The following is a 57,671-nucleotide window of genomic DNA, read 5'->3' on the forward strand; positions in this document are numbered from 1 at the left end:
GAGAGGCCGAGGGAGAGCAGGAGGCGGGCGAGCTGGTTGGCCTGGGAGTTGAGGTCGTGGTAGGAGAGGGAGGAGCCGGAAGGGAGCTGCAGGAGGGCGCAGGAGGAGGGAGAGCGCAGGACCTGGGCTTCGAAGAGGAGATGGATGGCGGGGGCGGGGAAGGGAGGCAGGGGGTCGGGAGAAGAGGAGAAGGAGGAGAGGAGCAGGTGGCGCTCCTCGGGAGGGAGGAGGGAGAGAGAGGAGAGGGAGCAGGAAGGATTGGAGACGAGGGAGGAGAGCAGGGTCTGCCAGTGGCGGGAGAGGCGAAGGATGGTCTGCTCCTCAAAGAGATCCTGGCTGTACTCAAAGCGCCCAATCAACCGTCCGTCGGGCCGGTCATCTACCTCCAAAGAAAGATCAAACTTCGAAGCTCCAGCGCTCACATCCATCTGCGTAATTGTCCAGCCTGAAGACAAGACCGGTAGCTGTGGCTCAAGCGTTAGCGCCACCTGGAAGAGAGGATTCCAGGCCGGAGAGCGCTCGATCTGTAGCTGCTCGACCAGGTAGCTAAAAGGTATATCCTGATGTTCGATTGTCTCTATAATCTTCTCTCGCACTTGTTGCAAGAACTCGCGGAAGCTCAAGTCGCCCGTCAACTTGCAGGCGAGCGGCAGCGTATTCAGAAAATAGCCTGGCATACTGGCGAACTCTGGCCGTTGATCGCGACTTCCCAGCACAGCGCCGACGACAATCTCCTCCTGCTGAGTATAGCGATAAAGCAGGACCTGTAGAGAGGCCATCAAGAGCATATACAGCGTTACACCCTCCTCGCGCGCCAGTCCTTTAAGGGCTGCTGTCAGCTCCCTGCTCAGCTCAAAGGGGACCATTCCCCCGCGAAAACTTTGGGCTGGCGGCCTTGGGAAATCTGTCGGAAGATCGATCAGCGCGGGCGCCCCCGCAAGAGCCTCTTTCCAGTAGGCGAGCTGCTTGTCGAGAACACTCTGAGTGATGGTAGCCTGTTGCCAGAGGGCGTAATCGGCGTACTGGTGGGTTGGCTCGGGCAGAGGAGAAGGGCGACCGGCAGAGATGGCCTCATAGTGGGTCCACAGCTCCGGCAAAAAGACCTGATAGAGCGTTACCCCATCGAAGATAATATGATGTAGAGTAAGATAGAGGCAATGAAGCTCATTATCGAGCTGAACAAGCAAGCAACGCAAAAGTGGACCTTTGGCCAGATCGAAAGGAAGGCGAGCCTGCTCTGCCGCCAAGCGTTGGGCTTCGCCTTCTCGCTCCTCGGGAGGCAAGCGGCGGAGATCCACAAAAGGCAGTTCCATTGGCTCAAAGGGATGGATCTCCTGGACGGGCAGGCCGTTCTGCTCAGGGAAACTTGTGCGCCAGATCTCGTGTCGTCTAATAAACTCGTTGAAGCTCTGCTCGAAAGCATCGCGCTGCAAGGGACCTGGCAGATGAAGAGTGACGCACTCATTATAGACCGGCCTCTCCCCCACGAGGCGAGACAAAAACCATAGCTGCTGCTGTCCGAACGAGAGAGGAGCGGGCTGGCCCGGCTCCCGCTGGGGGAGGGGGGGCAACAGCTTTGCTGCCAGCAGCTCACCGGCCCCTTTTCGCTGGCGTAGCTGCTCTATCAGTAATTGTCGTATATCTTCTGAAGAATGGGTCTCGCTCATCGTTTACCTCTCACCTTTCCCAAGATACCGGCAGACTCTTAAGGCCACGCAGGCCGAGATTCTCGCGCCAGACAAGTGGGCCTGGCTCCAGCCGTAGGCCGGGCAGGCGGCTGACAATCAGCTCAATAGCGGTCTGACCCTCAATACGCGCCAGGGCGGCCCCGAAGCAGAAGTGACTGCCCCAGGCAAAGGCCACATGGCGATTATCCTCGCGTCGAATATCGAGGCGGTCAGGATCAGGAAAGCGCTCAGGATCGCGGTTCGCGGCTCCCATGACCGCGATCACCGCATCGCGCTTCCGGATCTGCTTCCCACCCAGTTCCGTATCCTCGGGGGCCAGACGAGCCGTGTGCTGGCTGGGACTCTCGTAGCGCAGCAACTCCTCCACTGCCGACGGGATCAGTGAGAGGTCTGCGCGCAACAGCGCAAGCTGATCTGGGTGGCGCAGCAGGCTCAGCACGCCGTTCCCGATCAGATTGGTGGTTGTCTCCTGCCCTCCCACCATCGTAATAATGGTATTTGCAATAATCTCCTCTTCGCTCAGGCGATCGCCGTCGATCTCCGCGGTCAAGAAGGCATGGATCAGGCCCTCGCGCGGATGGCGCTCGATTTCCCTGATCGCTGAGCGGAAATAAGCCGTCATCTCATTGAGGCTGCGGATCACCTGAGCCACGCGATCCGGGTTATGCTGGAAATTTCCGAGCACCTGAGCGAAATCGGCTGACCAGGCTGTCAACTGCTGCCAATCCGCCGTAGGCACACCCAGCATCTCGGCGGTCACGATCGCGGGCAAGGGGTAAGCCAGATCGGCGATAACATCCATCCTCCCCTGGCTCTGCACGCGATCCAGCAAGCTGTTCGTTATATCGCGAATATGCTCGCGCAGCACGGCCACACGCCGAGGAGTGAAAGCCTTTGCCGCCAGGCTACGCACCCGCGTGTGGGCTGGTGGATCCAGAAACAGCATCTGTTTCACCATCACGCGGGCCAGCGGCGTCAGAGCCTGCATTCCCATCGCTTCTAGCTGTTCGGGGGTTGGCGTGCGCTGGGCAGAGAAGCGCTGAAAGACCGTGATAACGTCGGCATAGCGCGTCACCACCCAGGCATGCAGAAATGGGTCCCAGTGAACAGGGTCCTCGCGGCGCAGGCGGTGATACAGTGGATAAGGGTTTGCCAGAACTTCTGGATCAAGTAGATGGTAGAGGCTCAGTGGTGGTTCCTGCTGCTTCGACGGCTTCACCGACCTGGGTTCCTGCATGACGTCTTGGACTCCTCTCGCCAGAAACAACACCGACCAGTAGCCACTTCCGCGGCCACTCTTCCTGTCCTGTCTTGCTCCTGCTCTGACGGGCGGCAGCCGTGCCAGTTGCTCGCTCTCCCCTGCTCTTTCAACCAGCACGGCGCCCGCAAAGCCCTTTCTTTTTCTGAATTCCGCTAGGTATTCTGGAGCTGTTTTAGCAGGCTATAAGCCTCCTGATCGCTCATGGCTGCCAGACGCTCAAGGAGAAGCTGCTCGATGCGGTTAGCGAGCTGGCGCACCGTTGGGGCGGTGAACAGCGTGTGCAGAGAGATCTGGACTCCGAACAGCTCGGTCAGACGCAAGATGAGCTGGGCTCCTAGTAGGGAGTGGCCACCGAGCATAAAGAAGTTGGCATTGACATCGATGGTTGGACGTCCCAGCAAGGAGCAGACCACCTCCGCCACCTGCTGCTCGATGGCGTTGGCTGGAGCCGTTTCCTCATCTTCTGGGGGAGTGGTGCTCGCACCATCTGATCTAGACGTCTCTGGGGCTTCTGATAAGAGTTCAGCCTCCTCGGGTGAAGGTAGTGCCGTCCGATCGATCTTCCCATGAGCGGTTAACGGCAGGGCTTCCATGCGCACGAAGAGCGCGGGAAGCATATACTCGGGCAACTGCTCAGCCAGGCTGGCCCGCAGTTGGGAGGGCGTCGGCTGTCCCTGGGGTGAGGTTACCACGTAGGCCACGAGTTGCTTCTCGCCGGACTGCTGCTCGCGAGCTATGACCACGCTGGCGCTGATCCCCGGCTGCTGATTGAGCAGCGTGGCGATCTCATCCAGCTCGATGCGGTAGCCCCGAATCTTGACCTGGTTATCCAGACGACCTAGAAAGGCGACCTGGCCGTCCGCCAGAAAGCGCGCCTGGTCCCCCGTGCGGTACATCCTGGCCCCGGGCTGGCCAGCGAAAGGATCGGGCAGAAAGCGCTCGGCGGTCAGCTCTGGGCGGCCCCGGTAGCCGCGCGCTATTCCCTGGCCGCCGATATACAGCTCACCAATGGCTCCCCAGGGTACGGGCTGCTGTGCCTCATCAAGAATGTAGAGCGAGGTATTATCGATGGCCCAGCCGATGGAAGGTGGCTCTGTTGGCGGCTCGCTTGTGGCTGGCACGGGGCCCGAAGTGGCCACGACCGTCGCTTCCGTTGGTCCATAGTTATTAACCAGGGTGAAAGGCAGGTCAGGCCGCGGATAGCGGTGCAGGGTATCGGCGCCTGTGAGCAAGAAGCGCAAAGCGGTTTGACGAGGCCACGAGAGCTGGATCACCTGCTCGGCCAGAGGAGTCGGCAGAAAAGCAATGGTGATGGCCTGCTCGATCAGCCAGTCGCGCAGGGCGGGTGCCGAGAGGCGAAGCTCGTCAGAGGGCAGATAGAGCGTGGCGCCGCAGGTCAGATAAGGCCAGATCTCCCAGCCGGTCGCATCAAAGGCGGGACTCGTCACCTGGCTCGCCCTGTCCGCTGCGCTCACAGAGAAAGCGCGCTGATGCCAGAAGATGAGATTCAGCAGGCTATCGTGCGTGATTTCCACACCCTTAGGGCGTCCAGTTGATCCCGAGGTATAGATCACATAAGCCAGATCGGCTGCCGTGGCCGGTTCCTCCTCGATCTCAGCCGTGGGCTGCTCGGCCAACTGGGCTGCGTCCTGGTCTAGAAGAACAAGCCTCTGCAGAGGCAGCGAGCTTGCTTGTTCAAGCTCAAGTCGCCTGGCCAGGCAAGCGCTTGTCACCAGTATGGGTGCCTGGGCATCCGCCAGCATAAAGCGGACACGCTCGCGTGGGTAAGAGGGGTCAAGCGGTAGATAGGCCCCGCCAGCTTTGAGGATAGCCAGCAGACCTACGACCAGCTCGGCTGAGCGCTCCAGATAGAGGCCCACGGGCACACCGGGCCGGACGCCCAACCTGCGCAGATAATGAGCAAGCTGATTGGCTCGCCCGTTCAGCTCCTGGTAGCTCAGTGTGGCGCTTGCGGTCACCACCGCTGGTGACTGCGGACGCTCTTGCGCTTGCCGTGCAACGAGTGTCGGTATGCAGGCATCTCGTGGATAGGCGCGCCTGCTTGCAACCCATACACTGGGTGGCTGTACTGCTTCGCTCGTTAGGAGACGACCGGGATTCTCCTCCGTTGCACCTCTAGCTACCGTTGTCTGCTCAGAGAATTTGCCACTTTGCAACTCTTCAGATCCCATGTGAATAGCTTACTCCTGCAAATAGAGTCACGTGCTGATTATTTGTCCCGGGAGGAGGCCACCATCGCGTCAGTGTGCTGATTGAGCGTAGACAGGCAGCACCCTGGAGTTTGTCCAGCATGTATCGTTAGCGAGCAGCTATCTCCCCCACCATCGTAGCTGCTCCCGCATCCATCGCTTCTCTCTTCTCGCTCCATCGACCAGGCTCTCCGTGCTTCTGCTGGGCATATAGGGAAGATGCCCACCGAGGGTCCTGGCATGACGGAAGGACGAAGAGTGTCAGATAACAGTATACTGCTCTAAGGGCTGGTAATCCTCTCTCGAATGGCTCTTTTGCCTGAACATGATAGCCGTCTTTGTCGGCATTGATGACCGCTTGCAGAGGGATCTAGTCCACCGGAAGAGGGGTACCCTGCTCGGCTGTGGCCCAGATGTGCTGACAGGCGGCGATGCCCTGGCGCATGCCCTCCTGAATAGCGCGATTGTTGGCCGGCGTTTGGGTCTGCTCGCTATAGAGATTGGCGCTCCATCCATAGTAAGCGATCCCGGTTGCTCCATGCTGGCAGAAGCTCTGGCTTTGCTGAGCAATATCGGCGCTACTGGGCAGGGGCCAGCTCAGGCCGGAGCGCGTTGAAGGACCGCCGAAAGCCTGCGCGATCCCAATCAGTGGGGTCTGGGCGTAGTTCCAGCCGCGTTTCTGCAGGCTGGTGAACATGGCATTCAGCGTACTGCGCATTGACCAGTCGTAGCGGCTGGCTGAGGCGTCCTCTTGCGCTTGCAGGACCGTGAAGATGTAGAAGCCGACCATATCGCATCCCTCGGAGGTGAAATTGGCCGCTACCTCATCGTGCCAGCCAGTATCGAAGCCCGTAGGAGGAGAGGCGCCGAAGCCGCAAATGGCCGGGCGCTGCGGCGTATATTGCTGGATCAGGTCGTGGAACTTGACCAACAGCTCGCGAGCGCTTCCCGGGTCCCACAGCACCCAGTCATCGAGCACCCAGTATCCCAGGATGAGTGGATTGGACTGAACCGCTTCCAGATGACGTCTGACAAGCTGCAGAAGGGCCTCCTCGCTCGGGATAGGCACCGAGTCCCGTCCACAGTAGGGATGAGCGCCGGGCGGTGGCGGCTTAACCGTTTTTGTCCGGTGACACTCGTAGTACTGCAGATAGCTAGAAATATAGCCATCGATCACCTGGATATGGGCGGCTTGTAGGGCCTGTCCTAGCTCGCTCTCTGGTGAAGGGGGGTCACCATACTCAAAGACCACGTTGATTCCCAAGGAAGCAGCCTCTGCTACCTCTGCAGGTGTCCCGACGGTGAAGCCGCCGATGAGATGCAGATCCTTGAAGCGGCTCTCCTGGCCGCTAGAGGCGGTCAGGCGCGGGCTGCTGGTCATGAGCTGAGAAACCAGAGGGGAGTGAGTAATGACCCACCAGGGATGGAGTAACAAGCCAATCCCAACGAGAAGGGCCATAACCGACACACTGAGCAGCAAGAAGGCTCGCTTCTGCCAGTGATGCACATGCCTCATACCTTCGTCGCTCCCTGCTCGGCTTTCTACGCAACGCGGCTCGCGGATGGGCGCCGGCCTGGCCCCGCCCAGCTGCCCTGATGCTGCGGCTCTCCCGCGCGTGCCTTGTTAGGTTGTCTCTGGCTCGCGCTGGCTGAAAAGCTTGGGAAGGAAGGTCCTGGCCAGTTCCAGGTTCCCCTCATAGCTGCGATGAAGCCAATGTTCTAGCTTCTGCCTCGGGGTCTCTCCCTCGGCCACCCACCAGATGGGGTGCGTCAGGAGCTGGATGGCCTTCCTTTCCCGGAAAGCCGCCGATTGCAGCGGGTGGCCGTAGCGCCAGCGTCCTGTTGAGTCGCTGATATAGGCCAGGTCGCCACGCTGGGCAAAATGGTAGACCCGGTAGATCGGCCTGGCCTCTTCTACCGGAAGGCTGGCCAGCGTGCGCGGGCTGTGGACGCTCGCGATGGTGCGCTTCACAAAAGGGTAGAAGTGGGCCAGAACCTCGATTTCGTGTTCAACATTAAGGTGCCGACCATGATAATCCTGTAGATCAATGTGCAGAGCGATATCGTGTCCATAAGCATGAATCTGCTCTAAAAGACGCGCACTCTCTGTACTTAGTACATTATAGAATGGCGATGATAACATCACAAAATAGGTAGCCTGGAAGCCTGACTCGTTTTCAACACGTGCAATCTCCAAAGCTGCTTTTAAGCTGATATCGATATCGTGCCTTAGCAGGAGTATACTCTCGCCTCGCTCTAGCTGCTCTTCAAGAGCGTCGAAGAGCGAGCAGCGATAGCCGTGCTCTGCAAAGGCTGAGAGGAGTTGACGGTAGCCCTCTAAGGTGAAATCTTCCACTGCTCTTCTACCTGCTTCTAGCAATTTTAATGGTTCTTTTTAATTTCTTGCGATCTGCTGGTACAGTTTCAGTAGGTGCTCCTGCTCCTTTTCCCAGTGCAGATCGGTAGCGGCGGCCCGCAAAGCGTTATCGCGCATCGTGGCCAGCATCTGTGGCTGGGCGAGCATCTCGTTGATGGTCCTGGCGATGGCCTGGGGAGTCAGCGTCTCGACTACCTTGCCCAACCCGTATGCCTGTACAAGCTCCACCACGGCGGGCAGGGCCGAGGTCAGCACGGGTACGCCGGCCATGATGTACTCGAACAACTTATTAGGCAGAAACATACGGACATTGAGCGAGTAGTCGGGTGAGGCGACGAGCAAGCCCAGGTCTGCTGAGGCCGTCCAGCTCAGCAGCTCGTCGTAGGGGACCGCGGGCAGGAGCTTCACGCGGTCGCCGACCTGTTCTGCCGCGATCAGCTGTTCCAGCTCCTCGGCGGCATTGCCCAGCCCTTTCCCCAAAAGCACAATCGCGATCTCGGGGTCAAGGTAGTGGGCGGCTCTGACCAGCAGATCCAGAGAGCGGTTGGCCTGGAGGCGTCCCTGATAAAGGGCGATACGGATCTGTGGCCCCAGACCGAGGGCCTCGTGCAGACGTCTGCCGCGTGCCACCTCTTGGTAGGGAGGAATGTTACGCACCAGAGCCAGCTTTTTGACCCGATAGCGGCGCCGAAGCTCCTCGACGATCGGAGGAGAAACGGTAATGACCCCATCGCTGGCCGGAATCATGCCTTTCATCAGCACGGCCAGCAGGCGGTGAAGCAACCGTCGGCCCCGGCCCATCGAGGAGAGGGGATGCTCCTCCAGAGGCATCTCGTGGGCCTCAAAGACCAGCCGTTTTCCGCGCAGGCGGGAAGCCAGGTAGCAGGCTGGCAAGGCGGCGACGTCGTGAGCGTGGTAGACATCGGCCTCCGTCTTCAGTACCTGCCAGGTGCCGCGCATGAATAGAGAGGCGGCTCTCAGAAGGGCATGGCGCTTGAAGCGCGATCTGAAGAACTCGGAGGGCAGCCGTACATGCTGCAGAGTGATATCCTGAAGCTGCTCGCGTGCGGGCCGCTCCTGGGACTCCAGATCAACCACGCTGACGCGGCAGCCGGCCCCGCTGAGAGCACGGGCGGCCCGCATCACTCGTACGTCGCTGCTGCCCTGCCCCAGCACGTGCATGCAGACCCGCAGTGGGGGCAGCGCCCTGCTCTGCTCCCTCCCGGCGGCCATGCTGCCGTAGCTGGTCTGCTCGCTAGCTGACAGCTCTGTCGTCAAGACACTCCCTCCTTTTCCTGTTCCTGTTGGGCTGAGGCGCTGGCCGTGGGCGCCGGTAAGGCCGGTAACAGCGCCTGATAGAGGGTCAACAGATGTCCCTGCTCACGGTTCCAGTTGAACTCGCGTTGCGCGATCTCCAGGGCACGCTCTCGCATCCGCTCAAGGCTCTCCCGGTCATGAATAAGGCGGTTGATCGTTGCTGCCACACTTGCCGGATCCAGAGACGGTTCAACGGCGCCCAGCTCGTGAGTCTGGATCAGCTCGGAAAGCACCTCAAGCTGAGAGCTGAGGACGGGGAGTCCGGCCATCAGGTACTCAAAGAACTTGTTGGGCAGGCAATAGCGGATGCTCAGCGAGTAGTCGGGAGGGAACAGGGTCAGGCCCAGGTCCGCCGAAGCTGTCCAGTTCAGAAGTTGCTCGTATGGAACCGGAGGCAGCAGCTTGACTCGCTCTTCTACCCCAAGATCAGCGATCAACCGCTGCAATTTCTTCAGCGTCTGCTCGCGAGCTGCTCCAAGCATGACAATTACCACATCCGGCTCTAAGAAGGGGGCGGCCCGCACCAGCAGGTCGAGGCCGCGATTTTCCTGGATATTTCCCTGATATAAGGCAATGCGGATATCCTGCGACAAACCTAGCTTTTCGCGTAAAAGGTTGGTCCGCTCCACTCGGCGATAAGGCGGTACATTACGTAAAAGCGTAACGCGCTGCCCGCCATATTCGCGTTCGATGAAGGCCACGATAGGAGGCGAGACAGCGATCACTCCCTGGCAACGGCGGACGAGGTAGCCCAGCACGCGACGAGCGATGGCCAGTAGGCGTGGCCAGCGCTGGACAGCCCGGTCAGAGAGTGGCAGCTCAGGCGAATCGAATATCAGCGGTTTTCGCCGCAGTTTGGCCGCCACGTAAGCGGCAGGCAGGCTATGCTCCACAAATGAGTGATAGATATCCGCCTTTTCGCGCAGGAGAGAGAAAATACTCAATAGATTGACGCGAAGCAGCTTTACCAGGAACCAGGGTTTGAAGCGAGCCGGAACGAACCAGGCGGGCAGGACGATGTGCTTCAGGGTGATCCCCTCGCGGATCTCCTGGCGGGGAGAAGAGTGCAATCCCACCACGTCCACGATTGTGACCTGCAAGCCCGCCTCCTTCAGCGCGGTGGCGGTCCTCCACAGGCGTGGATCGCCGGCAGCGGGAGCGAACCGGAGCATGACGACACGCTGACCCTGGAAAAGCGGTCTCGGTTCGCTGGCCACCTCTGGAACATTCGATAGCAGGGTCATAGGCTTCTCTTCACCCTCCTTCCTGCAAGGGAATGGCGCAGACGGATCAGCTGCTGCAGCGGTGGGCGTGCCAACAGCAGCAGAATGACGGCGTAAGCCAGCCAGGTCAGCCCATACAGGGCGGCGGTGCTCAGAGGATCAAGACTTTGAGCCAGAAAAGCCGCCACGCAATAGAGGGCAACCCCGATGGTGAGCACGCCGAGAAAGAAACCGATCTCGAAGGGCACTGGATAGAGCTGGTTGTTCACCAGATAAGCAAGGAGCGAGAGGAAGGCGTAGGCCAGCAGCGTTGAGAAAGCTGCCCCTAAAGCGCCCGAGAGCGGAATGAGAACCACGTTCAGCACCACGTTAAAAATAGCGGCCTCTGCTGTCAGAACCACGGCATACCATGTTTTTCTCTTTATCGATATTCCTACGTTGAAGACATTGTAGATGCCGTAAAAGACCATCGACATAGCTACGAGCGAAATGACTGGCGAAGCGCCGTGATAGCTGTCGGGGAAGAGAACCTCCAACAAAAACTTGCCGGCCAGCGAGAGGCCAAAGGCGGCCAGCAAGAGGACGACGCTGAACCAACGGAAGATCAACTTGAACAGCTGAGGCGCCTCGCGGCGGCGAGCTACGGAGAACATAGTGGTTGGCCAGGCCAGATTGAAGGGCGAAATGACCAGCACGCCCAAGACGTTGCCTAGAGTGTAGGCGATGGAATAGCTGGCGGTTTCAGCCAGTGAACCGAAGCGGCTCAGCAGGTAGCGATCCGAGAGCTGCAGCACCCAGACAGAGATGAAGCTGGCCACCAGAGGCACGCCGAAAGACAGCATATTGTGGGCCATCTCGCGATCGAAGCTCAGGCCGGCCTCCCAGAGGATCACAGGTAGCATTCCGAAGACCACGACGGCGTAGCCGCTGGCGGTACCGAGCAAGGCCCCTGTCATACCCAGATGGAGGGGGCCGACGTAGAGCAGGGTTGCGACCAGCCCCACGAGCAGATTAGCGATGGAGAGCGTCGCGTAGAGCGTGGGACGGTTCTCTGCTCGCAGCCAGGCCAGGCCCGGTACGCTCAGATTCTGCAGAAGCACCACTAAGGCTGCGGCCTGTACTGGGGCCGTGAGCATAGCCGATTGGAAGAGCAGCAGAGCGATGAGGCTGGCCCCAAAGGACATGGCCAGCGTCGCCGCGATCGAGATCGTCAGCAAAAGCCCCACTAGCGTCGAGAGCACGCGCAGTCGCTCGCCGCGCGACTCGTAGTCATAGCCATAGGCGCGGAAGAAAGCGTTGCCCAGGCCAAGCTGCGTGATCCCTGCGATCAGTGAGATGGCTGAGAGCAGCACGGAAAGGGCGCCGTACTCATCGCGCGAAAGCGCATGCGTCAGAAATGGAGCCAGCACCAGCGAGGTCAGAGGACCAGCCAGCGAGGAGAGGGCATAGATCCCGCTGCTCTTGACCAGCGTCCGCAGCTGCCCGACGTAGTCGTTGCTCTTCTCCTGCTTGGCTGCCGGAGGACTGGTCTGCGGCTGCGACTGCGCCGCTGGAACAGGCGTCGCTGGCGGAACCGGCCCTATTGGTCGCGCGATCGGCATCGACGGTCCCGGCGGCGGCTGGTAGCCAGGTGCATAGCGTGGATAGTGTGGCTGCGGCTGCGGCCCCGGATAGACCGGATAGGGCTGTTGCGTTGTTGGCTTCAATCCTCAACTTCCCCCTCTAGACCACTGCGGGCCTCTGTTGCTGTGAGAAGCTGCTCGAGATCTGCCCAGCCAGAGGCCCGTAGCAGAACTCGACGAAAGGCTGCGGGACTGTGGCGCTCTGCGATATAGGCCCGCGCTGCCTGGCCCATCTGCCGACAGAGTGTAGGGCTAGCGATCAGACGCGCCAGCGCGCTGGCGGTCTCCTCCACGTCAGCCGGCCTCACGGCGATGCCACGCCCCTCGGAGAGCAGCAAGGCATTTGAGGGGGGACGAGTTGAGGCAATAACGGCACAGCCTGCGGCCATTGCTTCAAGCACGGCCATTGAGAAGCAGGCGCCACGGGTGCTGGTGTAGAGGAAAATATCGCTGATCGAAAGCAGACGAGCGATTTCGGGCGCGGAGAGTTCTCCCCAGAGAGCGCACTGAGCTTGCAGCTGGAGCTGGTCGATCGTTTGCTCAAGCTCATGGCGCAGCGGCCCCTCGCCGGCGATGATCAGACGTACGTTGGATCGGGCTGCTGGCATCAGGGATTCCAGGGCGCGCGCCAGACTGGCCAGAGCGACATCCAGGCCCTTCTCGGGCGTGAGACGGCAGGCGATCGCCACGACGACGTGCTCCGGTCTCAGCCCGTGCTCCTGGCGGCGGCGAACGCGCTCTTCTTCAGAGAGCAGCGGATAGCGCTCGACATCCACCATGCTGGCGAAGCGTACCACGCGGCTGGCAGGGATGCCAAAGCGGGCGGCCATTGCTTCTACGCCATCGCCAGGCACGCCGGGCGCCAGATACTGGTCGACGAAGCGAGCCGCCAGGCGAAGCATCAAGCGATAAGAGGGCCAATAACACCACTCCTGCACGCGCCCGATAAGGCGGCGCAGGCGGCCACGATGGGCAAGCAGGTGCCGACGCTCGGCCAAATGCAGCGGATGAATGTCCTCCTGCAGGAGCGTCAAATGGCCGTGATCGATGCAGACTACGCGCGCCCCTGCCAGGCGTCCTAGCGGCGCGGAGAGGAAAGCGGAGAAGACCGCATCCTGTGGCAGTACCAGATCGAAACTCTTTCCCCGCCGTAACAGAGCCAGTAGCTTGGCCGAGCCAGTTAAGACGTAAAACCAGACAAACGGAAAATGAGAGGCACCCATCCAGGGGCGACCGAAGCGATGAACGACATATCTCCCCGTTTCCTGGTTAGTGATGGCCCGTGTCAGATACTCCATGCTCCAAAGGTCCGGTGTGACCGCTTCAATGGCTTCCAGCACCGTGAGCACGCCGCCAAGGGCGGGAAAAGCCGGCAGAGGGACGCAGACGCGCAGTCGACCGGCAGCTCTCGCTGAACGAGGAAAAAGGCGAGGTTGCCAGAGGCGCCAGATACGCCCAACCAGAGCATGCCGAACTCGCCACCAACGGTAGCGCAGGCGAGACAGCCAGCTCCTCTGATAACGCTGCCAGCTCCGGAGAGCGCGGGCACAGGCCTCGCTCTGGGTCGCTGCGCTCAAAGCCTCCAGCAGGGCGATCTGCAGAGCCAGCTCCTCTGGACTGACCAGATGGCGCCTCTCCAGATCGCCATAGGGCCAGAAGCCCGCGGCGAACTCGCACAGGCTTTGCTCGAAGGTTGCCAGGGCCTGCTGCAGGAGCCGCCGGATCTCCTCATGGCCGGCTGGCCAGAACTGCACCAGCTCCTGCAGGCTCAGCAAGGCAAAAGCCATCCCGTTGAAGCTGTGGACGGCGGGATAAAGCGCCAGCTCCTCAAAAAAGATCCCGTCAGCGTAGAGAGGAGTGGCAAGGCCTCCGTCCAAAACGTCGCGGCGGAAGGTCTCTAGACAGCGCTCCAGGGCCTGGGCATAAGCCACGGCACCGGTCAGGCTGAAAGCGCGCAGCAGGACGGCCAAGGCGCAGCTCTGAACTATCGCTGACAGACAGCGCGTCGGACCTCTGTCGGGCAGAGCTACGGACAGTGGCCAGCCCCCTGCCTTCTGGCCAATGAGCTGCTCCTGAGCCAGTAAGGACCTGGCACCCTCGAGAAAGAGGCCCTGCTCCTCTGGGTCCTCGCGCTCTAGAGCACGGTTCCAGTGAGCCAGGGCGCGCCAGGCTATCTGCAGAGCCGATGACCTGGCTGAAGGCAAGACTGCGGCCCCAGGAAGATGCAGACAAAGCTCCAGCACCGCCGCAGGATAGGGGCCAGGCTTGTGCGGCCCGCTATCTTCCTCAGACTCACTGCCACTATCCGCTTTTTCATACTCATAAGAGATAGACATTGATCTTCTCCAGAGATTCATCTGCCAGTTAGAAGAGATCAAGTATATCAATCATGGGTGTGTGCGTCTGCCGTAGCAGGAGTAGCAACTAAACTGGCATGGAGCAGGGGCGAGGAGATCAGGCCCAGCATGAGCCAGCCGAAGCAAGCCAGCGGCGGCAGAGTCCAGCCATTAATACTGATGCTATTGATGCACAGCGCCCCAACGGCGGCCAGGCCACCGGCGAGCAAGGCCCGATGGCGGGAGTCGCACAACTGCCAGTTGCGCCAGCCCTTCCAGAGATAGCAGGCCAGGAGCGCGAGAAAGACCACCAGCACGGGCAGGCCCCCCATAGCGCCAAATTCCAGATAAGAATCGTGAGGATGGGCCAGGGGCACATACTGCAGAGGCGAGCGGTAGGGTCCAGAGTCCTGCATATAGATGCTCAAGCCGAAGCCCACCCCGGTGAGCGGGTAAGCCATAATCACGTTCAGGCCTGTTTCCCAGGCGCCCAGGCGCAGGGATAGCTCGCCCTGGCCCGTCAAGTGGCCGAAGAGAAGCTGAAGCTGATCAGAGAAAAAAACCAGCAAGATCAGCGAGACCAGAAAGATGCTCAAGGCGATCTGCAAGCGCAAGCGCCAGCTATCAACAAGGAGCAAAAAGAGGATCAGGCCACAGCAGGCGGCCACCCAGGCTCCACCGCTGAAAGTGAACAGGAGAGCTGGACCGATAAGCAGGGCCTCGCTCAAATAGACCAGGCGAGCTACCCATGAACGGGTGTGGGCATAGAGACCCAGGGGAATAAACAGAACAAAGGCGAAAAAAGTGCCGTTCCAGTTAGGGTCTACAAAGAAGCCCCCGATACGCTGTACACCGGTCTCGCCAAGAGTGAAGTTCGAGACGCTCTTCAAGAAGGGATCATGGAGCGAGGTCCCAAGGATAAACTTTCCGGTTACCTCGATGACGATGGTATGAGCAGCGATCAGGGCGCCGAAAGCGGCGAGCAGCTCCAGGCTGAGCCAGAGGCTTTGCAAATTGCGCGCTGTATTCAGGCCAAGCCAGAAGAAGAGGAAGGAGCCGACAATAATATTCGGGTAGTAGAAAAGGGCGTCATCCAGGTTGGTCGCGCCCCGTAGGGCTGGGAAGATCGTCAGGCCCAGGAAGAGGAGCCAGAGCCAGAGGGGACGAGGCTCAGCCCAAGGGCGCTGAGGCGAGCGACCAAGGAAGAAAACAACCAGGAGGACCAGCGTGAGCAACTGGGCCGTTGCAATCAGCGACATATAGAAGTCGAGATAGAGATGGACCAGGGCGACGGTCACAGCCAGGATCTCATCGCAGCGCAAATAGAGCAGCAAAACTAAGAAGAGCAGGCCAGCGATCATGGCGGTGGCCATCGAGGCGGCCTGGCGGGTGACACTGGTCGAAGGAATAACGGTTCCCACCAGTAGAGGGGCAAAGACCTCCAACATGCCCACCAGAATCAAGGCCCCGATGAGCAGGGCCAGCAGCCCTGCGGAGGGAGTTAATCGCTCCCTCCGCTCGCGCTCGCCCGAGAGTCCTCGCAGTATGGTCTTCTCAACGATGCTCATAGCCCGTCTTATCGCTCTCCACGCTGTCTATGAGGTTCTATCGAAGGCATTTCCAGCGTTTTCAGCTCGGTAATGTCGGAACCACGCTGGCCTGGACGCGGAATAGGGGTCTCGGCTGGCTCCGCTGGGCTGTTAGGCTCCTGGCCAGACTCACGCTGCGGCCAGGTGTTGGGCGCGCTGTAGCGCTCTCGGGCCAGCCGGGGACGGGACGGAACCGGTGAGCCTTTCCCTTCCGACCCCGCTCCTCCAGGCGAGGTCATAACACGCTGCACCTGAGCGGGAGTGGCCGGCTCGGCTAGCGGCTGGCCCGCAGCGGGTCGCTGCTGCTGCGCTGTCGCGGGCAATCCCGCTGACGGCTGCACGGGCGAGAGCTGGCCTATCCCCTTCGTTGAAGCTGGAGAGGGTTCGCCTCCTGGCTGGCGCTCCTGTCCCCAGCGATGGCTGACAGGTGTCAGACTCCCGAATTCGCTATGCTCATCGCCGGCCGCCTGGTAGTAGTAAGGAGCAATACCGCCGCGCTGTTCCTTCTGCTTATTGACCACGCAACCAATGATGCGTACGCCCGTCTGGCGCAGCAGCGCGCGCGACTGACGGATGTGCTCTTTACGGGCGCGCGTGATGTCGACCACCAGGAGAGCGCTATCTACCCGCGAGGCCAGAATGCTGGCGTCGGACAGACCAAGCAGCGGCGGGGCGTCGAAGATAACGATATCGAAATAGTAGTCTGCCAGGTTGGAGAGCAAATTGCGCATGGCCTGCGAATCGAGCAGCTCGGGGGGATTGGGTGGAAGATGGCCGGCGGGCATCAGCCACAGATTGGCGGTGCTTGTCTCATAGAGGAAGCTATCAAGAATGCCGCCCTGCTCGGTTGGGCGCTTGCGAGAAGAGGAGACGCTGGGCAGAGGCGTCGTAGAGGACTGGCTCATAGCCATAATGGCGCTGCTCAGGCCAGCTTCGGCGGCGGAGACGCCAAAGAGGCGATGCAGCATTGGACGACGCATGTCGGCATCGATGAGCAAAGTGCGCTTCCCCGCCTTGGCCATAAAAATGGCCAGATTGGCGGCGACGGTGCTCTTGCCCTCTCCTGGCAGGGAGCTGGTAATCAACAGATAGTTTACAGGCGTATCAATAGAGCAGAAACCGATATTGGTGCGGAGAATACGGTAGGACTCGATGAGGCCGGAGTGATCCTTCGGATTGAAGATCTCCTTCTCCTCCGAGGAGCGCACGCGCCAGACAGTAGCCAGCACGGGATAGCCGAAGAGCTGAGCCAGCAGCTCGCCGGTGCGCACGCGCGTATCGAGCTGTTCGAGGAGCAGGGCCACCAGGACCCCGATCAGCAGCCCAGTTACCAGACCTGCCCCGGTATTGAGCAAAGTGCGCGGCTGAGCAGGACTGCTCGGAGGCGAAGCTTGCTGAACGATCCGCAGAAAATTGCCATTCTCCGCCTCGGTCAGCTCCAGTTGAACGAGGGCCTCTTGAACCTGCGAATAGCGGTCCTGCAGGGCTTTGAGCCGGGCCTGCAAGACGCTGATCTGCTGCTGATCGTTGCTGGTGCTCTCGATTTTGCTGATCTGATTGCTAACGCTATTAATTTGCTCTTCTGTAGAGGTAAGCTCTTGCTGTAGCTGTTGCTGCGAGCGTTGATTGTCTTGCTGGATAGCGGCATCCTGCTGCTTAATGAAGGTCTGAGCGATATCGTTCGCCAGGGCCGCGGCGCGAGTCGGACTTTCATCCAGCACGGAGATCTTGAAGAGCTGGGTGTTGGTCTCGGTGGTCGCGGAGACGCGCGAGGCCAGGGTCGAAGCGTTCAGGCCCGGAAAGTGGGAAGCCACTTCGCTAAGGACTGGCTGGCTCGTGACCAGGGTAGCCTCGGTATCGACGAGCTGATCGCTGGCCAGCAGGTTATTGTAGTCAGCCAGATTGTTGCCTGTGCGGACTGTAACCTGCATAAGGACCGAAGCCTGGTAGAGGGGAGTCATCAGCTTGCTGGCGATCAAGGCCCCGGCGCCGACCGCCAGGCAGCAGATGGCAACCAGCCACCAGCGCTTGGCTAGCACGGCTGCGTACTGAGCAATAGTCATTCTGGGTGTTCCTCTCTTAGAGATACCTTTGCCCTGTCTTTGCTCTCGTTGTTATATGTATCGATCTTGGCTGGGAATTGTAAACTTCTGGGGAAAGAGTGGTAAGAAGGTCCTGTCCCCAACCGGCTGGTGAGGTTAGTGCTGGCTCCTCCCGGTCCTTCTCCCTCCCCTCTTCAGTGAGCTGTCTGACTGTTTGTGTCCATTCCCATCCCAGTGGGGTATACCATGCTCGGGCTGTCTAAGGGCGAGAGCTGGCGCCTGCCCACCTAGACGCCGCGCAGCTTAATCACTTCGATAACCGTTCTCAAGATAATGAGGATATCCAGTATGTATGATTGATGCTTGATGTAATAAAGATCATACTGCAGCTTTTCTAGCGCTTGCTGGCTTGTAAAGGTATAGTGATATTTGACCTGAGCCCAGCCGGTCAGGCCCGGTGGAACGCTGAGCCGGCAGCGATAGAAGGGGATTGTTTTTTCCAACAGGGCCACGAACTCCTCTCGCTCGGGGCGAGGCCCGATCAGGCTCATTTCCCCGCGCAGGATATTGAGGACCTGGGGCAGCTCATCCAGGTGAGTAGCGCGCAGAAAGCGCCCAACGCGCGTGACGCGCATATCGTTGTGGCAGGCCCACTGAGCTTTCCCATCTGCCTCGGCATCGACGCGCATTGAGCGAAACTTGTACATCTTGAATTTACGGCCGTTCTTGCCGAGGCGCTCCTGGCAGTGGAAGAGCGGACCGGGCGAGTCAAGGCGGATCAACAGTCCCAGTGGAGGAAGCAGCACCAGCAGCACTAAAAGGCCAGCCAGGCCGAAGACCAGATCGAGCAGCTTGCGCCAGCAGAGGTAGAGGGGAGAGAGGTTCGCGCCTGGCAAGGCGATATACCATTGACCTCCGATCTGCTCTACAGGGATCTTGCCGCTCACGTTCTCGTAGACACAAAGAGCTGGCACTAGCGAGATGCCCAGGTGGGTGCCGGTAATGGCTTCCTGGACCAGAGCGGGATTCTCCCGATACTCGGTGGCCATAATCAACACGTCGATCGCTTGCTCCTCAATCAGGTGGCGCAGCGTGCTTCGTCCCCCGAGGATCGGCAGGGGCAGAGGCCGCTCGGCCATTGCCTGAAGATCATCTTCTTCAGCGATATAGCCCAAGATATCGATAGTTGAGCGTCTCGGAGCCACCTGCAACTCTCGGGCTATGGCCTCTCCAATAGCGCTGATGCCGACAATGACGGCCTGGCGCCGAAAGGGAGGCGTATGCAGGCATTGGGCTACGGCAAGGCGCCAGGTGGCGATCAGGGGAAGGCTGACGCCGGTGAAGGAGAGGGTTGTGATCAGCAGGGAATGCAGGGCGCGGCCTTCCAGGGTTGCGCTCAGGGCCAACCAGAGGCTGGCCAGCAGGAGCAGCGTCATGATCGCTCGCAGCGGGCTAACCAGGCGACTGGACATTCCATTGAGATCGTAGGCACGGGTCAGGCGAGCGGCAAAGCCCCACAGGAGAGCGGCGCAGCCGATCCAGGCAAGGTGCATTTCCCAGGGGGCGACAAGACGACTACTGCCGGCTACTGGCTGGTTAGGTACGATCAACAAGGTGAAGGTTACCAGCAACAGCAGGCTATCGCCGCCGATCAAGATGAGTCGCCAATCGCTGCTGGAGAGACGGCAGCGCACCCTCCGGCTGATCTGTCCTCGCTCGCCATGAGCGATGGCGGACAGGCTCAGGGTGGCGCTGCTCGCCCGGTAGTCCCTCCGTGATTCTGCTTCGCTTCCCTGCTGATATTCCTGCTCTTTTAACATAGATTCTTCCTTTCTCTCCTCTGCCTGCCATCTACTGCTTTTCTGTTTATCTATATGATATATATTTTTCTGAATCTATCGTATTATGTTCTTGCTGCTTTGGTTCTGAAGAAAGGGCTTGTGAGAAGGAGGGACGAGAGAGGAGGGCGGCGATTTGGGCGTCCAGGCGGGCGCTGAGCTGATCGTAGTCAAAACGTGCCTCTGCCAGAGCGCGACCACGAGTGCTGAGTGCCTGGGCCAGAGCTGGCTCTTCATAGAGCCGGATGATCGCCTGGGCCAGGGCTGTTGGATTCTCTGGCTCCACAAAAACGGCAGCCCCGGCCTCCTCGGCTGCCAGGCGGCGGGCCTCGCCATCGACGGCTAGCAGAATCGGGCGTCCGCAGGCCAGAGCCTCGTACATCTTACAGGGGAGGGCCCCCTCAAAGAGTGGGAGCTTGCGCATCATAATCAAGCAGGCGTCAGCGGCGGCCAGCAGCAGGGGGACCTGTTCGTGGGGGAAGGGGTCCATAAAGATGACATTTTCGAGGCCGCGTCGGCGTGCCTCGGCCAGCAGTTCTGGTTTAGCGCCGCCATCGCCGACCAGGCGAATGCGGATCGCCGGATAGGGGCGCAGCTGCTCGGCGGCCTCCAGGAGGGTTGTCAGGCCGTGAGAAATGCCGAGGGTGCCGGCATAGAGGACAGTAAACGGCTCTTCCCAGCCCAATTGCCGTCGTGCCTCATCCTGGGGGCGAGGGAAGAACTTCCTGGTATCCACGCCATTCGTTAGAAAGAAAACCTTCTCCGCGGCCAGACCGCGGCGCAGCAACTGGTCGCGGATGCCCTCGGTGAGTACCCAGACCAGGCGGGCCCGTTCGTAGGACGACCATTCCAGCCACTCGGCCAGGCGGATCAACAAGCGGTTGCGCAGCACGCCGAGCTGTACCGCCGACTCGGGCCAGAGATCAGAGACCGTGAAGATATAGGGGCAACCTTTCCAGCGAGCAAGGAGGCGTCCGGCGATAGCGTTGAAGAGCGGGTGCGACTCAACAATCAGCAGGTCCGGGCGCCCGACGGCGCGTGCCCCCAGGACAGGGGCCAGGCAGCCGAAGGAGAGATGAGCGAGAATACGCCGCAGAAAACCACGGTTGGGACTTGTGTAACTCCAGATACGCACCACGCGCACGCCGGCACGCAGCTCCTCCTGCAGAAGGTGCCCGCGGTACTCGGGAGGGACCACCCCGCTTGGATAGTTCGGCACCGTTGTCAGGACAGTGACCTGGTGGCCTCGCTGCACCAGGTGTTCCGCGTACTGACTGATTCGCGAAGCGGCAGCCCCCTTCTCTGGGGGATAGTACAGCGTTAGAAAGAGAATATAGGCCATAAATTCTTCTATTCCTTAATCTTCTGCAATGCGCACATGAGAGCTATACGGGCGGACGAAGCGACGTCGCCAGCCTCCAGCTACAGGGTGCTCTCGGGCTGATGGCTGGCAGTGGCTGCAGAGCGCTGGCCAGAAGGAGCCAACGGCTGCTGCCTCATCTTGCCCGGACTACCGTCCCCAATCGCGATATAGCGCATTCCGAGCGCCTCAATCTCCGAGCGTTGCAAGGCCAGGCGGCCATCGAGCACCACCCGACAGCGAGTAAAGAGGCCGAAATCGAACGAGCGATAAGCTGTATGAGCCGCCTGAAGAATAATAGCGTTAACCTCGGCGGCTGCCGACGGAGAGAAGGGTGTATAGCCAGCGGCGCGAATTTCCGCGGGACTAAAGAGCGGGTCATCGGCGAGAACGCGCGCCCCCCGCTCCTGCAAGGCTGTTCGTAGCAGGGCAGCGCTACTGAAGGCCAGCTCTCGCACATCGCCGCGGTAAGCGATGCCCATAATCAGGACGGTCTGTCCGCGTAAGGAGCCGAGGGCCATTTCAAGGCGCTGGACCGCGTAGGCGGCCATGCTATCGTTGATGGCGCGGGCCTGGCGGGGGAGCTGGAGCAGGGGAGTCGTACCTGCGGCTTGCTCACTAGCTTCTGCCGCACCCGCAGCGGCCAGCAAGAAGTAAGGGTAGACAGGAATACAGTGGCCACCGACGCCAACGCTGGGACTATGGATATGGGAATAGGGCTGGCTATTGGCGGCAGCGATCGCCGCCTGAACATCCAGGCCGTGAGCATCGGCAAAGCGCGCGAACTCATTGGCCAAAGCGATATTCACATCTCGATAGGTGGTCTCGATCAGTTTCACAAACTCGGCGTCGTCGGTCGAGGGCATCGTGATAATCTCCGAAGTATCGAGCACCGAGCGGTAGAAAGCCACAGCCATCTCAGTACTGAGGGGATTGATTCCCCCCACGACCTTGGGATAAAGGCGCAGATCGCGGAAGATCGTGCCTGAAGAGACCCGCTCGGGACTATAGGCCAGCCAGAAATCGGCGCCGGCCTGCAGGCCAGACTCGCCCTCCAGGAGGGGAGCCAGGCGGCGGGCAGTTGTTCCCACAGGCAAGGTCGTTTCATAGAGTACCAGCGTCTCGGGCTGCAGTCCCCTGCCAATGGCGCGGGTAGCGGCATCCAGAGCGGCGAAATTAGCGCGATGGGCCTCATCGATAAGGACTGGAACGATCACGACGACGGCCCGTGCCTGACGTACGGCCGCCGCCGTATCGCCCGTTGCGCGCAATTGCCCTTCGCGGACCAGCCGGGCCACGGCCTCCTCCAGACCAGACTCCTCATGGACATGGGAGCGACCGGCATTGATCTGCTCGACGACGTCAGGGTTGACATCGCAGCCGATCACCTGCCATCCGTGACGGGCATACTGTACGGCCAGCGGCAACCCGATCTTTCCCAGTCCAACAACGGCTACCGTTGCTGGTGGCAGGGCGGTGATTGGCGGCTTCAGAAAGTTCTCCTCCATGCTCTTCTCTGCGCTGCAGTCTCGTATTCCCGTCCTTCTTCCGCTCAAGACCCTAGAAGAAGTGCTGATCTCTTGGACCCTGGGGCTGAGGCCAGGACTGAAGAGGAAGAGGGTCGGGAAGGCGACGAGAGGGGCCTACCCATGCGGCTCTCTCTCGTGGAAAAGGCTCAGGGCTGTCCTGGCAGCTTTGCCTGGGCCGCTGTAGTCAGCCGAGGAGGCATCTGGTCCCTGTGTGGGCAGGCCGCTATTGGCCAAAGCGGAGGCCAGGAGCTGCTGAACCACCTTCAGAACGGCCAGGCCATCCTCTCCCGAAACGGAGGGGCTGCTATCGTTCACAATGGCGCGAATCACATCCTCATACTCGCGACGCAGGGGTTCCGCCTTCTGGATCTTCAAGCGGGTCATCGTCCCCTCACTCACGCCTGTCAGGGAACGCAGCGCATCCCAGGAAGTAGGAGTATAGTCGTTTTCATAGAAAAAGACATCCTGAGTCAAATAATTCAACAGGAACATGCCCTTCTCGCCGGTAATCGTCAGCTCACGCACCTTGGTCGGCGTCAACCAATTGACATCCAGCACCCCGAGAGCGCCGTTACTGAAGCGCAGCAGGCCCAGCAGCAGGTCCTCGCAAGTGCGATGGATATGCTGTTGCACCTGAGCCGAGACCTGTCTGATCTCGGCGTCCAGCAGGTAGCGCATCGTATCGATCTCGTGTGAGGCCAGGTCGAGGGTAACACCGACGTCGCGGATCCGAGGCGGGAAAGGCCCGATGCGGCGTGCATGCAGGTGGAAGATGCGTCCGAGAGCGCCTGCGCTCAGGAGGCGCTTGACTTCCGTTACCGCCGGATTGAAGCGCTCGATATGGCCCACAGCCAGGTGCACATTGCGCTGGCGGGCCAACTCGATCAGGGCCTCCGCCTCTTCGGGCGTGCTGGTCAAGGGCTTTTCGACCAGGACATTGAGGCCGAGGTCCAGGGCAAAGGCGGCCACCTCGCAGTGGAGGTGGGTTGGGACGACCACCGCGACCAGCTCGGGGCGCTGCTCTTCCAGCATCTGGCGATAGTCGCAGTAGCCAGCGATATGGAAGCGCTGCGCGGCGCGCTGCAAAGCGCTGGTGTTGGTCTCGGCGACCGCCACGAGCTGAACAGAGTCCTCCAGTTCCTTCAGGACGCGCAGATGGTTCCAGCCCATCGAACCGGCTCCCACCACGGCAGCCTTCAGGCGCATAGGGCGATCACCTCCCGGGCGATGGTCTCCAGATCGGCCTCGCTCAGTGCCGGGTGGACGGGTAGCGAGAGCACCTCGCGCGCCGCTCGCTCGGTCTCTGGTAACTGAGCCAGCGGGCTATCGCCGCGCACGCGCATCTGTCGTTCAGGGTTCACCACATAGAAGCGGCTGGCCTGGCTGCGATAGAACGGTTGCTGATGGATGGGAACCGGGTAGTGAATGGCGGTGGCGACGCCGCGCCGCTGCAGCTCTGTGGCAACCTCATCGCGCCGCGCCGGAACGCGGATAGTGTACTGATGGTAGGTATGGCGGCAGCCGGGGCGTGTCACCGGTGTCTGCACGACGCCCGCCAGACGCTGGTTCAAATAGGTGGCGTTGGCGATCCGTCGGCGAGTAAACTCCTCCAGCTTGGCCAGTTGAACCAGGCCGAGAGCGCCCTGCAGGTCGGTCATGCGCAAATTGTAGCCTAAGCCAATGTGGTGATAGCGGCTGGCCTGTCCATGATTGCGAAGCAGGCGCAGCCGTGCGGCGACGTCGAGATCGTCGCTGGTGATCATGCCCCCCTCGCCGGTGGTCATGTTCTTGGTGGCGTAGAAAGAGAAGCAGCCGGTGCCGAAGCTGCCCACCGGCTTACCGGCGAAGCTGCTGGCATGGGCCTGACAGGCGTCCTCGATCAAAATCAAGTGATGGGCCTCGACCAGCGGTAGCAGACGGCCAAGGTCGCAGGGATGGCCGTAGAGATGTACGGGGAGAACGGCGCGGGTGCGCTCGCTGAGGGCCAGGGCCACCTGCGCCGGGTCGAGGGTATAAGTTTCCGGCTCGATATCGACAAAAACCGGGGTGGCGCCCGCCAGCAAGATCGCGTTCGCCGTTGCAGCAAAGCTGAAGGCGGTGGTGATCACTTCGTCTCCCGGGCCAATGTCGTGGGCCAGAAGGGCGAGGTGAAGGGCCGCCGTGCCCGAGGAGACAGCAATCGCGGCGCCAACCTGGCAGAGTTCTGCAAAACGCTGCTCGAAAGCAGCAACGTACTTGCCCTGAGCAAGCAGACCAGAGGCCAGGACCTCGTGGATGGCAGCCTCCTCCTCAGCTCCTAACAGGGGGCGAGCAATCGGAATCATGGCTTTCTCACTTCTCACTGCGCCATCGATCGGCTTTGGGCTGATCGGACTCTCCATAACCGGGCGGAGCAGTGCCGGAGCCGTGGGTCACTCACTGGTCAGCGGCAAGATGCGGGAGGCGGCCTCTATCGGTTCGACGGTTGAAGAGCTTCTCAAAGCCTGCATGCTGGCCAGATGATGGTTTTTAGACATAAGCCAGGGAATGTGGTTCCCAACGCTCCTGCGCCACTCTGCAACGCTCTTTCGTTCTTTAGAGACATCGTCAGCAAAGCATGGGTGAAAGTAGTCCCTGCCACCGCCTCCAGCAAGTGCTCTTTTGACGCACTGTCAGACTGTCGAAGACCAGTATAGCTGACCTGCTGGCAATTGTCGTCCCATTGGTGGCTATTTTTCCAGGAACTGATAACCGTTTTTCTCGGCAACATTGACCGCTGCTGGCGGTTAACAATTACACACCGCTCGGCGGTGGCTGGCGAGAGCCAGGAAAGCTTCAATAGGCTTCCCTGGCCGATGAAACCGTCCACTCATCCGTAGGACCGCCCCGGCAATTCTGGCTACTCGCCTATGGCTCATCGGCTCCCTGTGCTATATATCCTGCGAGGGCATCGATTGGAAGCTGTCGATTCATGGTTGCTCTTCCAATCGCGGCTGGCCTCCAGTGCCGGGCCTCGCTCAGTGGGGGTGGCGGCGTGGTCGTTGAAATGGGGCGCGCCTCCAGGCTGGTTGATCACGGCTCGGTGCTGCGGGGGCTTGGCTGGACAGGGAAGGAGAAAGTTGCTGCTTCACAGTGCTGGTCAGTTCCTTTAGAGCGTGACCTGTATTGTATCGTTGCTTTTGCATAAAGGAAAATGCTATGTCAGAGCAGACATTGACTCATTTTAGAAAACGTCGAAAAGGGGCGGAGACGCGCATTCTCCACTTTGCTTTTCAGGACCTCTTGCCTCCTGGGCAGACCCTGGCCTTGAGCCTGGGTACGCGGACGCTCTCTTTGCTTTGTGATGGGAAAATGGTGCTTGATCAGCAGTTTAGCATCAATGAGCTGCGTGTCCTTGAACCTATTTTACAGGCTTTCCCCCATTATTGTCCCTACGAGGTTTTGCTTGCCAGCTTGTTGTCAGCGCCGGTGACTCCCAACGCCATCGCTCGTTGCCGTCAGCGTCTACTCGAAGCTCAGGGTAGCCAGCGCTGGCAGCAGGAGCTGCGCCCAATCCGCCGCGCGCTCTCCTCGGTGCGCAGTAAGCTGCATCGCTTTGGTTTGGAGATCTCCAATGTGCGCGAGCGTGGGTGCAGTCTGACCTGTCTGACCTATCCTGGCGGAATTGCCCGTCGCGAGGTGGTTTGAGCTGACAGCGGGCAGGCAGCCCCTATGCCGGTGACTCTCCCTGGCCAGGCGACTGCCTCGAAACCTCGGGCCTGGGCCGGGGAAGAGAAGTGATCATCTGGAAGAGGGTGAGCAGGCGAGACAGGAGAGGGACAGGGAGCGCGAGGCTGTCTCTCTGCTCTTCTGAATCGCTCTCGTTTCGCTTGCTCGCCGCCCCATCTGGCCGCGGATCGACAACTCCAACAAGGAGAAATTCTTCCCTCTCGCCTGGCCTTCTGGCTGACTGACTGGCTGGCTGGTTGGCCGCTTTGGGGGGAGCGCGCCCGACGGTCTCTCAGTGGTCGCGGAGGCGATGGAGGACCTCGCCGGCCTGCTCGACGACCAGGATACCCTCGGCCTCACGTCCTTTCCACTTTTCAGGATCGATGGTCCGTGGGTCCCGGTAGCCGAGATTGACGCGCTGGCAGCGTTCGGCCTCGATGCCGGTCGCCAGAGTTACCTGGATACGTGGCTGTTCACGTCCAGTGATAGCGTCGTAGCTGCCGGCCCCTTTGACATGGGTGCTGTGGGCTTTAATGGTGCCGGGGATAGTACCAAAGCGCTCGGGCTGCTTGAGAAAGTAGTCGCGCACGTGATAGCCAACGCGCTCGATCAGGGGGCCGTGGGTATAGGAGAATTCGCTGATTGTGGGGGCATAGATGATGACCTCGCCGCCGTCGGCCACGACTGGTTCAGTTTTATACATTGCCTTGGCGCCCGTCCACAGATCGGGGTAGAGCGGGGCGGCCATCGCCAGCACGAGCTGGTAGGGGCGTGGATGGGTAACAATGTTGAGGCGCGCCGAAAGGTTGGCGGCCGCTTCGAAGGCCTGCCGGTAGTCGCCGATGTAGAGTCCATGCAGATTCTGCCCCTGCATCACAAGGGCCAGCACGAGCAGCGGTCTGGGCACGAGTTCGGCAGCGCGGTGCAGCAGGCGGCGTACGGGCGTATCCTTGACTCCAATTGTGTGGAGGCTGGTCACGAGCGCGCCCAGCCAGTGGGTGGTGTTGATAATCTCCGGTCCGGCGATGCCGGGAAAAAGGTACTTGGCTCCTCCTGAGAAGCCAGCGACCTCGTGTGGGAAGACAGGGCCGCAGATGATTAACTGATCGTAGTCGAGAATGCGGCGGTTGAGAGAGACAACGATCTCCTCCCTGAGGAGTCCGGCGGTCAACTCCTCGACTTCCTCCGCGCTCAAGCTGCCGAGGGTCTGCAGCATTGTGGGCCGGTTCCACTCGTGGTTGAAGATGCGCAGACCGGGATAGTAGTGAGCGCGCTCTGCCGCCGATAGACCCACCAGGGCCGTAATGGCGGCCTCGCTCAGCGGCGGGTGCGTACCAAGGGCAATAAGGTAGTCGAGCTGGGCCACTCGACCGTACAGTTGCTCGTTCAGCAGACGAAACAGGAGAGGAAGGGGCGCACTGCGCGTGCCGTCTGGAATGATGATCAGAACGCGCTGCCCCCTGAGGGTCACTGATTCGAAGGTGCGCTCCAGCAGTGCGCTCACCTGAGTTGGAGTGAGTGGCTCGCTGACGCTGCCCTCGCCGAGGAGCATTGAGTCCATCTCTCCTTTCCTATAGTAGCTCGATCTCGACTGGGCGCTGCTCCGATCTGGGCGGCTTGCCCTTCGTCATAGATTGTATCATCTCAGTGTGGCAGAGGGGGTCAGGGAAATCGCAGTCGGGGCCTCTCACTCTTAAGGGGACATGGGAAGGTTCAGGGCAGAACTGGCGGCTTGTCGCGCTGGCCAAGGACTCTAGTTGATGGCGAGACCCTGCCAGCGCTGACCAAGGAGTAAGAGTTCGTCCTCGATCTCATGGAGAACGAGGAGTTCAGCCTGCATGTGCGAGATGGGCATGCCACGCTGAGCAGCTTGGCGCAGCCTTTCTAGCACCCGACCCACGAAAGTTGCGGTGTAGGGGCGCTGCTCTGCTGCCGAGGGCATGATGCCCAGCGCGATCTGGCTGCTGTCAAAAAACTCTTCTGGCGTACAACTCAACGTCAGAAGGTAGGCGTAGTCTCGGGCCAGGTCGAGCTGAGACTGGTGGAAATAGTTGGGCTGAGTGCTGGCGATCGAAAGACAGCCAGCGACCTTGCTTCCTTGTGCTAAAGGATAAACAAGCGTGCTTTCGGCCAGAGGCTCGCTGTGCGTGGGGAAATAGTAACTCAGATCGGCGCGGCTTGGCACGATGGCGTAGTGCCCAGTGGCCACGCACTGGCCAGGCAGCGATTCGGCCCCCAGGAGGAGCAACTCGCGCTCCGGCAGCGAGCGCCAGGGTGGGGTGCCTCGTCCCTGGGTGATGCGTAGACTGCGTACTTTCTGGGCGCGCGGATCAGGTGGCACGCACTGGATAAGGGTGATTTTCAGGCCAAGCTCGTGCGGATCAAATTGGCTCAGCATCTGCTGAAAAATAAGGTTGCGCATGGTTACAGAGCGCAGGGCCGGTGCGCATTCGAGGCAGGTGGTCAGAATGCGGCGATAAAAGGTCGACGGGATCTGGTGGTCTTCACCTCCGACCAATGGCTTGCCCAGCAGCTCAGGGTTGGCCTGCCGCAACTGCTCTGCCAGCACGGGATGGGCACGAAGGACCGCCTGATAGAGCTGCCGCAGGTGCTCCGCACGCGGACTGCTCTGCCCTCTGGCCCAGCGCATGATGGTGATACTGTTGACACCGACAGCCTGCGACAGACGCCGAAGCTCATGCACATTGCTGATGGCCTGCTCTAGCAGCCTCCGCCAGGTCTCCAGCTTTGCCATAATCGCCTCTGCTTGGGGATTATTGAATGCTGCCTCGTCAGTCCCGATCTGCCTATGACTGTCCTATTTTAAACCAATCCTGTGTAAATATCAACATGAATCGACCCTCTCTGTGACAGTAAAATAAACTCCGGCTTTGCTATATATTATCGATCAGCGATCATCGATAGATGATAACTTTAGACGCCGGCGTAAGCGGAGAAGCCGCCGTCGACCGGGACAACGATGCCTGTGACAAAGGCTGAGGCTGGACTCAGCAGCCAGAGGAGGGTACCGAAGAGATCCTCGGGCTGCCCCAGGCGCTGCATAGGGGTGTGATCCAGGATCCGGCGCCCGCGCTCGGTCAGGCTGCCGGTGGAGGGATCGCTTAGGAGTGCGCGATTCTGCTCTGTCAGGAAGAAGCCGGGAGCAATGGCATTGACGCGAATAGCCGGGCTGTACTCCTGGGCCATGTAGACGGCCAGCCAGCGTGTCAGATTGACGACGCCCGCCTTAGCGGCTCCGTAGGCAGGGACGCGCGTCAGTGGGCGCAAGGCTGCCATAGAGGCGATATTGACGATGCTTCCTTTTCCCTCGGTCGCCATGTCCTGACCGAAGACCTGGCAACAGTAGAAGGTGCCGAGGAGGTTGAGAGCAAGGACCTCGTGGAGAGCCTCGGCCGGTAGATCGAAAAAGGGCCGCTCCGGTCCTGTAGAGGCGGCCTCGCGGTTGCCTCCGGCGGCATTGATCAGGATGGTCACGCGCCCAAAAGTGGCCCTGATCTCTTTTGCTGCTTCCTCGATCGCCTGGCGATCGCTGACATCGCAGGGAAGTGCCAGGACCTCACCACCCCCGTCGCGAATGGTGCGCACGACCTCGCTTGTCGGACTGGCATGTCGGCTGAGAAGCGCCAGGCGGACCCCACAGCGAGCCAGCAAGCGTGCCATGCTTCCCCCAAGTACTCCGGTGCCACCGGTGATCACGGCTGTCTGCCCGGCGATGGTAAACAGCTCGCGCTCTGGGGTGACGTGCTCATTCATCGGATACTGCCCTCGCTTTCTCCTGTGCTATAGTGCTCTACTTCTTCTTCAGAATCATCATTTTAGAATCATCAGAAGGGGAGGGTCAGGACCTTCCTCCCTCCTCCGCTGTCCGGTTCTCCCTGGCCTGGCTACAGGCGCGGCAAGCCACTATGAGCTTCTTTCCCCGGTCAGAGCCGCCTCTCGACTGCGGAAGGCTGTGCTCCAGCTCCAGCGCACGTTCTCAGCACCGCAGTACACACAGCAGCGTCCCCACCAGCCATACCCGGCTCGGGACTCCCAGCTCTAGCCGTGGAGAGTTGACTGCTTCTTCGTCCAGTTAGCCAGTCCAGCTAGCCGGACCTGCCTTGCTGAACCTGACTGTCACTGGCTTTTTGCTGAATATCAATTACCACCCATCCAGCCAGGAATACATCCTTTTATTGTCTTTGTCAAGAATTGCGCCATCAGTTTTCGAGCGAGCTATCGAAGTTCCTGCCCTACCCTTTTTATCCTTCCATACCGCGGCTCTCTTCCCTTGACAGAGGTCGTCTGGGGCCGTATACTTCTCTTTTAAGATAGGGAAAATTTTGATTTTAAATATCTAAAAATAAGTGGGAACGGGCGACGGCTTGGGGCAGGAGCGTGCTCCTTCCTGGCCTGCGGGAGAGCTGCCAGCGTCAGGAGAGCGAGCAGACGCTCTCACACACAAAGGAACTGCAAGGAGAACATGATAGGAGCAGATGTTTATGCGATCCGAGTTCTCGAAGATCGTGGTCAACGGAGGGGGAGGAAGCCGGGGGACGGTGCAGGCGGCCAACGAGGTCCTGAGTGGTCAAAGCAGGCGGAGCCTGCTGCGTCGGGTACTGCCCTTTTTAGGGCCGGCCTTTATTGCCAGTGTAGCCTACATCGATCCGGGCAACTTCTCGACCAACATTCAAGGGGGGGCCAGCTTTGGCTATCTGCTACTCTGGGTCATCGTCGCCAGCAACCTCATGGCCATGCTCATTCAGGCCCTCTCTGCCAAGCTAGGTATTGCCACCGGGCTTAACCTGCCCGAGATGTGTCGCAACTATTTCCCGCGTCCTATTGTTTGGGGTATGTGGCTGCTGGCCGAAATCGTTGCCATGGCCACCGACCTGGCCGAATTTCTCGGCGCTGCCGTTGGTTTTCAGCTCCTCTTTCACATTCCACTCCTGCTCGGAGGTCTGCTGACCGCTGTAGTCACCTTCCTGATCCTTGGGCTAGAGCGCTACGGCTTTCGACCCCTGGAGGCCGTCATTAGCGCCCTGGTGGGAGTGATAGCGCTCTGTTACGTTATAGAGACCGTGCTGGTGCGACCTGCCTGGGGGACGATTGCCTATCACGCCTTCGTACCCCAATTCTCTGGTCCTGAGAGTATCCTGCTCGCCTCGGGCATTCTGGGCGCCACCGTTATGCCTCACGTGATCTATCTGCACTCGGCCCTTACCCAGGGGCGGATTGTCGTACGTGATCCGCTGCGTCTCAGGCGTCTCTTCCGCTATGAGCTTCTCGATGTTATCATCGCCATGGGGATTGCAGGCTTTGTTAATGCGGCCATGCTCATTATGGCCGCGGGCACCTTTTTTCAGGCCGGGCTGCGGCAGGTTGGCACCCTTGAAGAGGCCTATCGGACGTTGCAACCGCTGCTAGGAAGTGCTGCGAGCTGGGTCTTTGCTATTTCCCTGCTGATTTCGGGACTCTCGTCCTCGACCGTCGGCACGATGTCTGGCCAGGTCATCATGCAGGGCTTTCTCCATCGCCAGATCCCTGTCTGGCTGCGGCGCCTTATCACCATGCTGCCCTCTCTGATCGTCATCCTGATCGGCCTGGAACCGACCAGGACCCTGGTGATCAGCCAGGTTGTGCTCAGCTTCGGCATTCCTTTTGCTCTCGTCCCTCTGATTCTCTTTACGCAGCGTCGCGACATTATGGGGGTCCTGGTCAACAGCCGGCTAACAACGGTTCTGGCCTGGATAGTAGCTGGCCTGATCATTGCCCTCAACGTCTTTCTCTTGTATCAGGTCTTTACAGGAGGCTGATCGAATGCTAGCAGCTCGCGAGAAAGGAGCAGCTTCGGGCGATCAAGAGCAAACCATCGGACAAGCAGCTGAAGGCAGGATAGAAGCGGGGGAAGGACCTGGCCCGAGTCCGGATTTCAAAGGTGAAAGGGTTGTTGCTGGCAAGGGGGGGCCGATGAGGCTCCTTGTTCCTCTCGATGGCTCGCGTCTGGCCGAGGCTGTGCTTCCCAGCGTGATAGCGTTGGCCAGGCACTATCAGGCCGAGGTTGTGCTCCTGCATGTTCTGGAGCAGCGTCCTCCGGCTCAGGTGCATGGTGAGCGCCATCTACGGGACATTGCCGAAGCCGGCCTCTATCTCGAGGAAGTGGCGGCTCGCCTGCGAGCAGAGGAGCTGGCTGCGGTCGTCCACGTCCATGAGAACCGCGAGCAGAGTGTGGCGCGGAGCATTGTAGAGCATGTCCAGGAGCTGGCCAGCGACCTGGTTGTCATGTGTACGCATGGGAATGGGGGAGTGCGTGATCTCCTCTTTGGCAGCATCGCCCAGCAGGTGCTGCAGCAAGGTCCCTGTCCTGTCTGGCTTGTCCTGCCGCGCAAGGATGGGAGTGCACCCTCCTTCAAGCTGAGGCGCATATTGGTGCCGCTCGATGGGACGCCGGAGCATGAGCCGGGTCTACCTGCGGCCATTGCCCTGGCACGTGCCTTTGAAGCCGAGCTGCATCTGGTCTTTGTGATTCCGACGCTGGCTACCCTGGCTGGGGAGGCTGCCGTCTCTGGCGTCATGCTGCCCTCTACTATGCGGGCCGTGCTCGATCTGGCGGAACAAGGGGCACAGGTCTATCTTGAGCAGGTCGTCAGGCAATCTCAGGACCGGGGAGTCAAGGCTCAGGGGGAAGTCTTGCGAGGCGAGACAGTGCAGGAGGTAGCCAGGCTGCTGGAACGGCGGGAGATCGATCTGATCGTACTGGCCAGCCACGGTCGAACCGGCCTGGATGCGCTCTTGAGCGGCAGTGTGGCCCCTCGCCTTGTAGGGCGTGTGACCGTGCCGCTGTTGTTGGTGCGCGCCGGCAGCCAGAGCCGGCGCTCTGAGAGCTGACGGCGCGCCAGCGCCCGGGTCGCTTTGTTCCTGTCACATGGAGAGGCTTGGCTGAAGGCGATCGGTCGGATCGCCTTCGTCCTCCTGGAAGCTGACGGTGATCTGCTCGGCCAGCTCGGCGCTCAGGAGATGTTCGACCGCCTGGCCCTCCTCGCCGACGCGGATGCGCAGCGCTCCGCCGAAAGGAACTCGTTCAATGACGCACACCCGCGCCTCTGGATACAGGCCCATCTGGCCCAGGTAGCGCAGCTTAGCCGCGTCCTGGTCGTTGACGCGCAAGATGCGAGCAGGCTGGCCCTCGGGCAGGTGCAGCAGAGGTTGACCGGGGCGCTGGGCGATGATCCCCTCCTTGCTGGGAATCGGGTCGCCGTGAGGGTCAACCGTAGGATAACCGAGGAGTGCATCGAGTCGCTCCTCGAACTCCTCCGAGATCACGTGTTCCAGTCGGTCGGCCTCCTCATGCACTTTGTCCCAGCTATAGCCAAGTTCGCGCGCCAGGTACAGCTCCAGCAGCCGGTGGTGGCGGATAACCTCCTTGGCCTTGCGCTCTCCCAAGGGAGTCAGGCAGACGCCGCGGTAGGGAGTATGCTGTACCCAGCCAGCCTTAGCAAACTCTTTGAAGAGCAAGGTCACGGTAGCGTCGCTGACTCCCAGGCGCTCGCTCACTGCCGAGGTAGAGACCCTCTGGCCACGTTCCTGCATGGTGTAGATGACCTTCAAGCAATCGCTGACGCGCGGGGCCAGTGCCTGTATCGGTTCATCCATGCGCTCATATCCCGATGTCTGAAATTTCTAGTGCAGGAAATCTATATCACATCTTCAGCAGGTAAGCAAGGTATAGCAAGAGACCACGCAGAGGGACGGGCAACCTTGTGCGCCCGCGCTCGGGCCTGGGCATGCCAGGCTGGCCCTGCATTTCTGGCTGCCCGCAATCTGCGGAGGGCGCCTGGCCTGCTCACCAGAGAGCCAGGAACATAGTTGCCGCCCCATAGAGAAGAAGAGCCGTGCCCATGGCAATATCGCCCAGCGGCTTGGGCGCGCTCAGGGCGAGGCTACCGATCAAGACGAGCAGGAAGCCGCCAAGGAGGGCCAGACCCTCGGCAAGCAGGCGTTTGCCCAGGCGCAGGCGAGGATAGCGACGAAAGATCAACACCAGAGGCAGGGCCAGTAGCTCGCAGGTGCCTATTCCCAGTACCAGGCCGCCCAGCACCGCCTCGGGAGCTGCAAGGAACAGGCCAGTCAGGCCGAACAAGGCGCAGGCTGCTCCCCATAGATAAAACAGCGCCCCGATCAGACCATCGCCCCAGCCCCGGCGCTGGCGCTGTTGGCCCTCTAGCGAGGCGGGAGTAGGCTGCGCCTCAACAAGGGGGTAAGGTCCCGACGCTATGACGCTTGATCCCTGGGAATAGGGATCGGAGGCCGACCATCCCGAGGAGTAGGCGGAGGCCGCGCTCTCCAATGAAGCGAGGGGCGGCGTCAACGATCGGTACTGCCGCTCATCCAGAGGATTGGGTAAGTCCGCAGCGAGCGGAAAGCGGGCATTGACATAGCCTGCCTCCTCGCCCTGTGGCAGCATCTCCGTCAGATCGGCAAAAGTCTCCGCCAGCGTGCTGCCGCAAAAAGCACAGAAACTATTCGCCATATCGTTCTCGTGGCCGCAGCTGGGACAGAATCTTTTCATCGCACTTCTCACACGGCCCAGATGAGGGCCGCGCCCTCCCCAGAATTCAAACACAAGAGATCAACGCGCTGCTGGCCTGGCACTCCGCGGGCACCAGCCTGATCCGCCGTGAGGCGGCCAGACGAGCTTTCAGAGGCCTGCCTTCTCTGAGTCAAGACTCGTGCCGTAGCAGACAGGAGGCATGTTGACCTTCCTCCCCCTTTTCGCGGGAGGTGCCAGGGATCGGCCCAGGCTCGCCAGGGAAAAGCCGGCCCTTTCTTCACTTCGCTCGGCAGGTCGCCTGCCTGATCCTGTCCAGCGCGCGGAAGCCGGTCTGCAGACCGATGAACATGCTGCAGCAGACGATAGACCCCTGTCACCACGACGCCTGCTGACTGTCTGGAAGAACTACTTTCCCATTCTAATCTGAGCGTAGGTAAAAGGCAATGGCGAACAAGAGCAAAAGGCCGTTCTCTCCTACCAGGTCGAATCTTGCCAGTATTAACCATAACAAAAAATAATACTGTTAAAGTATATAGAGTAAGGTCAGTTCGTTACGTTATGCCAGGCTGCTGCCAGACATCCTGTTTTCCGCTGCAGGGAGCGGGGAAAGCGATGAGGCTACAGATGAAAGAGCGAGCGGCGGCCAGGGGAAGCAGGGCCTCGAGCAAGGCCAGAGCCGAGCGAGACCACTGATAGCTCTGGTCTCTGCCCGGCCTCGCTCGGCTCCGGCCCAACCTGTGCCCGGTCCTGCCGAATCAGGAAGAGGAGCGGCGGGCGGCGATAAAAGAGGCGTACCAGTATCCGCTATCCTTTATGATGCGCCGTTGCGTGGGGTAGTCGACGTAGACGATACCGAAGCGCTTGCTGTAGCCGAAAGCCCACTCGAAATTATCCAATAGCGACCAGACAAAGTAGCCGCGCACGGCTGCCCCTTCGGCGAGGGCCTCGCCGACGGCCTGGATATGCTGGCTCAGGTAAGCGACGCGGCGGCCATCGTGGACATGCTCATTACCGTCCCATTCGTCGCGGAAGGCCGCTCCATTCTCGGTCACCACCAGCGCCTTGGGCTGATAATCCTGCTGAAGGCGCAGCAGGAGGTCCTTGAGGCCGGCGGGATAGACCTCCCAGCCCATTTCCGTATAACAGGCGCCGGGTACTGGAGCCACCGTCTCATGGGCCAGGCGCGCCGAGATTGGCTCTTCCCTGGTTGGCGAGCTGGCCCGTACCAGCAAGCGGGTATAATAATTCACCCCCAGGAAATCGCAGGGAGTCGCGATCACTTCCAGATCGGTCGCCTCCATCGCTGGCGGCTGGACCTGCAGGGCAGAGAAGAGAACTTCGGGGTAGCGTCCATGGTAGAGCGGCTCAATGAACCAGCGGTTATGGAAGGCATCAGCCTGGAGAGCGCTTTCCTGCGTCTCGGGACGTCCGTCGGCAGGATAGACGGGGGTGAAATTCAAGACGATGCCTAACTGGGCGCCAGAGCGGGTAAAGGCCCGCAGGCGCGGCAGGGCCAGGCCGTGAGCCAGCAGCAGGTGATGGCCGGCGATAATGGCGGCTTGCAGGTCGCACAGGCCAGGAGCGTGCTCGCCGGAGCCGTGGCCCAGATAGGCGCTACACCAGGGTTCGTTGAGCGTTGCCCACCAGCGGACACGGTCGCCCAGACGGCGGGCTACCACCTCTGCGTAGTCGGCGAAAGCCAGGGCCGTCTCGCGGTTGAGCCAGCCACCATCGGCCTGCAGCGCCAGGGGCAGATCCCAGTGGAACAGCGTAACCAGGGGTGTAATATTGTGAGCGAGCAAACAATCGACCAGGCGCTCGTAGAAATCGAGGCCGCGGCTATTGAGCTTGCCCCTGCCTTGAGGTAACACGCGAGGCCAAGAGATAGAAAAACGGTAGGCGCCGATGCCCAGGCGCGCCATGAGGGCGACGTCCTCTTCCATGCGGTGATAGTGATCGGCGGCAATATCTCCGGTCTCCCCCTGGTAGGTCTTACCGGGTGTCCCCGCGAAGGCATCCCAAATGGAGGGGCCGCGCCCATCCTCGTAGGCGGCGCCCTCGACCTGGTAGGCCGAGGTGGCGACTCCCCACAAGAAATCGGGCGGAAAGCTGGCGTTGATTTCCCGGGCGTCGGGATAATGCTGCATAGCAGGAGCTGTGCGCGCTGGTTGACCCATTAATCCTCCTTGTTCAGGCGGAGCGGCAAGGCGCTGCCGCCTGGAATAGGGCAGTTCGTGCCGGACTGCGACCGGCTGAATCGCTGTGGCTGCCATAGATCGTGCCTCTATCTCCCCCGATACTATTGATGTAAACTCCGGATCTAGGACGACAGAGAATGGATCTTTTATCGATCATGCATGATTTGCTGCATGTAGACCTGTCCCCTTCTGGTCAAGCGCCCAGCCTGGCTGAGGGTGGCGCTCCCCGTGGCTCCAGCGCAGCAGGGCCAGCAGACTGAGTTTGAAGAAGGATGGGGCGACCGCAAGTGCAGTCGCCCCATCGGTTAGCGATTGGCGATTACCCCTGCGGCATCCCTGCCTGTCAAACTTACATCCATGTCTGCTTTCAGGCGAGAAGAAGCGTCCCTACTTAGCTGAAGGGGTAATAGGAATATATTTTTGTGTAAATGAACGAGAGAAGCAGAGGAGGCAGACGTTGCCTCTGGTCGCTCACTCGCTCAATCACGGCGCTGCCTGCTCTCTCTCGGTTGGTGGCCCGCACGAAGGCGCTTCACTGCGGCTCACTCCTCTCCTCCAGCAAGGGGGTTGCGATCAACCCCTTGCTGATGAGGACGGACAACAGGACTACCGACAACAGCATGACCTGTATGGTCAGGCCAGCCAGCCCCATCATCCGCCACTAGCCCGGCTACCCCTCTGACTTTGGCTCCTCACTGACAGTATGCTCCTGTTCCTGGTGGCGGGGCAGAAGCAAGGCTCCGCAGGATTCGCGAATCACCAGGCGAGTGGGAAGCTGAATGCGAATGGGTGGCTGAGGCCCACTCTCGGCGTCGGCCACGGACTGCTGTGGTTGCGCATGCAGTAGCGAGAGCAGCAGCTCGACGGCATTGCGTCCTATCTCGTAGAACGGCTGCTTAACGGTGGTCAATCTCGGCTTCACATGGGCCGAGAGAGGGATATCGTCGAAGCCGACAACGGCGATATCCTGTGGAATGCGCAGGCCCAGGGCCTCAGCGGCGCCCAGAAAGCCATAGGCCATCTGGTCATTGGCGATAAAGATGGCATCAGGGCGTTCTGAAGGCGACAACGAAGCCAGCGCCGTGGCGCAGGCCCGCCCACTGCTGGTCTCGAAGGTGCCGTTGAAGACGAGGGAGGGATTGAAGGGATAGCCGGCGTCATCGAGAGCCTGTCGGTAACCCTGATAGCGCTCCTGGACGCACCGGAACTCGGAGGGACCTTGCAGATGGGCAATCCGCCGATAGCCGAGGCGAATCAAGTGCATGGTGGCCTGATAAGCGCTGACGCGGTTATCAATGCCGACCGAAGGCAGCTCGGGGGCCGGTCCCTGGTCATCGATGACTACCACCGGCAGACCCTGAGTGGCAAGCTGCGTCAGGCGCGGAGTGAGCGACCCAGGTTGCAGAACCAACAGGCACGAGGTCAACCCCAAGGCCAGAATGCGGTTGACAATCGTGGAGGGACTCTGTCCGGCGTGAGTGCTGTAGAGAACGATCTCATAGTCAGTGTGCTCGATCGCCTCGGCAACGCCACGCAGAATCTCGGGAACGGTCGGCTGCGTCAAGGGCGGAGTCAGAACTCCTACCAGCCGGCTTCTTCCCCCCGCCAGTCCCGCAGCGGCCAGGCTGGGGACAAAGCCCTGCTCTTGCATGACACGCAGCACTCGCTCGCGAGTCTCGGCCTTTACATTACTGCGCTCGTTGAGGACTCGCGAGACCGTTGCCTTCGACACTCCTGCCAACCTGGCAATATCCTCGATCGTCACCTTCGGCTTCATACTGCCGGCTCACTCCCTGCTGCATTCATATGCTCATCCTCTTTTCCCTCTCCAACAGCTTCCCTCGCCTCCCTCTCACCCTCTCCAGGATGAAAGCGGTTTCATTGCTTTCTACGTAAGCATAATATGAAACCGCTTTCATGTCAAGGGGCAGCGGTAAGCAGAGGCCGCGGGACGATGACATGGCCCGCGGGCAGACCTGCTGTTCAGACTCCCAGGTAGGCGCTGCGCACGCGCTCGTTGTTCAGCAGCTCCCCGCCTGTTCCTGCCAGGACGATATGGCCGTTTTCCAGGACATAGGCGCGGTCGGCTCGCTCAAGGGCAATCTGGACATCTTGTTCAACCAGCAGCAGGCTGAGTCCTTTCTCGCGGTGGATCCTATCGAGTGCATTCAGTAGATCGTCCACGACCTGGGGGGCCAGGCCCAGGGACAGCTCATCGATCAGCAGCAGTTCGGGATGGCTCATCAAGCCGCGTCCGATAGCGCACATCTGTTGTTCGCCGCCCGAGAGCGAGCCGGCCAGTTGGTGGCGGCGCTCCCGCAGGCGTGGCAGGAGAGCGTAGACCTCCTCCAACTCCTGCTTGGTGGCCTGCTGCGAGCCGGCGCGCCTGGTATAGGCGCCCAGCAAAAGGTTCTCCTCCACGGTCAGCGCGCTGAACAGGCGTCGACCCTGGGGGACATGACTCAAGCCCAGGCGTACAATCTCCTCGGCGCGCCGATGGGTAATCTCATGCCCGGCGAAGCAGATACGACCTGCCCAGGCTGGTACGAGGCCCGAGAGGGTGGCCAGCAAGGTCGACTTACCGGCTCCATTGGCCCCAATGAGGGCCACCAATTCGCCGGGACGCACCTCCAGCGAGACATCCCACAGGACGCGCGTCTCATCATAGCCACTCTCCAGGTGCTCTACCTGCAGCAGGGTTTGCACCTGTGCCTGGGGTGGACTGGGGGCCGCCGTGAGCTGTCCAGGTGCTGGGCCGGGTCCTGAGTCGAGATGGCCCGATTCTGAATGTGGCTCTGTCGGCTTCATCCCTATTCCTCCTTCCTCTCCCTCTCTGGGACTGGGGTAGTGGGACCCTGGCGAGCCTGATGCTGGCGGGCATAGCGTTCGCCCAGGTAAGCTTCGATAACGCGCTGATCCGTTAGCACCTCCTCTGGCGGCCCTTCGACGATCTTTGTCCCCTGGTGCAGGACCATGATGCGCTGTGACAGGCCCGTAATGGCCTGCATCACATGTTCAATGACCAGCACCGTCACCCCGCTTGCATGGATAGAGCGGATCAGAGCAATCGCCTGCTCCACCTCTGTACGAGTCAGGCCGGCCATCACCTCGTCGAGCAGGAGCAGCTCAGGTTCCATCGCCAGGGCCCTGGCCAGCTCCAGGCGCTTACGATCGGCGACCGTGAGCTGGTCCGCCCGGAAGTGGGCCTTAGCTGCCAGCCCGACGCGCTCCAGCACCGCATCGGCCGCCTCGCGGGCAGCCGCCTGATTCAGGCCCCGGCGTCCGAAGAGAGAGCCGATCATCACGTTTTCGCGCACGCTCAGGCCCTTAAATGGTTGAGTCACCTGGAAGGTACGGGCAATGCCCAGATAGGCCCGTCGGTGAGGCGCCAGATGGCTGATATCCTGGCCGCGGTAGCGAATCTGCCCGCTGCTCAAGGGCAAGGAGCCGCTGATCAGGCTGATCATGGTCGTCTTGCCGGCGCCATTGGGACCGATAATGCCCACAATCTCGCCACGCCGCACGGTAAAGTCGAGCTGCCGGACGGCCGGCAGTCCGTCAAAGAACTTGCTCACGCCTCGCAGCTCCAGCAGGGGGTAAGATTCTCGCTGGCTCCCCGTTCCGGCTGGCTCAGACTCCGTTAGCGGCGATAACACGTCGGACACGTCGCACTCCTTCCGCCAGAAGCTGCCGGCGGCTCATCCCAGGGGCCAGCGGGCGCAGGAACTCCTGGGCCAGGCCCACCAGTCCCTGGGGTATAAAGATAGTGACAATGGCGATCGTCAGGCCCAGCAGCGAATTATGGAACGCTGAGCCACTGATTTGGAACTGGAATGAAAGCAGCTCGAAGAGGATCGCGCTGACCAGCGGGCCGAGCAAAGTTCCTGCGCCGCCGAGGACGGTCAAAAGGACCATCTCCACTGAGATGCCGACATCGAAGACCGTCGGAGGATCGAAGCCGGTCGACCAGTAGGCGTAGAGGCCCCCGGCGAGCGCGGTGGGCACGGCGCTCAGCACAAAGGCCCCGATCTTGTACCAGTAAGTTGGAATGCCCATTGCCTCGGCGGTCTCTTCGCTCTCGCGAATAGCGATCAGGGCATAACCGGCTTTGCTGCGCGCCAGGTAGGCGGTGACCAGAAAGCAGACCAGGGCCAGCAGCCAGAAAAGCAAGTAAAAGGCCGTATCGGAGAGCGCCGGCAAGGGCAGCTCTACCTCGCCGCCGCTGCCGCCGACATTGCGAATGGCCACCAGTTCCCGCGTGGCCTCAGCGATGCCCAAGGTGGCGATCGCGAAATAGTGGCCGCGCAAGCGAAGGACGGGTAAGCCGAGGAGAAAAGCCAGCAGGCCAGCGACCGCGGCGCCGGCCACGAGTCCGAGCCAGAACGACTGTCCAGCCAATATCAGCAGGCCCGTGGTATAGGCGCCGACGCCGAAAAAGAAGACATTTCCGAAGGAAGCGTAACCAGTGAAGCCCCCCAGAAAGTTCCAGCTCTGGGCCAGGGTAGCGAACATCAGAATCAGGGTCCAGGTATGCAGCGTAGCGGCATCGCCGCTGAGAGGAATCAGAGCCGCCAGGGCCAGTATAGTCAGACCCGTCAGCAGTGACCAGGGCCGGCGCCATTCTCCTTTGCGGGGGGCGAGCCTCTCCTGCTGCTCTGTCGTTGGCGCCGCGGCAGATCTGTGCGAAGTTGAAGGCTGCTGCCAGAATCCGGACATGGTGCCTGTTCCTTCCTCCCTCTCTTTCTGAAAAGCTGGCAGTTAGAGGCGCTCAGGCATAGAAGGCCTTGCCCAGGAGACCGCGCGGACGGAAGATCAGCACCAGGACCATCAGTGCGAAGGCGATAGCGTCGTCGTAGCCGGGGCCAATCCCCGGAAGCAGAGGCACGACAGTCTCAGCCAGGCCAAAGGCCAGTCCGCCAGCCAATGCTCCCCAGGGGGTGCCCAGGCCACCGAGCACCACGATCACAAAGGCCCGCAGCGTAAAGACTCCGCCTTGCGAGGGGTCGAAGGGATACAGCTCCACCAGCATCGCCCCTGCTGCTCCGGCCAGGGCCGCCCCCAGACCGAAGGTCAGCGCATAGATCCGATCGATGCGAATGCCCATCAGGCGCGCTGCATCGCGGTCCATCCCCGTGGCCAGAATAGCATTGCCCGTCCGGGTACGCTTCAGAAAAAGGCTGAGCGCGGCTGTCAGCGCGACCGCGATCGCTGCTGCCAGCAGGCGATCCAGAGGAATGTGCAGGCTTCCCAGCGTCAAGCCAAGGCCGCTGTAGGCCGTATTAATCGAGCGGCGGTCACTGGTGAAAAGCAGTTGGACCACATCCGCAATGAGCAGGTCAAGGCCAAAAGTTAACAGGAAGGTCACCAGAAAAGGCGCACGAATAACGCGGTTAATGGCCACGTATTGCACGGCCCAGCCCAGACCGAAGAGCGCGAGCATAGTCAAGGGAAGGCCGAGAAAAGGATCGATGTGGAGCTGGGTAAAGGCCCAGTAGGCAGTGTAGGCTCCGACCAGGATGAAGGCGCCGTGGGCGAGATTCACAATATTCATAATGCCCCAGACCAGCGAGAAGCCCAGGGCGACCGCGGCGTAGAGGCTCCCCAATAGCAGCCAGTTCACGATCACCTGCACGATCAGCATCGCAGAAACCTCTCTTTGCAAGGGAAGCCTGCACCCAGGCAGGCTTCCAGCGGCTAATGCCAGCCTGGTCCTGGTCCAGACCGGCAGGCCGACCAGGACCAGAAGCGGGCCGCTCTCTCAAGCGCATCAGCCAATGGAATGGGGCTAGCGCTGCGAGAAAGGTGGAGTGGGATAGAGGAGCTGGGCGTTGGCTACCTCCTTGGGATAGACGGTCACCACCTGACCGTTCTGGATCTGGATGGTGGCCATTGGCTTAAAGGTATTGGCTCCGGTCGCATCGAAGCGGATCACTCCGTAGAAGGTCATAATGTTGAGGCGGGCCAGAGCGTCGCGTACCCGCTGGGGATCGATTGAGCCGGCATTCTGGATAGCGTATTGGAAGGCCAGACCAGCGGCGGTCGACTCGGCAGACTGATACGATGGCTCGTGGCCGAAGGTCTGCTTGTAGATCCGCTCGTAGTTAGCCGGTGTACCGAAGAAATCGATGCCCTGGTAGCGCTCCTGGGGTGTCCACTGGGAGGATCCCAGGACATAGTTGGCGTCAGAGCCGAGCGAGGTAATAAAGTCGGGAGTGGCGGGGCCGACCGTGAAGGCGTAGAGCCTGGCATTGATATTGAGCTGCTTGCACTCCTTCATGGTTGTGACGGCTTCACTTTCATGGCCTGAGCCAAGCAACATATCGGGAACGCCTCCGTGTGCCGAGGTTTTGAGGGCTGTCAGGACGCCCGTCAGGTCAGTGGCCCCCGATGGGTAGGTCTGATAGTAAACGACCTCTATCCCGTGGCTGCTGGCGAAGGCGCGGGCTGCGGTGGCAACCTCTTCAGAGAAGGAATCGTTGGCCGAGATGATAGCCACCGTCTTCGGAGGATTGGGTAGGCTCAGGGCCGCTTCTAGCATGACCTTGGCGTACTCCGAGGCTGGACTGAGCACGCCAAAGATGTAGTGGAAGCCGCGGGAGAAGATGGCTTTGGCGGCGCCGTTGGCTTCAACCATTGGAATCTTGTAGCGTTCAGCGATGGCTTCGTCTTGCAGGGTGGCTGAGGTCCCGTAAGGGCCAAGCAGGAAGTTGACTTTGTCGGCGGTGATCAATTGCTGCGTGAGCTGGGCGCTCCTGGTTGGACTGCTGCCATCGTCATAGTACTTGAGCGCAACCTGATAGGTGGTGTTGCCAACTTTGATGCCGCCGTGGGCATTGACCTCCTTGACCCAAAGCTGGTAGCCTTCCAGCGTAAGATGGCCCTCGGTAGCGGTGGAACCGGTCAGCGAGATCGGAGCGCCGAAGAGGAGCGTGTTGCTGCTGCTCGCTGTTCCGCCGCAGGCCAGCAGTCCTGCCGAGCAGAGAAGGGCAAGCAGTAAGGAACAGAACATGACCGGCAGGGGCAGGTGTGAGGAGATGGGCCGCCTTGGGAAAGGCAGGTCGTGCGCTGGGCGGACGCGCTGGTGCCGCACAAGAAGGTGGAGGTCGCTGAAAAGCTGCAGAATCATGGCTTCTCCCCCCATCGTTGGGTTCGCCGGGTGGCGCTGTAAGCAGGGTCTGGACCGGCGTAGCTGGATGACTGGCGCTGTGCCTGGCCCGAGGCAGGGCGCGTAGAGCGCGAGATGAAACAGACAATCGCGGTCAAGCATTGCACAGCACAACCAGTCGTTGCCTGGCCTGCTCTCTACCTGAGCCGTCATTGGCGATGCCAGGCGTGGGCGCTGTCTCCCTTGCTTCGCTGCTCTGCCTGTTCATCTCCGCAATGCATCGCTGCGCTGGTCAAATACATTCAACAATTTCTATTATAATGGGTCAGACAGGGAGCGGTAAACTGATGATCGGCCAGCAGTGAGCGTGGCGCAGCTCATCGGCGGTCAGCCTGTTAAACTGCTGAGATTATCCGGTGCTGTCTACAAGCGAAGAGGAGGAAAGGTATGCGCACGCGCTTCGATGAAACTCGAACCCACCTGGCCTTAGAGGCCATCTGGAGACCGTGGACCCGGCTGGGCCGTTTCTGCCGTCAGCAATATGCTGAGCTGCTCGCAGCGGTGCTCTTTCTGACGATCTTGCCATTGCCGGGTCGGCGTCTGTTGGCGGAGAGCAAAGAGGAACGTGCCGTGCTCATTGTGGGGAGCATCTACTACCCGCTTGTTGGCCTGATCGTGGGAGCGATCCTCTCGCTGCTTGTAGTCTTGTGCTCGGCCCGTATGCCCGCCCTGGTGCTGGCGGCGTTGCTTGTCGTTGCCGAGATCGTGCTCACGGGAGGACTGCACCTTGATGGAGTGATGGACAGCTGCGATGGTCTCTTTGGTGGCATTGGGCGCGAGCGCCGTCTGGAAATCATGCATGATAGTCGCGTTGGTAGCTTTGGCGTGCTGGGAGCCGTTGCCCTCTTATTATTGCGTTTTGCCATTCTGGCCAGCTTACCTCTCTGGAGTCTACTCGCCGCCCTACTCGTCGCGCCTGCCTTGGGGCGCTGGGCTATGGTCCTCTGTGGCGGCCTCTTCCCGGCAGCGCGTCCCGATGGCCTGGGGGCAGCCTTCCACCGGGCGGTGACCCTGCGCCGTCTTGTGCTGGCCGGTCTGAGCAGCGTGTTGATTGCCCTCCTCTTCGCTCACCTTATCGGCCTGCTCGTCTGGTTTCTGGGCAACCTCCTCATACTGGGCCTTGGCCTGGCCGTTACCCGTTCCCTGGGTGGCCTAACGGGTGACATATGTGGCGCCCTGGGAGAGGTCTGCGAGGTAGTGGCCCTTCTGCTCTTCCTGCTGATGCATGTCTCTCTTTAGAGAATTAGAAAAAAGGAGCGCATTCTCTGTGAGCAACGAGAACGTCACAGATCAATCTGCCATTGCCCAGCTCACCTTTATTCTGGGGGGGGCACGCAGTGGCAAAAGCCGCTTTGCCCTGCGTCTGGCGGCCGCCAGTGGGCGACAAGTGGCCTTTATCGCCACGGCCACAGCCAGCGATCAGGAGATGGCTGAGCGCATTCGTCGTCACCAGGCTGAGCGTCCCAAAGACTGGTACACCATTGAGGAACCTGTGCGTCTGGACTGGGCTATTCAGCAGGCTGCCAGAGTAGCGGATGTACTGCTCCTTGATTGTCTGACGCTCTGGCTCAACAACCTTCTGCTGGCCCACCAGCGCCCCGAGGCAGAGATCGCCCCTCTTGATCCCGCCCTGGAGGCTCAGGTTCTTGAAAAGGTTGAACGACTGCTAGGGGCGGCGCGTGCGCTGCAGCCTCATCAGAAGCTCATTGTCGTCTCGAATGAAGTGGGGTTAGGACTCGTGCCGTTTTCCTCCCTGGGACGAGGTTACCGCGATCTGCTCGGCCTGGTCAATCAGCGTCTGGCCGAGGCTGCTGCACAGGTCTACCTCCTCATTGCCGGTCTGCCGCTCGATCTCAAGCGCTGGCAGGCCGAGACTTCGGCAGCCGGACCTGATCGTGGCGAGCTTGGTCTCTAGCCCGTAGTCGAACTGCCCACAGAGCAGACCAGGGACAAGGTGGCTGGACGAGCCAGAACTGGCGATGGCCGCGGAGCACTCAGGCCATCCTGGAAGCCTGCTGTCGTCGCCGACTCTGACGACTGGCGATCACGAAGAAAGGAATGGCCAGCAACTCGGCGAGCAGGCAGAAGGCTATCGCCAGTGGCAACGCCTGGCTGTAGAGCAGACCGATCAAGGCGCTGCCCAGGAACCAGCAGATGCCGTAGCCGGCCGTAAAGATGCCGTAAGCCGAGGCGCGGCGCTGGCTAGGGACCATCAGGGCCACGGCAGCCGGAATAAGTGACTCATGTACGCCCATCCCGAGGCCCCAGAGCACCACACCGGCCAGGGCCAGCCAGAAGCCTCCCAGGAAGACCAGAGGAGCGAATAGCGCGGACAGCACCGTCAAGGGTACGAGAATGCCCATTCCCAGCCGATCGAAGAGTCGGCCGAACAGCAGCGAGCCTAAGCCGCTGCTCGCCATCGCAAGAGCGTAGAAGACGGGAACCAGCGCCGAGGGCACGCTCGAGACCCGGACAAAGTGGTAGGCGATCAGGGGGAAATCGGCGAAGCCGGCAGCCACCAGGACGGCCCCAACCAAATAGATCCAATAGGTCGCTGGCAGTCCCTGCGCCTGTGCCACCGGTGCGGCAGGCTCCAGCTCATGAGGACGGGGATAGAGCAGGCGGGCCAGGAGCAGCAAGAGCAGCGTCAGGGCAGCGCTGACGGCTAGCGAGGCGAAAGCCAGACGGTAATTGCCCTGCCAGGCCAGCACCCCAGCAATGGCGAGTGGTCCCATCAAGGCCCCAAACTGATCCAGAGCTTCGTGAAAACCAAAGGCCCAACCATAGCCCATCTCATGAGCTGCCTGCGAGAGCATGACATCGCGCGGCGGATTGCGGATAGCTTTGCCTGCGCGCTCCAGAATAATCAAGGCAGCCGCCAGCGGCCAGCTAGTGGCTACCGCCAGCAAGGGGACCGCGGCCATTTGCACCACATAGCCCACAATTGTCACGGGCCAGTATTGGCCGGTGCGGTCGCTGAGAGGACCAGAGACAAGACGCAGGCCGTAGCCAAGCAGCTCGCCCAGGCCGGTTACCACTCCGATCAGGGCCGCTCCGGCCCCCAGCAAGGCCAGGTAAGGACCCAGAATCCCCCGTGCTCCCTCATAGGTGAAGTCCGCAAAAAAGCTCACAATACCGATCAACAGCACGAAGCGAAAGGCGGCCCTCTTAAGCGTAAGACCTTTCAGCAAAGGCTTTTCCTCCTTTTCTCTGGGCACCGGTGCAGCACGGCAAGCCCTGCTTGCCGGCCTTGCTCACCTGATCTTCCTCTTATTCTATTTCTATCTCCGCAAAAGGGCCATCAGCAAGGCCGCGAGGCGAGACCGAACCGAACTCGCTTTCCCATCCCTCAGAGCCGTGCGCTACTGTCCTGGTCTAGCGCGTCAGGCATCGGCCTCCTGCTCGGATTCAACTGTCTCCAGGGCTGGCTCATCCTCTGTCGCTGGCAGGGCCTCGAAGCGAGGCAGGAACCAGGTCTGGGCGATCAAAGTCGGCACGAAGGCCGAGAGGATCACCACGCTTACCAGGACCGTATACTGACTCTGGCCAATGATATGGTGAGTGAGACCATAGAGAGAGGAGATGCTGCCAAAGGTCAGCCCTGTGGCCATCAGCAGCGTAGTGTAGGTTCCCTCGCGAGCAGGGAGGTGGAAAGCCCGTGTCAGAGGCATTACGCCAAGGAACTTCGTTCCAATCTTGACAGTGAACAGGCAGATGATCAGCAAGGCGCCGCTCAGCAAGGCAGGGAGAGAGATGTACATACCAGCCTTCAGAAAGAAGAAAGGCGTCAGCAGAGCGAAAGCTAGCGAGCGTAAGCGCTGCATGAGGATCCGCTCATGCTCAAAGGAGCCGGCCATCACCAGCCCCACAAGGTAGGCTGGCAGTACAGCCTCGCTGCCGGCCAGGCTGGCCAGGCCACCTAGAGCGAAGAGGACGAGCAAGAGCAATTTCACCTCAAACTCGCTCACTCGCCCACCCAGATAGTGGAAGAGCCAGCCTGTCAGGGCCGGCAGGCGCCAGAGCAGGAGGGCCGTCGCGACCACAAAGGCCAGCATCCAGAGCGTAAAGCCGGCAAAGAGCAGACCTAACGCCAGCACCGTACCCAGATCGGTCACGAAGCAGGCCGCCAGAATAAGCTTGCCAATCTCGCGACGATTCAATCCTGTCTCGACCATAACGGCGTAGACCACAGCTACCGACGTTGTCGAGAGAGCGATACCGGCCAGCTCGGCAGCGCGCCAGCTCCAATGGCTCACAAAGAAAGTGAAGGAGAAGGCTCCAATGAAAGGAATCAGGAAAGAAAGGGAGCCTATGAGCAGACTGGGCCAGAGATGACGTCGAAAGGCCGCCGGCTCGATCTCGGCTCCCGCCAGGAACGTGAGCAAGACCGAGCCAAGGCTAGCCAGAAAGTCGCTCCAGGCCGTGGTATGCAGCAAATGGCTGTTGCCCCCGATTACTCCCAGGACGATTTCTACCAAAGCCACCGAGACGCCTGTGCGGATCGAAATCAAGCTGGCGAAAAGAGCCAGCGCCATCCAGGTAGCAGCGATGAACCAGAGATTTTCCAGCACTCTTCTCCTCCTGATACCGCAAGCGAGAATTTCGAAAATCCATCCGACCTGGAGGCGCTGGTCAGGGGAAGAAAAAACCGGGGCAATTATGCGGAGCGCAAAACAAAAGACCCCTGATTTGCGCCTCCAGGCGTAAATCAGGAGCCATCAGCAGCGCTACTAATCGTCTGCAGTTTCGCCGTCTCCTACGCTCGTAGTAGCGAAGGGGGCGCGGCGGACTCCATCGCCTTTACCTTGCTTTGTGTGCGGCAGCTCTTTCTTCTGCTACTGTCTAATAGTATACAACAGTCTGCAAGAAGTGAGCAAGGGAAAAGCCTGGCCTTGAGAAAGGCAAAAGCGGGAGGTTTGCCATCTCTGGAACTGGCGGCCTATAATGAAGAGGCGACTCGCCACGCCAGCAAGCTCCGTCTTTCCTCTTCCCCAGAAATCGCATTGTTGGAGCAAAAGCCTTGGAACAGCGATCGGCTGAAACTGAAACCCTTTCCATGCCAAAATGGCGCATGATCATCTGTTGCCTGCTTCTTACCCTGGTTGGATTCAACCTGCGCTCCGTTATTCTAGGGGTGCCGCCGGTCTTGCCATTGGTGCAGCATGATCTTGCGCTCTCCTATTTCGAAGTTGGCCTCCTGACGGCATTGCCCCCGCTGACCCTGGGGATCAGTGCCTGGTCATCAGGTTTCGTCATCGAGCGTCTTGGAGAACGGATCTGTGTCGCGCTTGGCCTTCTGCTGCTGGCGGCGGGGGCGCTGCTGCGAGCTTGCTGGCCATCGGCAGCGGCCCTTTTCTTCTTCACACTAGTCCTGTGTCTGGGCATTGTGCTCGCTCAGACGGCCGTACCTCCGCTAGCGCGGCGCTGGTTCCCGGGGCAAGTAGGCTTCGTCACGGCCCTCTTCAGCGATGGTCTCATTATTGGCGAAGCCCTCGCCGCCGGGCTGACCGTCCCCCTGATGCAGCGTTTCTTTGGGGCCGACAACTGGCAGGCCACCTTTATTTTCTGGGGGCTACCGGCTCTGGTGCTTCTAGGGGGCTGGCTGGTTTGGGCGCCGCGGCCAAGAACGAGCCTGGCTCAGGAGCGTGCTCAGGCGCGGCGGCAACTCATACTCCAGCGGCCGGACCAGAAGGCTCAGCCCGCGCTCTCTAAGGCCGACAAGAGGGAGAGACGGCAGGTCAATGCCTGGCACCTGGGCATCCTACTTGGTGGGGGGAGCCTGATCTATTTCGGCATGAACGCCTGGATTGCTCCCTACAACGCGGCCCTGCAGCGAGCCGCTGCCACACCGCTGGTGCTGGGCGTCCTCAACACGGCTCAACTCCCCTCGAGCCTGGCGGTAACCCTCTTCGCCCAACGGCTGGCTGGCAGGCGCTGGCCGTTTGTCGTAGCCGGTCTGCTTTGTGCCGTCTCCCTCATCGCCTGGCTCATCTCGCCGGTTGAACTAGAAGTCATCTGGGCGGCCCTCATCGGAGCTGGCTCTGCGCTCGTCTTCACGCTTGGGGTAGCCCTGCCTGCCTTACTGGCTGCCCCTGGTGAGGTTGCTCGTCTGACCGGGATGACCCTTTCGCTCACCTATGCTGTGGCCTTCGTCGGGCCACTGCTTGGTGGGGCCCTCTGGGATCTCCTCGGCTGGCCGGCCCTGGCCTTCCTCCCCGTCTTGATTGCCTGCCTCTTACTGGTAATCCTGGGAGCCTTCCTGCCTGAGCGCTCCTCTGGGCCAGAGACCTCCATTGAAGCCAGGTCAGATGAGCGGAGTCTGAGTGGCAACGCTGCCAGCCAGCAACAATCGGCGCCGCCAGCTACCTCCTAGCCTGTCGGCAGCGAGGGCGCCATCGACCAGCCGCGATGCGATTGCAATTTTGACCCAATGAGCTATCATGAAGAAAGACCAAGAACAGAAACCAACGATAAGCAAGGGAGGCTATCCAGGCCATGTGCTACGATGACAATGCCCGGCCACCTGTGCCCGAGGGTGCCGATGGGCAGGCCAAGGGAGAAGATCTTGTTCTCACCGCCGCCGATGGCAACCGCTTCGCGGCCTACTTCGCCCGCCCGGCGACCCCTGGAGGGGCGCAGGTCATTATCTATCCCGATGTCCGCGGCCTCCATCAATTCTACAAAGAGCTGGCGCTTCGCTTTGCCGAGATCGGCATTGCCGCCATTGCCATTGACTATTTTGGACGGACCGCGGGCTTAACAGCGCGCGACGACTCCTTTGAGTTCTGGCCTCATGTTCAGCAGCTTCGGCTAGAAAACTTCTTTCTGGACGTGCGAGCGGCCCTTGATTACCTGCGCAGCCATGCCGAAGCCGAGGGAGCGACCTTCCCCGTTGGCTTCTGCATGGGGGGCAGCCTCACCATCCTCTCAGGACGCGATCGCTCCTTCGGCTTTGCCGGCCTGATCGCCTTCTACGCGGGATTGAGCCGGCCTATTGCGGGCAACGGCACAGCGTTGGAAGGCGCCGATCAGCTGGCCTATCCTCTGCTGGGCCTCTTCGGTGGGGCTGATCAGGGCATCCCCGTGAGCCAGGTTCACGAGCTAGAAGAAAAGCTGCGTCGTCAGGGCCTTGAACACAGCATACACATCTACGAAGGGGCGCCCCATAGCTTCTTCGATCGCCGCTACAGCGAATATGCCGAAGCCTGCGCTGATGCCTGGCAGCGTGTCCGCGCCTTTATTGCGGCCCATAGCCGTCGCTAGGCTCGCAGCGTTCAGGATGTCGCTGAGCTTCCCTGCGTGGTTTCGCAGGTCCAACCCTGCGAAGCCAGGTAGGGAAAACGTAGCGCCTCCTTCAAGCTCCCCGTCCGGCGATAGTGCGCGATCATCTGGTGAGCCGGTGTCTGACGCTTCTCCAGAAGGGCAAAGAGCGGCTCCAGCAACTGAGAGTCCTCGTCTGCGGCCAGGGAGCGCGAGGCCGCCAGCAGCACCTGCCGGGCCCCCTCAAAAAGCTCCTCATCGTCAAATCCGCGCAGGGCCGCGCGCTGGTGAAGGGTGGCATCGGGCACAGTGGCCCGTCCTGGCAGGCTGACGTCAAGGGTCAGGCCCTTAAGCAGAGCGAGTAGCGCGGCGTAGAGCGAGAAATCCGCGCAGCTATCGCAAGCTTTGAACTCCAACCGTCCTATCTCGGCGGGAATGCGCGCCAGCTTTGTCAAGGAAGGGCTGCTGTAGATCAGTTGATCTTCTTCCGCGACAAAGACCAGCGCCGCCGGACGTTGGCCGGTACGCAGAAAGGTCCGAACCGATAAGCCTTCCCAGAGCCTCCCCTCGTAAAAGGGTGAGCTAAAGCTGAACGGCACAATATAGGGGCTGTAGTAGGTCAGCTTGCGCCCATGGTCGATCAGCTGCTCTACCGACCAGGCTGCACAGGACAAACTCAGATCAGGACCATAGGTCAGGAAAGTACTGAGGGCTGTGCGATCTTCTGGTGAACGGTCAAGCAGGCGCCATTCATAAGGATTGAGAGGCGGATCAAGAAAGAGGCAGCTCTGGTAAGGGTTGTAGCTCGTCAAGACAGGGGTAAATCCATGGCGGGCAGCTACCTGGCAGAGCAGGGCAAAGCTTTCCTGAAGCTCTTGGACGGCGCCCCTGATGTCAGGATGAATGGTTGTCCTGATTTCTATGCCCTTGGGAAGACAGGTCAGCCACTCGCCTTCAGGGCTGAGCCGCTCCAGGGCTTCAAGGTACCAGCGCTTCACGCGGATACCAGCGTCGCCGATGCGTAGCTGCTCTTGATCACGGGGATAGAGCGGCAGCTCGTCGATTACTGCCTGGAGCAGGCTGTAGGGAGTCGAAGCAAAATCCACAAAGCGCTCAGCGCCATCGAGAAAGGCCACCTCGTGTTCAATACCAAAGCGGAAGTCGCTCATCTATCTCATCCTTTGCTCGAAATACGGGCGGAGAAAGAGCTACCTGGGAGCGTCCTTCGTGGAGATAGGAGATTCTCCCCCACCTCCACTGTTACTGGCCACCTGGGGAGAAAAAGCGGCTCTTCCCTTGCGGCGGTGCAAGGAGCGATCCCAAATCAGAGTTGGCAACTCAGATATTAGCATGGCCTAACATCGACGTCAAGAGGAAAGGCACTTCTGGCTTCGAGAGTAGTACATGAATATACCGCTATATGTCACACAAGAACAGGCAGCCGGCCGGACCAGGATCTCACATGAAGGGCCAGAGTGCTGGTGAGACGACGGAGTAGCCAGGAAGCGGACGAGTAGGCCGATTGGTGAGAGAAGGTCAAGTCCCTGGCTCTCGCTCTTGCTTCTGCCTGGGGGGTGGAATATAATTAGGAAGAATGCCGACCTCTGCAATGCGCGACTCGTCTGTGCAGGCAGCGGGTGTGGCAAGGGCATCCCTGCTTATGATCGCGGACAATCAACATCAGCGAAGGCCGCTCCTGCAGCGTCTCATTAAATCAGCTCTCGCCAGCCCTGGCTTTCACAATCGGACCCTCCTGGCCATCTCTTTTTCTGTGTTGGGGGCCTATATAGGCACGGCCATGATCAACCCTGTGCGCGTGCTCTATGCCCAGGCGCATGGTGCCTCGTTGCCGATCATTGGGGCGATGGCCTCGGCCTACCTGGTTTCTGACTTTCTCTTTGGCTACCCGTTAGGCTGGTTAGCCGATCGCTGGGGGCGCAAGCAGGTGATTCTGATCGGCATGGCGGTGCAGGCTCTCCTCTCCGCGCTCTATCTGCCGGTATCTGATCCATTCCTATTTATCGTGCTCCGTTTCCTTGAAGGCATTGCAGCGGCCTCTCTGCTGCCGGCGGCGCGGGCACTGCTCATTGACGCTGTGCCCGTCGAGCAGCAAGGTGAAGCCTTTGGCATCTTTAACGCCTTTTTCAACGCCAGCTTCCTGCTTGGGCCAGCTCTTGGCGGAGTGCTGGCGGCCCTTGGCTACAGCTGGACTTTCATCGGAGCGATCCTTATCCGGCTGATCGGCATGATCATCGTCGTGCTGCTCATTCATGACGAGCCTGGCAGCCGTTCGCGCCCGACAAAGCAGCCTGCGCTCAGGAGCGTCTTCAGAGAATTATTTGCCTGGCCGTTGCTGGCCTCCTATCTCATTGCCTTTGGCGACTATCTCTATGTGGGCTTTGATCTTACCCTGACGCCGCTCTGGATGCACGATCACCTGCAAGCTTCCGTTGCCATTATCGGTGTAACGTATACCGCCTGGGCGGTGCCCAACACCCTCTGCTCACCCATCGGGGGGAGGGTAGCTGATCGCTGGCGGCGTTCCACTCTCATCCTGATCTTTGGTCTGGCCCAGGTGCCCCTCTATCTCTCCTACGGCCTCATCAGCGGAGCGCTGCTGGCCTTGCTGCTCTTCGCCGTACATGGACTAGTCTATGCCTTTGTCCAGCCGGCCATCGATGCCCATCTAGCGGCCTTTTCGGGGAACGATGTGCGCGCCCGTATCCAGGGCCTCTACAGCACCGTTGGTTTGATCGGGGCCTTTGTGGGGAGTGATCTTTTCATTCCTCTTTACCTGATCAACTTCCGCCTTCCCTGGTTTACAATGGGAGTCTGCTATGGTCTCTGTATCCTCATTGGAGGGCTGATTATTCGGAGACAGGAGGCTAAAGCTCTCGCCTCCTCCCAGAGGATTGCCGAGAGCCAGGCTGAAACGATGATCTCCGGCTCAAGCACCCGTTCCTAGCGGCAGCCCTTCCCTGGTTCTTTCCTGCTCATCTTGTGCTTGCTATACTGTTCTGTCCCTGGTTGTGCGACCGCAGGAGGAAGATAAGATGGCTCCCTGGGCAGAGGGAACCTCGCGGCTCTTACTCTTGTTCCTCGGCGATGTTATGCTAGGACGCTTCGTGAACCAGGTGCTGCAGCAGACCGAGGCCAGTTATCCCTGGGGCGACATCCTGCCGCTCCTGTTGCAGGCCGATACGCGGATCTGTAACCTTGAGTGTGTTCTCAGCGACGTCGGCACTCCCTGGTCGCTTACCCCAAAGGTCTTTCATTTCCGCTCTGATGCTCGCAACGTGGCCGTTTTACAGGCTGGGCACATCGATGTAGTTTCCCTGGCGAATAACCATACCCTCGACTTTGGCTATGAGGCTCTGCTGCAGATGCTCTCGCTGCTCGAGGGGGCGGGCATTCGCTTCGCGGGCGCAGGGAGCAATCGCGCCGAGACCAGACGACCGGCCCTCTGGGAGGCAGGGGGAAGAAAGCTGGGGCTGCTGGCCCTCACCGATAACGAACCTGCCTGGGAGGCCGGCCCTGAGCGGCCTGGCATCTGGTACATGCCGATGACTGTTGATGATCCGCGCTGCGCGGAGCTGAGGGCGATCCTCAAGTCTGTACGTCCTGTAGTTGATTGGTTGATCGTCTCTCTCCACTGGGGTGGCAACTGGGGCTATACGCCACCGGCACAGCATCGAGCTTTGGCGCACGCTCTCATCGATGCGGGAGCAGATATCATTTATGGCCATTCCCCGCATGTCGTGCGGGGCATTGAAATCTATCGAGGGCGCCCTGTGCTTTACAGCTGTGGAGACCTTATCGACGATTATGCCGTTGATCCTCGCGAGCGTAACGATCTCAGCTTCCTCTTTGGGGTTGAGGTTGTTGGCTCGCGGCTCAGGCGTCTGCTGCTCTATCCGACGGCGATTCGGGCCTTCCAGGCCCGGCGTGCCTCAGCTGCGGAGCAGCGAGCGCTTGTCAGCACAATGCAGCGTCTCTGTGCCGATCTGGGGACGGTAGCCCGCTGGATTGAACAAGAAGGCTATCTGGAGATAGAGATTGCAGCGGCTTGAGGTCGGACGAAGAGGCTGGTCCGGCTCCGCCCAGGCAGTGCGTCTGTCTGACTGCGGGATCTGGCCCGGCTTTGATTGCTCGGCCGGGACGGAACTCGACCATTGTGCACTATCTCAGCCCTGGCTGGGGCCTTCTTTATCCATATCTTTATAAACACCTGCACCCGTTCTCTACCTCAGAGCGCTATCCTCTTAAACAGAACGTGGGCCAGTACATGGCAGTAGCTATACCCACGCTGTTTCTATGCTCTGTGGAGGGAGGATGCTCTAATGGCGGTTCTCTCTGAGCCTCGCCTGGAAATCCCTGTCGACCCCAGCTATCTGCGTCTCAAACGGTTCGTCGATCTCATCGTGACTCTGCTCTTGCTTCCTCTGCTCCTGCTCATAATGGGAGCGATCGCCGTCCTGATCCGTCTCGACTCCCAGGGTCCCGTCTTCTTCCGTCAAAAACGCCTGGGACTGAACGGCAAGGAGTTCACTCTGCTGAAGTTCCGTTCGATGTATGCCGATAGCGACGATCGCCTCCATCGTGAAGCTATCAGGCGATATATGAATGGCGACCGGCTCAGCACGGACCTTCGGACCGACCGCCCCTACAAGTTGACCGACGATCCGCGCATTACGAGGATTGGTCGTCTGCTCCGCCGTACTAGCCTCGACGAGCTGCCCCAGTTTTTTAATGTGCTGCGCGGGGAAATGTCGCTGGTCGGACCCCGTCCTCCCTTGCTCTATGAGGTGGAACAGTACAGCGAGCGCGATTGGCTCCGTCTGGCGGGCAAACCTGGACTGACTGGCTACTGGCAGGTCTATGGACGCAGTAAGGTCGACTTTAAAACGATGGTGGAGATGGATATTGCCTATCTCCAGCGCCAGTCGATCTGGTTTGACCTCAAGCTCATCGCTTTGACTCCCCTGGTGATGCTGAGTGGACGGGGCGGGGCCTGACTGACTGGCTCTGGCTGGCTGTTCTTCTTCCCGCTGATGACTCTCTGTCCCGCTTCTCTCCACTCTTCCCCTCTCGCCTTCCAGGAAGGCAGCGGCCTTCAGCTCCCTGCCTTTCTTCGGCCCAGGATTTCTGGTATTCCTATAGTCATAAACTACCTGACCTCGAGCCTCCGCCTGACTGCCCGTCCCCCCTCCGCCCAACCTGGTCTGTACCTGAGGTCGAACCGTTCGGGAGAGAGCTGAGCCAACGACCCCCAGCCCGGAGCCTGGTCGGCCTGGGCTTGCGGGCGGGTTGACCGCGGCCCACTGGCCCGTACCGCGGGCCAGTCGAGCAGCCCTGGCCGGGTGGACCCGCTCCCACCCGGGCGAGGTGAGGCGAAGCGAAGGCCATACGGCCCGCTGGTCAGTGCTGTTGGCCGCATGGGGAGCGGGATGCCACCAGAGAGACGGCGGTGTCAACCCTACGCGGAGGGAATGCCAGCAGGGAGCCGTCTTCCTCCCCTGACCGAAGCCGGGAGTGGCCGAAGCCGGGAGTCCCCAGCGGCACGTCTTGGTGGGTTGCGCGCCGAGCGCAAAGGAGGGGGAGCAGGCCAACCAAACTAGCCCCATCATGGCTCGCTAGGGCAGTCCATAGCTCAGAGCGGACAGGCCGACTGGCGGGCTTGCTCTCGGCTTCCTCGGCACGGGCGGCCATTCGATGCCAGGTTCAGGGCAGGGGCTATCTGCTGATCTTCTGCGAGACCGCCAGCGACTGCCTGGAGCCATGGCGATCGCAGAGTCGCTCCAGCAGCTCGTTGTAGCGTTCGCTCATCAGCTCCCAGCGGAACGGCTCGAAGTCTCGGGCGGCGTTCTCGACCAGTTGCGCGCGTTTCTCGGGATGGTGATACAGATCGATAAAAGCATCTGCAAAACTGAGAGGATTCTCTGGTTCGCAGAGAATGACCGACTCGGGACGGAACATCGAGCGAATCGCTTTCGTATCTGCGGCGATGATTGGGCGATGGAGCCAGGCAAACTCATAGGCTTTCGTTGGCAGCAGGAGATCCATAAACCCATCACAGCGGTAGGGGATGATGCCAACGTCCCCGTGGGCGACAAAGTGGGCCACCTCCTCGATCGTACAGGTCTCTCTGAACGTTACCCGCTCGCTGATCCCCAGTTCCTCTGCAAGGGAGCGCAGAAAAGGGATCTGCTCCCCTCGTCCCAACAGGTCGAGGCGGAGGCGTGGGGCAGCGGGCAGGGCTAGGGCCAGAGCACGCAGTGCCACATCGAGGCCGTGTCGCTCCGCCATCGTACCGTGATACATCAAGATAAAATCGCCATCCTCCTCAACCGAAGGAACGCGAACGCGCTGGGCGGGCGAGAAATAACGGGGGTCAGGGCTATTCAGAATCACCGACAGC

General features: G+C 60.4%; 43 protein-coding genes and 1 riboswitch (1 of these 44 running past the window's edge). Of the genes, 11 read left to right on the top strand and 32 right to left on the bottom strand.

The features are described 5' to 3' along the window. From ACFMO7_RS06405 to ACFMO7_RS06480, 16 genes are all read right to left on the bottom strand, one after another. A partial coding sequence (locus tag ACFMO7_RS06405; RefSeq protein ID WP_376794687.1) for a condensation domain-containing protein occupies positions 1–1,667 on the bottom strand: 1,667 nt, incomplete at its 3' end. Positions 1,668–1,677: 10 nt separating this feature from the next. After that, positions 1,678–2,925, bottom strand: coding sequence for a cytochrome P450 (locus tag ACFMO7_RS06410; RefSeq protein ID WP_376794688.1), 1,248 nt, complete (start codon positions 2,923–2,925; stop codon positions 1,678–1,680). A 176-nt stretch (positions 2,926–3,101) separates the two neighbouring features. After that, the gene (locus ACFMO7_RS06415; RefSeq protein ID WP_376794689.1) at positions 3,102–5,141 is read right to left on the bottom strand and encodes an amino acid adenylation domain-containing protein; all 2,040 of its coding nucleotides are present in this window, start codon (positions 5,139–5,141) and stop codon (positions 3,102–3,104) included. A 388-nt stretch (positions 5,142–5,529) separates the two neighbouring features. Then, complete coding sequence (locus tag ACFMO7_RS06420; RefSeq protein WP_376794690.1) at positions 5,530–6,675, bottom strand: hypothetical protein; 1,146 nt, start codon at positions 6,673–6,675, stop codon at positions 5,530–5,532. A 108-nt stretch (positions 6,676–6,783) separates the two neighbouring features. After that, positions 6,784–7,515 carry a hypothetical protein gene (locus tag ACFMO7_RS06425; protein ID WP_376794691.1) on the bottom strand — a complete coding sequence of 244 codons (732 nt, stop codon included), beginning with the start codon at positions 7,513–7,515 and terminating at the stop codon, positions 6,784–6,786. A gap of 39 nt (positions 7,516–7,554) precedes the next feature. Continuing rightward, a complete protein-coding gene (locus tag ACFMO7_RS06430; protein WP_376794692.1) occupies positions 7,555–8,814 on the bottom strand; it encodes a glycosyltransferase in 1,260 nt (419 codons plus the stop codon). After that, positions 8,811–10,097, bottom strand: a complete 1,287-nt coding sequence (locus tag ACFMO7_RS06435; RefSeq protein WP_376794693.1) for a glycosyltransferase — start codon at positions 10,095–10,097, stop codon at positions 8,811–8,813. Before ACFMO7_RS06435 ends, ACFMO7_RS06430 begins: the two co-directional genes overlap by 4 nt. Further along, a complete protein-coding gene (locus ACFMO7_RS06440; RefSeq protein ID WP_376794694.1) occupies positions 10,094–11,782 on the bottom strand; it encodes a polysaccharide biosynthesis C-terminal domain-containing protein in 1,689 nt (562 codons plus the stop codon). Before ACFMO7_RS06440 ends, ACFMO7_RS06435 begins: the two co-directional genes overlap by 4 nt. Beyond that, on the bottom strand, positions 11,779–14,034 hold the full coding sequence (locus tag ACFMO7_RS06445; RefSeq protein ID WP_376794695.1) for a glycosyltransferase: 2,256 nt from the start codon (positions 14,032–14,034) through the stop codon (positions 11,779–11,781). Before ACFMO7_RS06445 ends, ACFMO7_RS06440 begins: the two co-directional genes overlap by 4 nt. Positions 14,035–14,081: 47 nt before the next feature. After that, positions 14,082–15,602, bottom strand: coding sequence for an O-antigen ligase family protein (locus tag ACFMO7_RS06450; protein ID WP_376794696.1), 1,521 nt, complete (start codon positions 15,600–15,602; stop codon positions 14,082–14,084). Positions 15,603–15,610: 8 nt separating this feature from the next. Continuing rightward, a complete protein-coding gene (locus ACFMO7_RS06455; protein WP_376794697.1) occupies positions 15,611–17,686 on the bottom strand; it encodes a P-loop NTPase in 2,076 nt (691 codons plus the stop codon). 266 nt (positions 17,687–17,952) lie between these two features. Further along, positions 17,953–19,485 (bottom strand): exopolysaccharide biosynthesis polyprenyl glycosylphosphotransferase, encoded by a 1,533-nt coding sequence (locus ACFMO7_RS06460; RefSeq protein ID WP_376794698.1) that lies wholly within the window; start codon positions 19,483–19,485, stop codon positions 17,953–17,955. A 46-nt stretch (positions 19,486–19,531) separates the two neighbouring features. Next, positions 19,532–20,845, bottom strand: coding sequence for a glycosyltransferase family 4 protein (locus tag ACFMO7_RS06465; protein ID WP_376794699.1), 1,314 nt, complete (start codon positions 20,843–20,845; stop codon positions 19,532–19,534). 80 nt (positions 20,846–20,925) lie between these two features. Further along, positions 20,926–22,371 (bottom strand): nucleotide sugar dehydrogenase, encoded by a 1,446-nt coding sequence (locus ACFMO7_RS06470; RefSeq protein ID WP_376794700.1) that lies wholly within the window; start codon positions 22,369–22,371, stop codon positions 20,926–20,928. A 135-nt stretch (positions 22,372–22,506) separates the two neighbouring features. Further along, positions 22,507–23,598, bottom strand: a complete 1,092-nt coding sequence (locus tag ACFMO7_RS06475; protein ID WP_376794701.1) for a Gfo/Idh/MocA family oxidoreductase — start codon at positions 23,596–23,598, stop codon at positions 22,507–22,509. Beyond that, on the bottom strand, positions 23,589–24,716 hold the full coding sequence (locus tag ACFMO7_RS06480) for a DegT/DnrJ/EryC1/StrS family aminotransferase (RefSeq protein ID WP_376794702.1): 1,128 nt from the start codon (positions 24,714–24,716) through the stop codon (positions 23,589–23,591). Before ACFMO7_RS06480 ends, ACFMO7_RS06475 begins: the two co-directional genes overlap by 10 nt. Between ACFMO7_RS06480 and ACFMO7_RS06485 the strand changes: the two genes are divergently transcribed. Further along, positions 24,715–24,894 (top strand): hypothetical protein, encoded by a 180-nt coding sequence (locus ACFMO7_RS06485; protein WP_376794703.1) that lies wholly within the window; start codon positions 24,715–24,717, stop codon positions 24,892–24,894. The genes ACFMO7_RS06480 and ACFMO7_RS06485 overlap by 2 nt on opposite strands. A gap of 675 nt (positions 24,895–25,569) precedes the next feature. After that, positions 25,570–26,058 (top strand): hypothetical protein, encoded by a 489-nt coding sequence (locus ACFMO7_RS06490; protein WP_376794704.1) that lies wholly within the window; start codon positions 25,570–25,572, stop codon positions 26,056–26,058. 313 nt (positions 26,059–26,371) lie between these two features. On the opposite strand, the gene ACFMO7_RS06495 is transcribed toward ACFMO7_RS06490, so the two are convergent. The 3 genes from ACFMO7_RS06495 to ACFMO7_RS06505 form a co-directional block, all read right to left on the bottom strand. After that, positions 26,372–27,640: a lactate racemase domain-containing protein gene (locus ACFMO7_RS06495; protein ID WP_376794705.1), complete on the bottom strand. Its 1,269-nt coding sequence runs from the start codon at positions 27,638–27,640 to the stop codon at positions 26,372–26,374. Positions 27,641–27,832: 192 nt separating this feature from the next. Next, positions 27,833–28,834, bottom strand: a complete 1,002-nt coding sequence (locus ACFMO7_RS06500) for a hypothetical protein (protein ID WP_376794706.1) — start codon at positions 28,832–28,834, stop codon at positions 27,833–27,835. A gap of 179 nt (positions 28,835–29,013) precedes the next feature. Beyond that, the gene (locus ACFMO7_RS06505; RefSeq protein WP_376794707.1) at positions 29,014–29,853 is read right to left on the bottom strand and encodes an SDR family oxidoreductase; all 840 of its coding nucleotides are present in this window, start codon (positions 29,851–29,853) and stop codon (positions 29,014–29,016) included. A 728-nt stretch (positions 29,854–30,581) separates the two neighbouring features. Between ACFMO7_RS06505 and ACFMO7_RS06510 the strand changes: the two genes are divergently transcribed. Together ACFMO7_RS06510 and ACFMO7_RS06515 are read left to right on the top strand one after the other, a co-directional pair. Then, the gene (locus tag ACFMO7_RS06510; protein WP_376794708.1) at positions 30,582–31,895 is read left to right on the top strand and encodes an Nramp family divalent metal transporter; all 1,314 of its coding nucleotides are present in this window, start codon (positions 30,582–30,584) and stop codon (positions 31,893–31,895) included. A 154-nt stretch (positions 31,896–32,049) separates the two neighbouring features. Continuing rightward, the gene (locus tag ACFMO7_RS06515; protein WP_376794709.1) at positions 32,050–32,967 is read left to right on the top strand and encodes a universal stress protein; all 918 of its coding nucleotides are present in this window, start codon (positions 32,050–32,052) and stop codon (positions 32,965–32,967) included. A 33-nt stretch (positions 32,968–33,000) separates the two neighbouring features. Here ACFMO7_RS06515 and ACFMO7_RS06520 read toward each other — a convergent pair whose 3' ends face one another. From ACFMO7_RS06520 to ACFMO7_RS06560, 9 genes are all read right to left on the bottom strand, one after another. Continuing rightward, complete coding sequence (locus ACFMO7_RS06520; RefSeq protein ID WP_376794710.1) at positions 33,001–33,732, bottom strand: metal-dependent transcriptional regulator; 732 nt, start codon at positions 33,730–33,732, stop codon at positions 33,001–33,003. Positions 33,733–33,922: 190 nt separating this feature from the next. Next, on the bottom strand, positions 33,923–34,609 hold the full coding sequence (locus tag ACFMO7_RS06525) for a hypothetical protein (RefSeq protein ID WP_376794711.1): 687 nt from the start codon (positions 34,607–34,609) through the stop codon (positions 33,923–33,925). A 776-nt stretch (positions 34,610–35,385) separates the two neighbouring features. Then, positions 35,386–36,777, bottom strand: coding sequence for a GH1 family beta-glucosidase (locus ACFMO7_RS06530; RefSeq protein ID WP_376794756.1), 1,392 nt, complete (start codon positions 36,775–36,777; stop codon positions 35,386–35,388). 721 nt (positions 36,778–37,498) lie between these two features. Further along, positions 37,499–38,605 carry a LacI family DNA-binding transcriptional regulator gene (locus tag ACFMO7_RS06535; RefSeq protein WP_376794712.1) on the bottom strand — a complete coding sequence of 369 codons (1,107 nt, stop codon included), beginning with the start codon at positions 38,603–38,605 and terminating at the stop codon, positions 37,499–37,501. Positions 38,606–38,811: 206 nt separating this feature from the next. Then, complete coding sequence (locus ACFMO7_RS06540; RefSeq protein ID WP_376794713.1) at positions 38,812–39,636, bottom strand: ABC transporter ATP-binding protein; 825 nt, start codon at positions 39,634–39,636, stop codon at positions 38,812–38,814. A gap of 2 nt (positions 39,637–39,638) precedes the next feature. After that, positions 39,639–40,421: an ABC transporter ATP-binding protein gene (locus tag ACFMO7_RS06545; protein WP_376794757.1), complete on the bottom strand. Its 783-nt coding sequence runs from the start codon at positions 40,419–40,421 to the stop codon at positions 39,639–39,641. 37 nt (positions 40,422–40,458) lie between these two features. Then, positions 40,459–41,544 (bottom strand): branched-chain amino acid ABC transporter permease, encoded by a 1,086-nt coding sequence (locus ACFMO7_RS06550; protein WP_376794714.1) that lies wholly within the window; start codon positions 41,542–41,544, stop codon positions 40,459–40,461. Between the two features lie 52 nt (positions 41,545–41,596). After that, positions 41,597–42,469, bottom strand: a complete 873-nt coding sequence (locus ACFMO7_RS06555) for a branched-chain amino acid ABC transporter permease (RefSeq protein WP_376794715.1) — start codon at positions 42,467–42,469, stop codon at positions 41,597–41,599. Between the two features lie 144 nt (positions 42,470–42,613). Continuing rightward, a complete protein-coding gene (locus tag ACFMO7_RS06560) occupies positions 42,614–43,954 on the bottom strand; it encodes an amino acid ABC transporter substrate-binding protein (protein ID WP_376794716.1) in 1,341 nt (446 codons plus the stop codon). 426 nt (positions 43,955–44,380) lie between these two features. Between ACFMO7_RS06560 and cobS the strand changes: the two genes are divergently transcribed. Together cobS and cobU are read left to right on the top strand one after the other, a co-directional pair. Next, positions 44,381–45,232 (top strand): adenosylcobinamide-GDP ribazoletransferase, encoded by an 852-nt coding sequence (gene cobS, locus ACFMO7_RS06565; RefSeq protein WP_376794717.1) that lies wholly within the window; start codon positions 44,381–44,383, stop codon positions 45,230–45,232. A 28-nt stretch (positions 45,233–45,260) separates the two neighbouring features. After that, positions 45,261–45,908: a bifunctional adenosylcobinamide kinase/adenosylcobinamide-phosphate guanylyltransferase gene (cobU, locus tag ACFMO7_RS06570; protein ID WP_376794718.1), complete on the top strand. Its 648-nt coding sequence runs from the start codon at positions 45,261–45,263 to the stop codon at positions 45,906–45,908. A 79-nt stretch (positions 45,909–45,987) separates the two neighbouring features. Here cobU and ACFMO7_RS06575 read toward each other — a convergent pair whose 3' ends face one another. After that, on the bottom strand, positions 45,988–47,184 hold the full coding sequence (locus ACFMO7_RS06575) for an MFS transporter (RefSeq protein ID WP_376794719.1): 1,197 nt from the start codon (positions 47,182–47,184) through the stop codon (positions 45,988–45,990). Between the two features lie 192 nt (positions 47,185–47,376). Further along, positions 47,377–48,564: a cation:proton antiporter gene (locus ACFMO7_RS06580; protein ID WP_376794720.1), complete on the bottom strand. Its 1,188-nt coding sequence runs from the start codon at positions 48,562–48,564 to the stop codon at positions 47,377–47,379. A gap of 131 nt (positions 48,565–48,695) precedes the next feature. Continuing rightward, a riboswitch (Fluoride riboswitch) is annotated at positions 48,696–48,801 on the bottom strand. Between the two features lie 248 nt (positions 48,802–49,049). On the opposite strand from ACFMO7_RS06580, the gene ACFMO7_RS06585 reads away from it, so the two are divergent. Together ACFMO7_RS06585 and ACFMO7_RS06590 are read left to right on the top strand one after the other, a co-directional pair. Continuing rightward, positions 49,050–50,366, top strand: coding sequence for a CynX/NimT family MFS transporter (locus ACFMO7_RS06585; protein ID WP_376794721.1), 1,317 nt, complete (start codon positions 49,050–49,052; stop codon positions 50,364–50,366). Between the two features lie 122 nt (positions 50,367–50,488). Further along, positions 50,489–51,256, top strand: a complete 768-nt coding sequence (locus ACFMO7_RS06590; RefSeq protein WP_376794722.1) for a dienelactone hydrolase family protein — start codon at positions 50,489–50,491, stop codon at positions 51,254–51,256. Between the two features lie 11 nt (positions 51,257–51,267). On the opposite strand, the gene ACFMO7_RS06595 is transcribed toward ACFMO7_RS06590, so the two are convergent. Continuing rightward, positions 51,268–52,422 (bottom strand): glutamate--cysteine ligase, encoded by a 1,155-nt coding sequence (locus ACFMO7_RS06595; RefSeq protein WP_376794723.1) that lies wholly within the window; start codon positions 52,420–52,422, stop codon positions 51,268–51,270. Positions 52,423–52,913: 491 nt separating this feature from the next. On the opposite strand from ACFMO7_RS06595, the gene ACFMO7_RS06600 reads away from it, so the two are divergent. The 3 genes from ACFMO7_RS06600 (at position 52,914) to ACFMO7_RS06610 (ending at position 56,268) form a co-directional block, all read left to right on the top strand. Beyond that, positions 52,914–54,218, top strand: a complete 1,305-nt coding sequence (locus ACFMO7_RS06600; protein WP_376794724.1) for an MFS transporter — start codon at positions 52,914–52,916, stop codon at positions 54,216–54,218. 88 nt (positions 54,219–54,306) lie between these two features. Beyond that, the gene (locus ACFMO7_RS06605) at positions 54,307–55,323 is read left to right on the top strand and encodes a CapA family protein (protein ID WP_376794725.1); all 1,017 of its coding nucleotides are present in this window, start codon (positions 54,307–54,309) and stop codon (positions 55,321–55,323) included. Positions 55,324–55,593: 270 nt separating this feature from the next. Then, the gene (locus ACFMO7_RS06610; RefSeq protein ID WP_376794726.1) at positions 55,594–56,268 is read left to right on the top strand and encodes a sugar transferase; all 675 of its coding nucleotides are present in this window, start codon (positions 55,594–55,596) and stop codon (positions 56,266–56,268) included. Positions 56,269–56,986: 718 nt separating this feature from the next. Here the strand turns inward: ACFMO7_RS06610 and ACFMO7_RS06615 are convergent. Then, positions 56,987–57,671, bottom strand: partial view of a glycosyltransferase family 4 protein gene (locus ACFMO7_RS06615; protein WP_376794727.1) — the 3' portion only. The gene runs 548 nt beyond the window's last position; 685 of the gene's 1,233 nt are visible here — the last part of the coding sequence; its start codon lies off the right edge, out of view; the stop codon is at positions 56,987–56,989.

This window comes from Thermogemmatispora sp. (assembly GCF_042408735.1).
Lineage (GTDB): Bacteria > Chloroflexota > Ktedonobacteria > Ktedonobacterales > Ktedonobacteraceae > Thermogemmatispora.

Coding starts and splice junctions, on each gene's coding strand:
- ACFMO7_RS06410 (WP_376794688.1), bottom strand. CDS start 2,925: ATGCAGGAACCCAGGTCGGTGAAGCCGTCGAAGCAGCAGGAACCACCA.
- ACFMO7_RS06415 (WP_376794689.1), bottom strand. CDS start 5,141: ATGGGATCTGAAGAGTTGCAAAGTGGCAAATTCTCTGAGCAGACAACG.
- ACFMO7_RS06420 (WP_376794690.1), bottom strand. CDS start 6,675: ATGAGGCATGTGCATCACTGGCAGAAGCGAGCCTTCTTGCTGCTCAGT.
- ACFMO7_RS06435 (WP_376794693.1), bottom strand. CDS start 10,097: ATGACCCTGCTATCGAATGTTCCAGAGGTGGCCAGCGAACCGAGACCG.
- ACFMO7_RS06445 (WP_376794695.1), bottom strand. CDS start 14,034: ATGTCTATCTCTTATGAGTATGAAAAAGCGGATAGTGGCAGTGAGTCT.
- ACFMO7_RS06450 (WP_376794696.1), bottom strand. CDS start 15,602: ATGAGCATCGTTGAGAAGACCATACTGCGAGGACTCTCGGGCGAGCGC.
- ACFMO7_RS06455 (WP_376794697.1), bottom strand. CDS start 17,686: ATGACTATTGCTCAGTACGCAGCCGTGCTAGCCAAGCGCTGGTGGCTG.
- ACFMO7_RS06460 (WP_376794698.1), bottom strand. CDS start 19,485: ATGTTAAAAGAGCAGGAATATCAGCAGGGAAGCGAAGCAGAATCACGG.
- ACFMO7_RS06465 (WP_376794699.1), bottom strand. CDS start 20,845: ATGGCCTATATTCTCTTTCTAACGCTGTACTATCCCCCAGAGAAGGGG.
- ACFMO7_RS06470 (WP_376794700.1), bottom strand. CDS start 22,371: ATGGAGGAGAACTTTCTGAAGCCGCCAATCACCGCCCTGCCACCAGCA.
- ACFMO7_RS06475 (WP_376794701.1), bottom strand. CDS start 23,598: ATGCGCCTGAAGGCTGCCGTGGTGGGAGCCGGTTCGATGGGCTGGAAC.
- ACFMO7_RS06485 (WP_376794703.1), top strand. CDS start 24,715: ATGGCTTTCTCACTTCTCACTGCGCCATCGATCGGCTTTGGGCTGATC.
- ACFMO7_RS06480 (WP_376794702.1), bottom strand. CDS start 24,716: ATGATTCCGATTGCTCGCCCCCTGTTAGGAGCTGAGGAGGAGGCTGCC.
- ACFMO7_RS06490 (WP_376794704.1), top strand. CDS start 25,570: ATGTCAGAGCAGACATTGACTCATTTTAGAAAACGTCGAAAAGGGGCG.
- ACFMO7_RS06495 (WP_376794705.1), bottom strand. CDS start 27,640: ATGGACTCAATGCTCCTCGGCGAGGGCAGCGTCAGCGAGCCACTCACT.
- ACFMO7_RS06500 (WP_376794706.1), bottom strand. CDS start 28,834: ATGGCAAAGCTGGAGACCTGGCGGAGGCTGCTAGAGCAGGCCATCAGC.
- ACFMO7_RS06505 (WP_376794707.1), bottom strand. CDS start 29,853: ATGAATGAGCACGTCACCCCAGAGCGCGAGCTGTTTACCATCGCCGGG.
- ACFMO7_RS06510 (WP_376794708.1), top strand. CDS start 30,582: ATGCGATCCGAGTTCTCGAAGATCGTGGTCAACGGAGGGGGAGGAAGC.
- ACFMO7_RS06515 (WP_376794709.1), top strand. CDS start 32,050: ATGAGGCTCCTTGTTCCTCTCGATGGCTCGCGTCTGGCCGAGGCTGTG.
- ACFMO7_RS06520 (WP_376794710.1), bottom strand. CDS start 33,732: ATGGATGAACCGATACAGGCACTGGCCCCGCGCGTCAGCGATTGCTTG.
- ACFMO7_RS06525 (WP_376794711.1), bottom strand. CDS start 34,609: ATGGCGAATAGTTTCTGTGCTTTTTGCGGCAGCACGCTGGCGGAGACT.
- ACFMO7_RS06530 (WP_376794756.1), bottom strand. CDS start 36,777: ATGCAGCATTATCCCGACGCCCGGGAAATCAACGCCAGCTTTCCGCCC.
- ACFMO7_RS06535 (WP_376794712.1), bottom strand. CDS start 38,605: ATGAAGCCGAAGGTGACGATCGAGGATATTGCCAGGTTGGCAGGAGTG.
- ACFMO7_RS06540 (WP_376794713.1), bottom strand. CDS start 39,636: ATGAAGCCGACAGAGCCACATTCAGAATCGGGCCATCTCGACTCAGGA.
- ACFMO7_RS06550 (WP_376794714.1), bottom strand. CDS start 41,544: ATGTCCGGATTCTGGCAGCAGCCTTCAACTTCGCACAGATCTGCCGCG.
- ACFMO7_RS06555 (WP_376794715.1), bottom strand. CDS start 42,469: ATGCTGATCGTGCAGGTGATCGTGAACTGGCTGCTATTGGGGAGCCTC.
- ACFMO7_RS06560 (WP_376794716.1), bottom strand. CDS start 43,954: ATGATTCTGCAGCTTTTCAGCGACCTCCACCTTCTTGTGCGGCACCAG.
- cobS (WP_376794717.1), top strand. CDS start 44,381: ATGCGCACGCGCTTCGATGAAACTCGAACCCACCTGGCCTTAGAGGCC.
- ACFMO7_RS06585 (WP_376794721.1), top strand. CDS start 49,050: ATGCCAAAATGGCGCATGATCATCTGTTGCCTGCTTCTTACCCTGGTT.
- ACFMO7_RS06590 (WP_376794722.1), top strand. CDS start 50,489: ATGTGCTACGATGACAATGCCCGGCCACCTGTGCCCGAGGGTGCCGAT.
- ACFMO7_RS06595 (WP_376794723.1), bottom strand. CDS start 52,422: ATGAGCGACTTCCGCTTTGGTATTGAACACGAGGTGGCCTTTCTCGAT.
- ACFMO7_RS06600 (WP_376794724.1), top strand. CDS start 52,914: ATGATCGCGGACAATCAACATCAGCGAAGGCCGCTCCTGCAGCGTCTC.
- ACFMO7_RS06605 (WP_376794725.1), top strand. CDS start 54,307: ATGGCTCCCTGGGCAGAGGGAACCTCGCGGCTCTTACTCTTGTTCCTC.
- ACFMO7_RS06610 (WP_376794726.1), top strand. CDS start 55,594: ATGGCGGTTCTCTCTGAGCCTCGCCTGGAAATCCCTGTCGACCCCAGC.